Annotated in this window: 59 protein-coding genes and 3 pseudogenes (1 of these 62 cut by a window edge); 26 read left to right on the top strand and 36 right to left on the bottom strand. The window is 69.8% G+C overall.

Annotated elements, in window-relative coordinates; all coding sequences use genetic code 11:
* The 5 genes from ACFVWY_RS14980 to ACFVWY_RS14960 all read right to left on the bottom strand — a co-directional run.
* Positions 1 to 153: the start of an SDR family oxidoreductase gene (locus ACFVWY_RS14980; protein WP_389871599.1), read on the bottom strand. It extends 603 nt beyond the left edge of the window; only the first 153 of its 756 coding nucleotides appear in the window; its start codon is at positions 151 to 153; its stop codon lies beyond the left edge, outside the window.
* Positions 154 to 157: 4 nt separating this feature from the next.
* Positions 158 to 1,957: a glycoside hydrolase family 15 protein gene (locus ACFVWY_RS14975; protein WP_389871596.1), complete on the bottom strand. Its 1,800-nt coding sequence runs from the start codon at positions 1,955 to 1,957 to the stop codon at positions 158 to 160.
* A gap of 134 nt (positions 1,958 to 2,091) precedes the next feature.
* A complete protein-coding gene (locus ACFVWY_RS14970; RefSeq protein ID WP_389871593.1) occupies positions 2,092 to 2,907 on the bottom strand; it encodes an SURF1 family protein in 816 nt (271 codons plus the stop codon).
* A gap of 93 nt (positions 2,908 to 3,000) precedes the next feature.
* On the bottom strand, positions 3,001 to 3,234 hold the full coding sequence (locus ACFVWY_RS14965) for a hypothetical protein (protein ID WP_078532401.1): 234 nt from the start codon (positions 3,232 to 3,234) through the stop codon (positions 3,001 to 3,003).
* A 63-nt stretch (positions 3,235 to 3,297) separates the two neighbouring features.
* On the bottom strand, positions 3,298 to 4,296 hold the full coding sequence (locus ACFVWY_RS14960; protein ID WP_389871590.1) for a DEDDh family exonuclease: 999 nt from the start codon (positions 4,294 to 4,296) through the stop codon (positions 3,298 to 3,300).
* 135 nt (positions 4,297 to 4,431) lie between these two features.
* Between ACFVWY_RS14960 and ACFVWY_RS14955 the strand changes: the two genes are divergently transcribed.
* Complete coding sequence (locus ACFVWY_RS14955) at positions 4,432 to 5,145, top strand: VIT family protein (RefSeq protein WP_389871587.1); 714 nt, start codon at positions 4,432 to 4,434, stop codon at positions 5,143 to 5,145.
* A gap of 6 nt (positions 5,146 to 5,151) precedes the next feature.
* On the opposite strand, the gene ACFVWY_RS14950 is transcribed toward ACFVWY_RS14955, so the two are convergent.
* Complete coding sequence (locus ACFVWY_RS14950; protein WP_389871585.1) at positions 5,152 to 8,253, bottom strand: NACHT domain-containing protein; 3,102 nt, start codon at positions 8,251 to 8,253, stop codon at positions 5,152 to 5,154.
* Positions 8,254 to 8,413: 160 nt separating this feature from the next.
* On the opposite strand from ACFVWY_RS14950, the gene ACFVWY_RS14945 reads away from it, so the two are divergent.
* Both ACFVWY_RS14945 and ACFVWY_RS14940 read left to right on the top strand, forming a co-directional pair.
* The gene (locus ACFVWY_RS14945) at positions 8,414 to 9,310 is read left to right on the top strand and encodes a sterol desaturase family protein (protein WP_389871583.1); all 897 of its coding nucleotides are present in this window, start codon (positions 8,414 to 8,416) and stop codon (positions 9,308 to 9,310) included.
* A complete protein-coding gene (locus ACFVWY_RS14940; RefSeq protein WP_389871580.1) occupies positions 9,307 to 9,996 on the top strand; it encodes a lysoplasmalogenase in 690 nt (229 codons plus the stop codon). Before ACFVWY_RS14945 ends, ACFVWY_RS14940 begins: the two co-directional genes overlap by 4 nt.
* 534 nt (positions 9,997 to 10,530) lie before the next feature.
* Here the strand turns inward: ACFVWY_RS14940 and ACFVWY_RS14935 are convergent.
* The gene (locus ACFVWY_RS14935; protein WP_389871578.1) at positions 10,531 to 12,063 is read right to left on the bottom strand and encodes a S8 family serine peptidase; all 1,533 of its coding nucleotides are present in this window, start codon (positions 12,061 to 12,063) and stop codon (positions 10,531 to 10,533) included.
* Between the two features lie 283 nt (positions 12,064 to 12,346).
* On the opposite strand from ACFVWY_RS14935, the gene ACFVWY_RS14930 reads away from it, so the two are divergent.
* The 3 genes from ACFVWY_RS14930 (at position 12,347) to moaA (ending at position 15,535) form a co-directional block, all read left to right on the top strand.
* A complete protein-coding gene (locus tag ACFVWY_RS14930) occupies positions 12,347 to 12,715 on the top strand; it encodes a DUF485 domain-containing protein (RefSeq protein WP_389871576.1) in 369 nt (122 codons plus the stop codon).
* Complete coding sequence (locus ACFVWY_RS14925) at positions 12,712 to 14,352, top strand: cation acetate symporter (RefSeq protein WP_389871573.1); 1,641 nt, start codon at positions 12,712 to 12,714, stop codon at positions 14,350 to 14,352. Before ACFVWY_RS14930 ends, ACFVWY_RS14925 begins: the two co-directional genes overlap by 4 nt.
* A 193-nt stretch (positions 14,353 to 14,545) precedes the next feature.
* Positions 14,546 to 15,535: a GTP 3',8-cyclase MoaA gene (gene moaA, locus ACFVWY_RS14920; RefSeq protein ID WP_389871570.1), complete on the top strand. Its 990-nt coding sequence runs from the start codon at positions 14,546 to 14,548 to the stop codon at positions 15,533 to 15,535.
* Here moaA and ACFVWY_RS14915 read toward each other — a convergent pair.
* Both ACFVWY_RS14915 and ACFVWY_RS14910 read right to left on the bottom strand, forming a co-directional pair.
* Complete coding sequence (locus ACFVWY_RS14915) at positions 15,532 to 15,735, bottom strand: hypothetical protein (RefSeq protein ID WP_389871957.1); 204 nt, start codon at positions 15,733 to 15,735, stop codon at positions 15,532 to 15,534. The genes moaA and ACFVWY_RS14915 overlap by 4 nt on opposite strands.
* 258 nt (positions 15,736 to 15,993) lie before the next feature.
* A complete protein-coding gene (locus ACFVWY_RS14910) occupies positions 15,994 to 16,362 on the bottom strand; it encodes a DUF3099 domain-containing protein (RefSeq protein ID WP_389871567.1) in 369 nt (122 codons plus the stop codon).
* A 248-nt stretch (positions 16,363 to 16,610) separates the two neighbouring features.
* On the opposite strand from ACFVWY_RS14910, the gene ACFVWY_RS14905 reads away from it, so the two are divergent.
* Complete coding sequence (locus ACFVWY_RS14905; RefSeq protein WP_389871564.1) at positions 16,611 to 16,886, top strand: GlsB/YeaQ/YmgE family stress response membrane protein; 276 nt, start codon at positions 16,611 to 16,613, stop codon at positions 16,884 to 16,886.
* A 77-nt stretch (positions 16,887 to 16,963) separates the two neighbouring features.
* On the opposite strand, the gene tyrS is transcribed toward ACFVWY_RS14905, so the two are convergent.
* From tyrS to ACFVWY_RS14890, 3 genes are all read right to left on the bottom strand, one after another.
* Positions 16,964 to 18,229, bottom strand: coding sequence for a tyrosine--tRNA ligase (tyrS, locus tag ACFVWY_RS14900; RefSeq protein WP_389871561.1), 1,266 nt, complete (start codon positions 18,227 to 18,229; stop codon positions 16,964 to 16,966).
* A gap of 218 nt (positions 18,230 to 18,447) precedes the next feature.
* Positions 18,448 to 19,842, bottom strand: a complete 1,395-nt coding sequence (locus tag ACFVWY_RS14895; RefSeq protein ID WP_389871558.1) for a metallopeptidase TldD-related protein — start codon at positions 19,840 to 19,842, stop codon at positions 18,448 to 18,450.
* Positions 19,839 to 21,362 (bottom strand): TldD/PmbA family protein, encoded by a 1,524-nt coding sequence (locus ACFVWY_RS14890; protein WP_389871555.1) that lies wholly within the window; start codon positions 21,360 to 21,362, stop codon positions 19,839 to 19,841. Before ACFVWY_RS14890 ends, ACFVWY_RS14895 begins: the two co-directional genes overlap by 4 nt.
* A 232-nt stretch (positions 21,363 to 21,594) precedes the next feature.
* Here ACFVWY_RS14890 and fabG point away from each other — a divergent pair, with 232 nt between their 5' ends.
* From fabG to ACFVWY_RS14875, 3 genes are all read left to right on the top strand, one after another.
* The gene (gene fabG / locus ACFVWY_RS14885; protein ID WP_389871552.1) at positions 21,595 to 22,314 is read left to right on the top strand and encodes a 3-oxoacyl-[acyl-carrier-protein] reductase; all 720 of its coding nucleotides are present in this window, start codon (positions 21,595 to 21,597) and stop codon (positions 22,312 to 22,314) included.
* A gap of 5 nt (positions 22,315 to 22,319) precedes the next feature.
* Positions 22,320 to 23,087 (top strand): enoyl-ACP reductase FabI, encoded by a 768-nt coding sequence (gene fabI, locus ACFVWY_RS14880; protein WP_389871550.1) that lies wholly within the window; start codon positions 22,320 to 22,322, stop codon positions 23,085 to 23,087.
* 186 nt (positions 23,088 to 23,273) lie between these two features.
* A complete protein-coding gene (locus ACFVWY_RS14875) occupies positions 23,274 to 23,669 on the top strand; it encodes a hypothetical protein (protein WP_389871547.1) in 396 nt (131 codons plus the stop codon).
* A 32-nt stretch (positions 23,670 to 23,701) separates the two neighbouring features.
* Here the strand turns inward: ACFVWY_RS14875 and ACFVWY_RS14870 are convergent, their stop codons facing one another.
* Positions 23,702 to 24,376: a FadR/GntR family transcriptional regulator gene (locus ACFVWY_RS14870; protein ID WP_389871545.1), complete on the bottom strand. Its 675-nt coding sequence runs from the start codon at positions 24,374 to 24,376 to the stop codon at positions 23,702 to 23,704.
* A 184-nt stretch (positions 24,377 to 24,560) separates the two neighbouring features.
* Here ACFVWY_RS14870 and ACFVWY_RS14865 point away from each other — a divergent pair, with 184 nt between their 5' ends.
* From ACFVWY_RS14865 to ACFVWY_RS14850, 4 genes are all read left to right on the top strand, one after another.
* Positions 24,561 to 25,868, top strand: a complete 1,308-nt coding sequence (locus tag ACFVWY_RS14865; RefSeq protein WP_389871542.1) for a CynX/NimT family MFS transporter — start codon at positions 24,561 to 24,563, stop codon at positions 25,866 to 25,868.
* Positions 25,869 to 25,885: 17 nt separating this feature from the next.
* Positions 25,886 to 26,005 carry an SGM_5486 family transporter-associated protein gene (locus tag ACFVWY_RS14860; RefSeq protein ID WP_389871540.1) on the top strand — a complete coding sequence of 40 codons (120 nt, stop codon included), beginning with the start codon at positions 25,886 to 25,888 and terminating at the stop codon, positions 26,003 to 26,005.
* A 159-nt stretch (positions 26,006 to 26,164) separates the two neighbouring features.
* The gene (locus ACFVWY_RS14855; RefSeq protein WP_389871538.1) at positions 26,165 to 26,371 is read left to right on the top strand and encodes a hypothetical protein; all 207 of its coding nucleotides are present in this window, start codon (positions 26,165 to 26,167) and stop codon (positions 26,369 to 26,371) included.
* Positions 26,372 to 26,440: 69 nt separating this feature from the next.
* Positions 26,441 to 26,959: a SixA phosphatase family protein gene (locus tag ACFVWY_RS14850; RefSeq protein ID WP_389871535.1), complete on the top strand. Its 519-nt coding sequence runs from the start codon at positions 26,441 to 26,443 to the stop codon at positions 26,957 to 26,959.
* A gap of 95 nt (positions 26,960 to 27,054) precedes the next feature.
* Here the strand turns inward: ACFVWY_RS14850 and serB are convergent, their stop codons facing one another.
* On the bottom strand, positions 27,055 to 28,320 hold the full coding sequence (gene serB / locus ACFVWY_RS14845; protein ID WP_389871532.1) for a phosphoserine phosphatase SerB: 1,266 nt from the start codon (positions 28,318 to 28,320) through the stop codon (positions 27,055 to 27,057).
* 377 nt (positions 28,321 to 28,697) lie between these two features.
* On the opposite strand from serB, the gene ACFVWY_RS14840 reads away from it, so the two are divergent.
* Entirely contained in the window at positions 28,698 to 31,268 is a 2,571-nt protein-coding gene (locus tag ACFVWY_RS14840; protein ID WP_389871529.1) for an FHA domain-containing protein, read from the top strand.
* 96 nt (positions 31,269 to 31,364) lie between these two features.
* On the opposite strand, the gene ACFVWY_RS14835 is transcribed toward ACFVWY_RS14840, so the two are convergent.
* On the bottom strand, positions 31,365 to 32,135 hold the full coding sequence (locus tag ACFVWY_RS14835; RefSeq protein ID WP_389871526.1) for a transglycosylase SLT domain-containing protein: 771 nt from the start codon (positions 32,133 to 32,135) through the stop codon (positions 31,365 to 31,367).
* Positions 32,136 to 32,552: 417 nt separating this feature from the next.
* On the opposite strand from ACFVWY_RS14835, the gene ACFVWY_RS14830 reads away from it, so the two are divergent.
* Together ACFVWY_RS14830 and ACFVWY_RS14825 are read left to right on the top strand one after the other, a co-directional pair.
* A complete protein-coding gene (locus ACFVWY_RS14830) occupies positions 32,553 to 33,701 on the top strand; it encodes a GAF domain-containing sensor histidine kinase (protein WP_389871523.1) in 1,149 nt (382 codons plus the stop codon).
* On the top strand, positions 33,694 to 34,338 hold the full coding sequence (locus ACFVWY_RS14825) for a response regulator (RefSeq protein WP_389871520.1): 645 nt from the start codon (positions 33,694 to 33,696) through the stop codon (positions 34,336 to 34,338). The genes ACFVWY_RS14830 and ACFVWY_RS14825 overlap by 8 nt, the downstream gene beginning before the upstream one ends.
* A gap of 150 nt (positions 34,339 to 34,488) precedes the next feature.
* Here the strand turns inward: ACFVWY_RS14825 and ACFVWY_RS14820 are convergent, their stop codons facing one another.
* On the bottom strand, positions 34,489 to 35,274 hold the full coding sequence (locus tag ACFVWY_RS14820; protein ID WP_389871518.1) for a hypothetical protein: 786 nt from the start codon (positions 35,272 to 35,274) through the stop codon (positions 34,489 to 34,491).
* A 142-nt stretch (positions 35,275 to 35,416) separates the two neighbouring features.
* Between ACFVWY_RS14820 and ACFVWY_RS14815 the strand changes: the two genes are divergently transcribed.
* The 4 genes from ACFVWY_RS14815 to ACFVWY_RS14800 all read left to right on the top strand — a co-directional run bounded on the left by ACFVWY_RS14815 (position 35,417) and on the right by ACFVWY_RS14800 (position 38,651).
* A complete protein-coding gene (locus tag ACFVWY_RS14815; protein WP_389871515.1) occupies positions 35,417 to 36,214 on the top strand; it encodes an ABC transporter ATP-binding protein in 798 nt (265 codons plus the stop codon).
* Between the two features lie 78 nt (positions 36,215 to 36,292).
* Positions 36,293 to 36,721: an NfeD family protein gene (locus ACFVWY_RS14810; RefSeq protein ID WP_389871512.1), complete on the top strand. Its 429-nt coding sequence runs from the start codon at positions 36,293 to 36,295 to the stop codon at positions 36,719 to 36,721.
* A gap of 144 nt (positions 36,722 to 36,865) precedes the next feature.
* The gene (locus ACFVWY_RS14805; RefSeq protein ID WP_389871509.1) at positions 36,866 to 37,822 is read left to right on the top strand and encodes an SPFH domain-containing protein; all 957 of its coding nucleotides are present in this window, start codon (positions 36,866 to 36,868) and stop codon (positions 37,820 to 37,822) included.
* Between the two features lie 61 nt (positions 37,823 to 37,883).
* Positions 37,884 to 38,651: a sulfite exporter TauE/SafE family protein gene (locus tag ACFVWY_RS14800; protein WP_389871506.1), complete on the top strand. Its 768-nt coding sequence runs from the start codon at positions 37,884 to 37,886 to the stop codon at positions 38,649 to 38,651.
* 60 nt (positions 38,652 to 38,711) lie between these two features.
* Here the strand turns inward: ACFVWY_RS14800 and ACFVWY_RS14795 are convergent, their stop codons facing one another.
* From ACFVWY_RS14795 to ACFVWY_RS14785, 3 genes are all read right to left on the bottom strand, one after another.
* Positions 38,712 to 39,218, bottom strand: a complete 507-nt coding sequence (locus tag ACFVWY_RS14795; RefSeq protein ID WP_389871504.1) for an HNH endonuclease — start codon at positions 39,216 to 39,218, stop codon at positions 38,712 to 38,714.
* A 159-nt stretch (positions 39,219 to 39,377) separates the two neighbouring features.
* Positions 39,378 to 39,908, bottom strand: a complete 531-nt coding sequence (locus ACFVWY_RS14790; RefSeq protein WP_389871501.1) for a YbhB/YbcL family Raf kinase inhibitor-like protein — start codon at positions 39,906 to 39,908, stop codon at positions 39,378 to 39,380.
* Positions 39,909 to 39,960: 52 nt separating this feature from the next.
* Positions 39,961 to 40,743, bottom strand: coding sequence for a sporulation protein (locus ACFVWY_RS14785; RefSeq protein ID WP_389871498.1), 783 nt, complete (start codon positions 40,741 to 40,743; stop codon positions 39,961 to 39,963).
* A 73-nt stretch (positions 40,744 to 40,816) separates the two neighbouring features.
* Between ACFVWY_RS14785 and ACFVWY_RS14780 the strand changes: the two are divergent.
* Both ACFVWY_RS14780 and ACFVWY_RS14775 read left to right on the top strand, forming a co-directional pair.
* A pseudogene (locus ACFVWY_RS14780) lies at positions 40,817 to 41,068 on the top strand (DNA-3-methyladenine glycosylase); the annotation flags it as partial.
* A gap of 14 nt (positions 41,069 to 41,082) precedes the next feature.
* Positions 41,083 to 41,682, top strand: coding sequence for a DNA-3-methyladenine glycosylase (locus ACFVWY_RS14775; RefSeq protein ID WP_389871495.1), 600 nt, complete (start codon positions 41,083 to 41,085; stop codon positions 41,680 to 41,682).
* Positions 41,683 to 41,944: 262 nt separating this feature from the next.
* On the opposite strand, the gene ACFVWY_RS14770 is transcribed toward ACFVWY_RS14775, so the two are convergent.
* The 6 genes and pseudogenes from ACFVWY_RS14770 to ACFVWY_RS14745 form a co-directional block, all read right to left on the bottom strand.
* A complete protein-coding gene (locus ACFVWY_RS14770) occupies positions 41,945 to 42,595 on the bottom strand; it encodes a hypothetical protein (RefSeq protein ID WP_389871493.1) in 651 nt (216 codons plus the stop codon).
* A gap of 81 nt (positions 42,596 to 42,676) precedes the next feature.
* On the bottom strand, positions 42,677 to 43,273 hold the full coding sequence (locus tag ACFVWY_RS14765; RefSeq protein ID WP_389871490.1) for a hypothetical protein: 597 nt from the start codon (positions 43,271 to 43,273) through the stop codon (positions 42,677 to 42,679).
* A gap of 142 nt (positions 43,274 to 43,415) precedes the next feature.
* Entirely contained in the window at positions 43,416 to 43,982 is a 567-nt protein-coding gene (locus ACFVWY_RS14760; protein WP_389871487.1) for a hypothetical protein, read from the bottom strand.
* A gap of 352 nt (positions 43,983 to 44,334) precedes the next feature.
* Positions 44,335 to 44,613, bottom strand: coding sequence for a hypothetical protein (locus tag ACFVWY_RS14755; RefSeq protein WP_389871484.1), 279 nt, complete (start codon positions 44,611 to 44,613; stop codon positions 44,335 to 44,337).
* A gap of 89 nt (positions 44,614 to 44,702) precedes the next feature.
* Positions 44,703 to 44,960 (bottom strand): hypothetical protein, encoded by a 258-nt coding sequence (locus ACFVWY_RS14750; RefSeq protein WP_389871481.1) that lies wholly within the window; start codon positions 44,958 to 44,960, stop codon positions 44,703 to 44,705.
* Between the two features lie 149 nt (positions 44,961 to 45,109).
* Positions 45,110 to 45,178, bottom strand: a pseudogene (locus ACFVWY_RS14745) (hypothetical protein); the annotation flags it as partial.
* 382 nt (positions 45,179 to 45,560) lie between these two features.
* Between ACFVWY_RS14745 and ACFVWY_RS14740 the strand changes: the two are divergent.
* Positions 45,561 to 45,722, top strand: coding sequence for a hypothetical protein (locus tag ACFVWY_RS14740; RefSeq protein WP_389871478.1), 162 nt, complete (start codon positions 45,561 to 45,563; stop codon positions 45,720 to 45,722).
* Positions 45,723 to 45,762: 40 nt separating this feature from the next.
* Here ACFVWY_RS14740 and ACFVWY_RS14735 read toward each other — a convergent pair whose 3' ends face one another.
* The 9 genes from ACFVWY_RS14735 to ACFVWY_RS14695 form a co-directional block, all read right to left on the bottom strand.
* A complete protein-coding gene (locus tag ACFVWY_RS14735; RefSeq protein WP_389871475.1) occupies positions 45,763 to 45,981 on the bottom strand; it encodes a hypothetical protein in 219 nt (72 codons plus the stop codon).
* Between the two features lie 13 nt (positions 45,982 to 45,994).
* Positions 45,995 to 46,183 (bottom strand): hypothetical protein, encoded by a 189-nt coding sequence (locus ACFVWY_RS14730; RefSeq protein WP_389871472.1) that lies wholly within the window; start codon positions 46,181 to 46,183, stop codon positions 45,995 to 45,997.
* A gap of 92 nt (positions 46,184 to 46,275) precedes the next feature.
* Positions 46,276 to 47,142 carry a hypothetical protein gene (locus ACFVWY_RS14725; protein ID WP_389871470.1) on the bottom strand — a complete coding sequence of 289 codons (867 nt, stop codon included), beginning with the start codon at positions 47,140 to 47,142 and terminating at the stop codon, positions 46,276 to 46,278.
* 36 nt (positions 47,143 to 47,178) lie between these two features.
* On the bottom strand, positions 47,179 to 47,424 hold the full coding sequence (locus ACFVWY_RS14720) for a hypothetical protein (RefSeq protein WP_389871468.1): 246 nt from the start codon (positions 47,422 to 47,424) through the stop codon (positions 47,179 to 47,181).
* A 145-nt stretch (positions 47,425 to 47,569) separates the two neighbouring features.
* On the bottom strand, positions 47,570 to 47,764 hold the full coding sequence (locus tag ACFVWY_RS14715; protein ID WP_389871466.1) for a hypothetical protein: 195 nt from the start codon (positions 47,762 to 47,764) through the stop codon (positions 47,570 to 47,572).
* The gene (locus ACFVWY_RS14710) at positions 47,761 to 47,931 is read right to left on the bottom strand and encodes a hypothetical protein (RefSeq protein WP_389871464.1); all 171 of its coding nucleotides are present in this window, start codon (positions 47,929 to 47,931) and stop codon (positions 47,761 to 47,763) included. The genes ACFVWY_RS14715 and ACFVWY_RS14710 overlap by 4 nt, the downstream gene beginning before the upstream one ends.
* Positions 47,928 to 48,188, bottom strand: coding sequence for a hypothetical protein (locus ACFVWY_RS14705; RefSeq protein ID WP_389871461.1), 261 nt, complete (start codon positions 48,186 to 48,188; stop codon positions 47,928 to 47,930). Before ACFVWY_RS14705 ends, ACFVWY_RS14710 begins: the two co-directional genes overlap by 4 nt.
* A complete protein-coding gene (locus ACFVWY_RS14700; protein WP_389871459.1) occupies positions 48,185 to 48,373 on the bottom strand; it encodes a helix-turn-helix domain-containing protein in 189 nt (62 codons plus the stop codon). Before ACFVWY_RS14700 ends, ACFVWY_RS14705 begins: the two co-directional genes overlap by 4 nt.
* A 1,092-nt stretch (positions 48,374 to 49,465) precedes the next feature.
* The gene (locus tag ACFVWY_RS14695) at positions 49,466 to 49,837 is read right to left on the bottom strand and encodes a hypothetical protein (protein WP_389871456.1); all 372 of its coding nucleotides are present in this window, start codon (positions 49,835 to 49,837) and stop codon (positions 49,466 to 49,468) included.
* A gap of 160 nt (positions 49,838 to 49,997) precedes the next feature.
* Between ACFVWY_RS14695 and ACFVWY_RS14690 the strand changes: the two genes are divergently transcribed.
* Positions 49,998 to 50,249 carry a GntR family transcriptional regulator gene (locus ACFVWY_RS14690; protein ID WP_389871453.1) on the top strand — a complete coding sequence of 84 codons (252 nt, stop codon included), beginning with the start codon at positions 49,998 to 50,000 and terminating at the stop codon, positions 50,247 to 50,249.
* A 36-nt stretch (positions 50,250 to 50,285) separates the two neighbouring features.
* On the opposite strand, the gene ACFVWY_RS14685 is transcribed toward ACFVWY_RS14690, so the two are convergent.
* Together ACFVWY_RS14685 and ACFVWY_RS14680 are read right to left on the bottom strand one after the other, a co-directional pair.
* Entirely contained in the window at positions 50,286 to 51,734 is a 1,449-nt protein-coding gene (locus ACFVWY_RS14685; RefSeq protein ID WP_389871450.1) for a recombinase family protein, read from the bottom strand.
* A gap of 74 nt (positions 51,735 to 51,808) precedes the next feature.
* Positions 51,809 to 52,756 carry a hypothetical protein gene (locus ACFVWY_RS14680; protein WP_389871447.1) on the bottom strand — a complete coding sequence of 316 codons (948 nt, stop codon included), beginning with the start codon at positions 52,754 to 52,756 and terminating at the stop codon, positions 51,809 to 51,811.
* 59 nt (positions 52,757 to 52,815) lie between these two features.
* Here ACFVWY_RS14680 and ACFVWY_RS14675 point away from each other — a divergent pair.
* Positions 52,816 to 53,214 (top strand): annotated as a pseudogene (locus ACFVWY_RS14675) (DNA-3-methyladenine glycosylase); the annotation flags it as partial.
* Positions 53,215 to 53,923: the final 709 nt, after the last annotated feature.

The following is a 53,923-nucleotide window of genomic DNA, read 5'->3' as shown; positions in this document are numbered from 1 at the left end:
CAGCTCGGCGGCGGCCGCCTCGGCACGCCCCGCGTCCCGGCCGGTGATGACCACCTTCGCGCCGTCGGCGGTGAGCATCCGCGCCGTGGCGTTGCCCAGCCCCCGGGTCGCTCCGGTGACGATGTACACACGGTCCTTCAGTCCAAGATCCATGCCCCTATCCTGCCGGGTCGGGCTCCAGGGTGTCCTCACCGGCCAGCGCCATGGCGGTGCCCACCAGACCGATGTGGCTGAACGCCTGCGGGAAGTTGCCCAGCTGGCGGCGGCCGACGGTGTCGTACTCCTCGGCGAGCAGCCCCACGTCGTTACGGAGTTCCAGCAGCCGTTCGAAGAGGTCCCGGGCCTCCTCCGTCCGTCCGGTCATGATCAGCGCGTCGGCCAGCCAGAACGAACAGGCCAGGAACGCCCCTTCACTGCCGGGGAGCCCGTCGATCGAGGGGCCGTCCGTGCTGTAGCGGCGGAGCAGGCAGCCGCGGCCCAGCTCGGCCTGGACCGCGTCGACCGTACCGGCCAGCCGGGGATCGTCCGGCGGCAGGAAGCCGGTCCGGGCGATCAGCAGGGTCGCGGCGTCCAGGTTCCGGGAGCCGTAGGACTGCGTGAAGGTGTTCCGCACCGGGTCGTACCCCTTCTCGCACACCTCCCGGTGCACCGCGTCCCGCATCGTCCGCCACCGGTCGGCGTCACCGGCCAGCGCGGGATTGCCCTCCAGGGTGCGCACGGCGCGGTCGGCGGCGACCCAGGCCATCACCTTGGAGTGCACGAAGTGGCGGCGCTGGCCGCGGATCTCCCACAGCCCCTCGTCCGGTTCGCGCCAGGTGGACTCCAGGAAGCCGAGCAGGCTGAGCTGGAGGTTCCAGGCGTGCGGCTTGTCGTCCAGACCCGCCTCGCGGGCCAGCCGCAGCGAGTCGATGACCTCCCCGTACACATCGAGCTGGCGCTGGCGGACCGCCGCGTTGCCGATCCGGACCGGGGCGGAGTTCTCGTACCCCCGCAGCCACGGCAGCTCCGCCTCGGGCAGCCTGCGCTCGCCCCCGAGCCCGTACATGATCTGGAGGTCGGCCGGATCCCCGGCGACCGCCCGCAGCAGCCAGTCCCGCCAGGCGGCGGCCTCCTCCAGATAGCCGGCCGAGACGAGGGCGCCGAGGGTCAGGGTGGAGTCCCGCAGCCAGCAGAAGCGGTAGTCCCAGTTCCGTACGCCGCCGATCTCCTCCGGCAGCGAGGTGGTGGGCGCCGCCACGATGCCGCCGGTCGGGCCGAAGGTCAGCGCCTTCAGCGTGATCAGCGAGCGGATCACCGCCTCCCGGTAGGGCCCCTGGTACCTGCACTGTGACGACCACTGCGTCCAGTCGGACAGGGTGGTCTCCAGCGCCTCGTACGGGTCGACCAGATCGGGACGGGGCGAGTGCGAGGGATGCCAGGTCAGTACGAATGCCACCTTGTCGCCCGCCGCGACGGTGAACGACGAGCAGGTGGAGAACTGCTGGCCCCAGGTCTTGACCGGCGGTTCGCTGCGCAGCCAGGCGGAGTCCGGCCCCGCGACCGCCACCCGGTGTCCCTGCGCGCGGCGCATCCACGGCACCACCGAGCCGAAGTCGAAGCGCAGCCGGATCACCGAACTCATCTCGACGGTGCCGCTGACGCCCTCGACGATCCGCATCACTTCGGGTTCCCTGTCCCGCTGCGGCATGAAGTCGATGACCTTGACAGTGCCGGTACGGGTCTCCCAGAAGGTCTCCAGCACCAGCGACTCACCCGCGTAGCCGCGCCGGGCGCAGATTTCCGCGCCCTTCGGGGCGATCCTCCAGTGGCCGTTCTCCTCGTCGCCGAGCAGTGCGGCGAAGCAGGCACCCGAGTCGAAGCGGGGCAGGCACAACCAGTCGACTGAACCGTTGATACCGACCAGGGCTGCCGTCTGGAGATCGCCGATGAGGGCGTAGTCCTCGATGCGTGGGGTCACGTTCTGCCGTGTTCCCGGACCCGCGGCCGGTTAAGCAGACCCGGACGGCAGGGGTCACCCGGCCGGAACCCCGCGCCCGGCATCCGGCGGACACGGCGGGCGGCGCGGGCGCGGCTGGTGCGGCTGGTGCGGCGTCAGGCCGTGGCGGGTTCCGGCTTCTCCGGCTCGGCGGGCCGCTCCCCGGCGGCGGCCTCCTTCGCCGCGGCCTCCAGCCGGTCGCGCTTCTCGCGGCGGGCCAGGACCACGTAGCCGACCGGGACACCGGCGGCGAAGAGCCACCACTGCACGGCGTACGCCATGTGCGGACCGATCGAGGCGTCGTCCGGGGTCTCGATCAGCTCCGGGGAGCCACCGGTGGGCTCGGGCGCGGTCAGTTCGATGTAGCCGCCGAGCACCGGCCGGGAGAGCCGCTCGGCCCCCTGGGCGCTGTTGATCAGCATCACCTGGCGGTCCGGCAGGTCCGAGATGTCCTTGATGCCGCTGGCGCCGGTCGTCTCGTCGGCCTTCAGCCGTCCGGTGATCGTCACCTGGCCCTCGGGCACGAGCGGTACGTGGGGAAAGGCGCTCTGGCTGGCGGCGGAGGGCACCCAGCCGCGGTTGACCAGGACCGTGCCGCCGCCCTTGAGGTCGAACGGGATCAGCACATGGACCCCGATCCGCCCGTCGGCCGAGGTCCGGCGGCGCACCACCACCTCGTGCGCGCTGTCGTACGTACCGGTGGCCGTCACCGTCCGCCAGTAGTCGGAGCGCGGGACGGTGTGACCCGGTGAGGTGAGCGAGGTGACCGGAACCGGCTTCGCCTTGAGGTTGCGGGAGATCAGAGCGTTCTGCGCGACCTTGTGCTCGTGCCGGTGCAGCTGCCAGAAGCCCAGCTCGACCATCGCGGGAATCAGGACGAGGGCGAGGAGGGCGAGGGCCAGCCACTGCCGGGTCAACAGGAAGCGGTACACCCCACGACGGTACAACCGCGTCGTGGGGCGCTGTGCGCAGGGGTGGGGAAAGGGGAAACCCGGCAGGGGAAGAGCGGCGGCGCGGGCCTTTGCTCAGACCTTGTCGATGATGCCCACCTTTCCCTCGGCGCGGGCGCAGTGACCGCCGCAGAACCAGTGCCCCTCGACCTCCACGCCCTGGCCGATGATCTGGACCCGGCAGTGCTCACAGATGGGCGCCATCCGGTGAATGGCGCAGGAGAAGCAGTCGAAGACGTGCACCGCGCCCTGCGCGTGCACCTCGAAGGACATGCCGTAGTCGTTTCCGCAAACCTCGCAACGTGCCATGCGCCACAGGGTGGAGCGGGAGGGCGGCGGCGGGCGAGCGGCGGACGGGCGAGTCGCGCCGGTTCACTCCGATGACGGCGCGGCCGGCCGGACCGACGCCGGTGCCACGTCGCGCAGCAGGTGGGTGAAGGCGCTCTCGTCCAGGACCGGGGTGCCGAACGACTTCGCCTTGAGCGTCTTCGACGTCGCCGAATCCGGGTCGTTGGTGACCAGCAGGCTGGTCAGCCGGGACACGCTCGTCGCCACGTGCAGCCCGGCCTCCACGGCCCGGTCCTCCAGCAGTTCGCGGTCTATCGAGGTGTCCCCGGAGAAGGCGACCCGCATGCCCTGCATGAGGGGCTTGTCCTTCTCGTACCGCCCCGGGTTGGGATACGGGCACGCCGGACGCTTGCGCGAGGGGCGCCAGCTGCCCTGACCGTACGAAGGCTGGTAGCCGACCCTCGGCGTGACCGGCGAATCCGACCACTCGGTCAGCGGGCGGCACTCCAGCAACGGCAGCCGCACCCCGTCCCGCGCCGCCGCGTGCAGGCTCGGCCGGAACGCCTCGGCCAGCACCCGGGCATCGTCCAGCGCGTGGTGGGCGCGCTGCTGCACGACGCCGAAATGCGCGGCCAGCGACTCCAGCTTGTGGTTGGGCAGCGGCAGCCGCAGCTCCTTGGACAGCGCGATGGTGCACAGCCGCTGCTCGACGGGGGCGACGACCGCGGCCCGCGCGTACTCCCGGGCCAGCATCGACCAGTCGAACGCCGCGTTGTGCGCGACGAGCACGCGGCCGGTGAGCCGCTCCGAGAGCTGGGCGGCGATCTCCGGGAAGAGCGGCGCACCCTTCAGCACCTCGCTGGTCAGCCCGTGGATCCAGACCGGGCCGGGATCACGCTCGGGGTTGACCAGCGTGTACCAGTGGTCCTCGACATCGCCCTGCGCGTCCAGACGGTAGACGGCGGCGGACACTATCCGGTCGTCCCGGGCGAGTCCGGTGGTCTCCACGTCGACGACCGCGTACCCCTGTGGGTAGGCGGTCGGCCACGGTGCTGCGGTCTGGCGGTCGTCGAGCATGGTCACAGAGAATACGGGCCGCCACTGACAGTCTCCTATTCGGCGACGGCCGGACCGGGCCGCCGGGGCGCCGCGCGACACTCGGCGCGACGGGCTGCCCGGTGCGCCCCGACGCGCCGTACGGGGTGAGACCATCCCGGGGTGACGGATACCCGGACGCACCACGAACCGCACGAAAACGGACTCGGCGCACGGCTGAACTGGCTGCGTGCCGCGGTCCTCGGCGCCAACGACGGTGTGGTCTCCACCGCGGGCCTGGTCGTCGGTGTGGCTGGTGCCACCGGCGACCGCGGCGCCCTGCTCACGGCGGGCCTGGCCGGACTCCTGGCCGGTTCCATGTCGATGGCCGCGGGCGAGTACGTCTCGGTCTCCACCCAGCGGGACTCCGAGCAGGCCGCCCTCGCGACGGAGAAACGCGAGCTGATGGAGGCCCCGGAGGCGGAACTCGACGAACTGACCGGCCTGCTGGAGGGCAAGGGCCTGAGCCGCGAGGTCGCCCGCGAGGCCGCCGTCCAGCTGACCGAACGCGACGCGCTGCGCGCCCACGCGGCGGTCGAGCTGGGCATCAACCCGGACGAGCTGACGAACCCGTGGCACGCCGCGGGCGCCAGCTTCCTGGCCTTCACGGTCGGCGCCCTGCTGCCGCTGCTGGCCATCGTGCTCCCGCCGTCCGACGTGCGGCTCCCGGTGACGGTGCTCTCGGTGCTGGCCGCACTGGCGTTCACCGGCTGGTGGAGCGCCCGCCTCGGCGAGGCGAGGGTGGGCCCGGCGGTGCTGCGGAACATGGCGGGGGGCGCGGTGGCGATGGCGGTCACGTACGGGGCGGGGGAGCTGCTGGGGGCGGTGGGGGTGTGAAGGGCGTCAGGTGAGCCGCACGATGCGCTCGGGCGGGAAGAGTTCGGTGCCGATGGCCACCGTTTCGCTGCCGAGGCGAATCGTGAGTCCGTCGACGTCGGCCAAGGGGGTGAGGTCAGCCGGTCCGTCGTTCCCGTGGGCGTACAGAGTCAGCTCTGTCAGCGCGGGCAGTTCCCGGAGGTGAGCCAGACCCCCGGTGAGCAGACAGTGGGTGAGGACGAGTGTCCGGAGCCCGGTGAGGCCGGCGAGTGCGCTCAGGGCGGGGAGCGCCATCTCGTTGAGGCTGAGCCAGACAAGGCGCCGGAAGAACAGGTTCCGGCTCATGTACCTGACGTGCCGCAGGTCGTGCAGACCGAGGGCGTCCAGTCCGGTGCACCGCTCGATGCCCTCCAGGCTCAGGTTCCCCACGTGGCGGCCGAGGGACAGCGCCCTGAGGCGCGGTCCCAGCGGCAGTTCGGAGAGGCTGTCGACAGGGAAGCGATGGCTCAGGCTGAGTTCGTGAATTCCGGTGAGCGGCTCCAGATGCTCCTTGGGAAGGCCGGGGTGCAGATCGACCAGCGAGAGCCCGGTCAGCGCGAGTCCCGACAGCGGGCTCAGATCACGGACTCCGGGGCACCGGCTGAGCACCACTTCCGTGAGCGAGCGCATGGAGGCGAGCGGGGAGAGGTCGCTCAGCGCCCCGTTGTCGAAGACGATGAGCCTCTCCAGGTCGCGGCGTGCGATCAGAGGAGAGAGATCCGGACGATCGCCGTGGACACGCATGCTCCCGGCCCTCTCCACATGCCGCAGGGCCGCCAGCTGGCCGTCGTTCGCCACGGCCAGGGGGACCGTGTCCCACGTCTGCGCCGCGAGTACCTCCCGGGCGTAGTCATCGGTGCCGAACGCCCCCCACGCCTCGGACAACTGGGAGGCCACCCAGTGCCGTTCGTCCTTCCGGTACCCCTTGACCACCTCGAACGCAGCCTCGCCGCCCACCAGGGCCGCCGTCCTCACCACGTACCCCGCCGCGTACGCGCCCTCCACCTCCCGCGGCCCCGGCAGCAGTTCCAGGACCAGTTCGCCGACCTCGGCGAGTTCCTCCGCCTCCGCCTGCGTGCGCGGCGGCAGCAGCTCCGCCGTCCGTTCCTGGACCTCCGCACGCACCGCGGGGTCCAGCTCCGGGGCGTGGTCCAGGGCTGCCGCCGCCAGGAGCACGAGGCGGCTGCGGTGCTTCTTCGTCTGGGCGGCTCGCTTCATCAACTGCCGCAGCAGCTTGGCCCGTTCGTCGGCGCGGGCGTGGCCCACCGCCATCTGGACCACGTCGTGCCACTGGTCGTCGTGCCCGTGCTTCACCAGGACGCCGAAGTCGCGGGCCTCCACCGCCGCCTTGGCGCCCAGGTAGTCCTGGAACGTGCGGTGCACGAACCCCACCGCGCCCGGCGCCGGTTCGCGCAGCAGGCCGCTCCGGATGAGGAGATGGGCGAAGACCTCCTCGGCGCCGCCCCGTACCTGGGGCATGGCCGTCAGCCAATCGGCCACCATCTCCTGGGCCTCGGCGCGGTCGGCCTCGGCCTGGCCGTTGCGGATCAGCCAGTACGCGAGGCGTTGCAGCAGCGCCGTCTGCTCCTCGCGGGTCAGGTCGACGCCCTCGACACCGGTGATGTCGCGCTCGGTGTCCCGGCGTACCAGCAGCATGTCCAGGGCGGCGTCGTACAGCTCCTTCCGCGCACGCGGCAGCTGGGTCCTGCGGTCCCGGTTCAGCGCGCACAGCAACGCGCACATCAACGGGTTCGTCGCGAGCCGGGCCAGGTCCCGCCGGGTGCCCACCGCACGCCGCAGCGACGCCTCGTACGCGTCGAGCCGTTCGCGCTCCCGCGGGTCGGTGCACTCCGTGCGGGCCGCCGTGTGCCAGTGCCCGACGAACAGGCGGATGTCCTCCCGGCTCATCGGCAGCAGCGCATGCGGCTCGAAACCGAGCCCCGGACCGGACAACCAGCTCTCCGGCACCGCCGACGGCCGGGTCGTCACCACGTACCGGGCCTTTGGGTACGCCGTGATCAGGTCCTTCAGCCACTTCTCGGTACGCCGACGCTGCCGCATCGGCACCTCGTCCACCCCGTCGACCAGGACCAGCGCCCGGCCCTCGGCCAGCAGCCGGTCCGCCCACCCGGCGGGGGCCGCGCCGTGCAGCGGAACCCCGGTCGCGCGCAGGAAGTCGTCCGGCACGGGCAGCGGACCGCCCGAGGTGAAGGCGCGCAGCCGCAGGACGAAGGGCACACAGCGGTTCCACTCCGCCAGGGAGGGGCCGAACGTGCGGCGGGCGGCGTTCACCGCCAGCCACTGCACCAGGGTGCTCTTGCCCGAACCGGCCGGGCCCCGCAGCAGCAGCCGGTCCGTCCCCGCCAGCGCCTGCTCCACGGAGACCGTCACCGCGACCGGGTGCTCCAGCCCGTGCTGCCGGACCGCGCTCCCGCTCACCGTCAGGCTGATGTAGGCCGTCTCCAGCGGCCACTCCGCCGCCGACCGTCCGAGCGTCAGCCCGAACAGGCCCATCCGGCCGTGCGACGAGGCCATGAACTGTGCGTACCGCCGCTCGAACTCCAGCGCGGCCGTGTCCGGGCGCGGTCCGGCCAGGTCCCGTACGTCCGCCACCAGCTCCCGCGTCCGCGCCGCCTCCCGGGTCTGCTCCACCGCCGCGCGGGCCACGAAGGACGGCGTGGCGGTCAGCTGCTCCACCACATGCGCGCAGCACCGGCCGAGCAGCTCCCCGTACAGCCCGGCCGCACGCTCCGAGAGGCCCGCGGCGGGCGGCCCCAGCTCCGCGGCCAGCCGCTCCGGATCGAGATCCACGGCGAACAGCCGGTCGGCCGTCAGCTCGCCCGCCGCTGTGAAGGCGTCCCGTACCGCGTCCACCGCCGCCAGCCGCTCGTGCTCCGGCAGGTCGGCGTAGGACACGGCCAGCCGGTCGCCGAGGACCCGGGCCAGCCGGTCCGGCTTCGCCGGGCGGGGGAGGGGGCGCACCGGGTCCGGGACGAGCCCCGCGCCGGGCTTCTTCGCGAGCAGCGACCTGGCCACCGCGGAGGCGACCGCCGTCGCCAGCCGGATCAGGGCGACTTCCGGACCGGACACGCGTGTTCCCTCCCCCGCCGGACACCTCGACGGGGGGATCGTACGACGCCCGTGGAACCCGCTTTGGCGGAAGTATCCAAAGACTGCTGACAACGCGTCTCGCATACTTGTTGGTAACAACCCCTAGTGCCCGGCCGACCTGCGGCTCTACCGTGCATGCATGCCGCCGAACCTGCCCGATGTCGTGCTCTGGTCCATACCGGCCTTCGTCCTGCTCACCGTCCTGGAAATGGCCCTGCACCACTTCCACCCGGACGAGGACGCCGCCGGGTACGAGACGAAGGACGCCGTCACCAGCATCAGCATGGGGCTGGGCAGCCTGGTCTTCGACCTGCTGTGGAAAGTCCCCATCGTCGCGATCTACACCGCGGTCTACGAGCTGACCCCGCTGCGTGTCCCCGTACTGTGGTGGACGGTCCTGCTGATGCTCCTCGCGCAGGACTTCTTCTACTACTGGTCGCACCGCGGACACCATGTGATCCGCGTGCTGTGGGCCTGCCACGTGGTCCACCACTCCAGCCGGAAGTTCAACCTCTCCACCGCGCTGCGCCAGCCCTGGACCTCGCTGACCGTCTGGCCGTTCTATCTGCCGATGATCGCGTGCGGAGTCCATCCGGCGGCGCTCGCCTTCTGCTCCTCGGTCAATCTCGTCTACCAGTTCTGGGTGCACACCGAGCGCGTCGGCAAACTGCTCCGGCCCTTCGAGTACGTGCTGAACACGCCGTCCCACCACCGGGTGCACCACGCCTCGCAGGGCGGCTACCTGGACCGCAACTTCGGCGGCATCCTGATCGTCTGGGACCGGCTCTTCGGCTCGTTCACCGCGGAGACCGAGCGGCCGGTGTTCGGCCTCACCAAGAACATCGACACCTTCAACCCGCTGCGGGTCGCCACCCACGAGTACGCCGCGATCGCCCGTGACCTGCGGGCGGCGGGCAGCTGGGGCGAACGGGCCGGGCGGGTCTTCCGCGGGCCCGGCTGGCAGCCGGCCGCCGCCTCCGCCCGCACCGGCAGTGCCCCCGCCCCCGCCACCGCCTCCGAGGAGACCGCCGGATGAGCAGCACCGACACGACCGCCCCGGGCCGACGGGAGCGTCTCGTACGCCCGCTGCTCATCGCCTTCCTGGTGGCCTCGGCCGTCGACCTCCTCGGAGTCCTCGCCGACGTCCCGGCCGCGCACCAGGCCGCCAAGCCGCTGCTGATGCCGCTGCTGGCCGGGTACGCGGCCGCCCGGCGCGGGCCCCGGCTGCTCGTCGCGGCGCTCCTGTTCGGCTGGGGCGGTGACACCTTCCTGCTGCTCGACTCCGACCTCGCCTTCCTCGTGGGGATGGGCTCCTTCGCCGTCGGCCACGTCTGCTACCTGTGGCTCTTCGGGAAGGCCCGCTCCTCGGTGGCGGCCGGGATCGGGTACGCCGTCGCCCTGGTCACCGTGGTCGCGCTGCTGTGGAACGGGCTGCCGGAGGGCCTGCGCGTCCCCATGACCGGCTACAGCCTGCTGCTCGCGGCGATGGCCTACCGGGCGGGCACGCTCGGCAGGTACGCGGCCGTCGGCGGGGCGCTCTTCCTGCTCTCCGACACGCTGATCGCCACCGGCATCGCCGACTGGCCGCAGCTGCCCGCCCCCGACTTCTGGGTCATGGCCACCTACCTCGCGGCGCAGTTCCTGCTGACCATGGGCGCACTGGGCGCGCCGGGGACGAACGCGCGCACGGCGCCGGGAGCGGTGGCGCCCGTCAGGCCGTGAGCCAGTCGGCGGCGCCGATCCCAGCGGCCCGCCTGCGGGCCCGCCCCCGAAGGCGGCCGGAGGCGCCGCGCGCCGCGGCGGGCCCAGCGGGCCGGCCGGTCTCCGTCATCCACCGCTTGGGCCCGCAGGCGGGAGCGGAGCCGGTTCCCGCGTCCTTCCGGGCGGCCGGGGCGGGCAGTTCACCGAGCGGCCAGGCGGCGGTGCGGGCCCCGGCGAACCAGCCGGAGCGTCACCAGCCGGGAGCCGCCCGTGTCGTGCTGTTCGGCCAGTGACCGCAGCACGGCGGCGGCCGGAAGACGGCCGGTGCCGTGATCGAGCGCCTGGGCGTGCGGCGCACCGGGCGCCTTCGCGGAGCCAGTCGTCCTTCCGGGCGCCGGACCCCACCGCCGCGACACCGGTGGTCACCCGTACCGGACTGCCGAAGCGGCGCCGCCCGGCCCATGGTCCGGGCCCCGGGCGAGGGCCCCGCGATCACGGCGGCGGGAGGGACCGGCCGTGTGCTCCGGTCCCTCCCGCCGCGTCATGGCGTTCTGGTTACCAGCGGACCGCGTTGAGCGCGTTCACCACACCGGCACCGTAGAAGCCGTTCTTGTTCTTGCCGCCCTCGCAGACGGCGTCGACCGTGCCGTCACCGTCGATGTCGTACGGGGCGCCGCAGGCGGTGGCGTCGGCCTCCGCGAGCAGCAGCGCCTTCACCCCGGCCGCCGAGGCGTGCGGGTGCGTCGATTTGATGAGGGCCGCGACCCCGGAGACGTGCGGCGCGGCCATGGACGTTCCGGCCTTGTACCCGTACGCGCCGTTCGGCAGCGTGGAGAGGATCAGACCGCTGGTGGCGGGCGGGGCGGGCGTCTGGTAGACGGTCGAGTCACCGCCCGGGGCCGCCACGTCGATGACGCCGTTCCCGTAGTTCGAGTACGAGGCCTTCAGGCCCTTGGCGCCGGTCGCGGAGACCGTCACGACGCCCGGCAGCATCGCGGGGATGTCCAGGCACTCGGACGGGTCGATCGTCCGGGGGCCGGGCGTCGAGTCGTTCGGGCTGGAAGCGTCCTCGATCGCGTCGGAGGCCAGGTCGAAGGCGCTGTTGCCGGACGAGGCGATGTTGACCGTGCCCTTGCGCTCCGCGTACCGGGTCGCCCGCTCGACGGCCTCGACCAGCGCACCCTGGTCGGCGTCGTTCTTGCAGTTGAACATCCACGGGTCGGTGAAATAGCTGTTGTTCGTGACGTCGATCTTGTGCTCGGCGGCCCACATGAAGCCGCAGACGATCGCCTCGGTGTAGAAGAACCCGTCCGGGTTCGCCACCTTGATGGCGGCGAGCTTGACGCCCGGGGCGACGCCCGTCACGCCGACGCCGTTCTTCGCCGCGGCGATGGTCCCCGCGACGTGCGTCCCGTGGTTGCTCTCACCGGCCTTCGGCCGCCAGGCGCCGTCCGTGGTGTCCGGTGCGCCGGAGGCACAGCTCGCCGACGCCGCACGGCTGAAGTTCGGCGCCAGGTCCGGATGGGTGTCGTCGACGCCCGTGTCGATGACCGCGACCGTCACCTTGCTGCTGCCCAGAGTCTTCTTGTGCGCCTGGTCCGCCTTGATCGCGGGCAGGTCCCACTGCAGGGGCTCCATCGGGTCCTGGCCCGCCGTCGCACCGGCCGCCGCGGCCTTCGCCTGCGCGGCGGTCAGCGGCTGCTCGGCCCCGGTGTCCGTGGTGGTCTGCGGAACGATCGGGTTGGTACGGGTGGCCCCCGCCGAATCGACACCCTTGACCCGGCGTATCGACTGCGCGAAGTCCGGGTTCTGCGAGTGGGCGACGATGACGCCGATCTCGGCGTAGGCGGTCACGACCGTGCCGCCGGCCGCGGATATCGCCTTCGTCACCTGCTTGACGGTGCCCGGACCGCTCCGCGTGTTGACCACGTAGGAGAGCTTCGGTCCGTCCGTCGCCGCCGCCGCGGACGGCGCGTCCACGGGGGCGGCGGAGGCGGCGTTCGTCGGCAGGAAGCCGAGCGAGGCCGTGAGGGCCAATCCGACGGGCAACGTGAGTGCGCGCGTCCGTCTGGAACCCAGATGAGCCATGGGGTCTCCACATCATCCTTGCCGGTCGACCGGGCGCGGGCGCACCCAGTCGCGTACATGATCAGTGAAGTTATCGTCGATCACGCCCGCTCATCAATGAGTGCGCGGGACCTGATTCGGCCGGACGGGTGCCGAACACGGAGCGGGAGAAGTGCGCGCCCGGGTGAACCGCTCCGCCGCGCCCTCCGTGCCGTTCGTCGGGGAAGGCGCGCCGACACCCAACTCCGCGGTCTGAGCCCCCCGTCACCCGACACCACCCGCACCCGCGTCGCGAGGAGATTCCGTGGCTACCGATGCACCGCCGCCGCCCGAGACCAGTACGGAGGCCGTACCCGCCCAGCCCACGACCGAGGCGTTCGCCGCGATGCAGGAGAGCGAGGAGTTCGGCGAACTGCGCCGCTCCCACCGCTCGTTCGCCTTTCCGCTGACCATCGCGTTCGTCCTCTGGTACCTGCTCTACGTCCTGCTGTCCAACTACGCGGGCGGCTTCATGGGCACCAAGGTGTACGGGAACATCAACGTCGCCTTCGTGTTCGGCCTCGCCCAGTTCGTCACCACCTTCCTCATCGCCTGGCTCTACTCGCGGCACGCCGCGGCGAAGCTCGACCCCAAGGCCGAGGCGATCAAGTCCCGTATGGAGGCCGACGCATGAGCGCCGTGTACCCCTCGCACCACGCCCTCCAGCTCGCCGCCTCCTCGACCACCGAGCACCGGCCGCTGATCATCACGCTCTTCGCCGTGTTCGTGGCCGCGACCCTGGCCATCACCGTCTGGGCCGGACGCCAGACCCGCAGCGCCTCCGACTTCTACGCGGGCGGGCGCCAGTTCACCGCCTTCCAGAACGGACTCGCCGTATCCGGCGACTACATGTCCGCCGCCTCGTTCCTCGGCATCGCCGGGGCCATCGCCCTCTTCGGCTACGACGGCTTCCTCTACTCCATCGGCTTCCTCGTCGCCTGGCTGGTGGCCCTGCTCCTGGTCGCCGAACCGCTGCGCAACTCGGGCCGCTACACGATGGGTGACGTCCTCGCCTACCGGATGCGCCAGCGCCCGGTCCGCACCGCCGCCGGTGTCTCCACCATCGTCGTCTCGATCTTCTACCTGCTGGCCCAGATGGCGGGCGCGGGCGTCCTGGTCGCCCTCCTCCTCGGCATCACCAGCGACGCGGGCAAGATCCTCATCGTCTCCCTGGTCGGCGTGCTGATGATCGTGTACGTCACCATCGGCGGGATGAAGGGCACCACCTGGGTGCAGATGGTCAAAGCCGTCCTGCTGATCGCGGGCGCCCTGCTGATGACCTTCCTGGTACTGCTGAAGTTCGACTTCAACATCTCCGACCTGCTCGGCACCGCCGCCGCGAAGAGCGGCCACGGAGCGGCGTTCCTGGAGCCCGGACTCAAGTACGGTGCCACCGGCACCTCCAAGCTGGACTTCCTCTCCCTGGGCATCGCCCTCGTCCTCGGCACCGCGGGCCTGCCCCACATCCTGATCCGCTTCTACACGGTGCCGACCGCCAAGGCCGCCCGTAAGTCGGTCAACTGGGCCATCGGCATCATCGGCGCCTTCTACCTGATGACGATCGCGCTCGGCTTCGGCGCCGCGGCTCTGATCGGCCCGGACGAGATCAAGGCCAAGAACCCGGCCGGGAACGCCGCCGCCCCGCAGCTCGCCGAATACCTCGGCGGGGTCGGCTCCACGGGCGGAGCCGTCCTGCTCGCCGTGATCTCCGCCGTCGCCTTCGCCACCATCCTCGCCGTCGTCGCGGGCCTCACCCTCGCCTCCTCGTCCTCCTTCGCGCACGACATCTACGCCAACGTCATCCGCAAGGGGAAGGCCACCGAGAAGGAGGAGATGCGCGCCGCCCGCTGGGCCACCGTCCTCATCGGCGCCGTCGCGATCCTCCTCGGCGCCTTCGCCCGCGACATGAACGTCGCCGGACTCGTCGCGCTCGCCTTCGCCGTCGCCGCCTCCGCCAACCTGCCGACCATCCTCTACAGCCTCTTCTGGAAGCGGTTCACCACCCGGGGCGCCCTCTGGTCGATCTACGGCGGTCTGGCCAGCTCGGTGATCCTGGTGCTGTTCTCGCCGGTCGTCTCCGGCAACCCGAAGACGTCGATGTTCAAGGGCGCCGACTTCGCCTGGTTCCCGCTGGAGAACCCCGGCCTGATCTCCATCCCGCTGGGCTTCCTGCTCGGCTGGCTCGGCTCCCTCCTCTCCAAGGAGGAGCCCGACCAGGGCAAGTACGCCGAACTGGAGGTCAAGTCCCTCACCGGCGTCGGAGCGCACTGACCTGGGCGGCAGCCCGTGAGAACGCCGCTCCGTGGCCGTGTCGTAGGACCCTACGACACGGCCACGCCCCGCTCGTGCCAAATGGGCTCCGCCCGCGGGACCGCTCTCGCGTAGGCTCGGAAGGGCCGGCCGGAGAAGTCGGCCGGAACGACGGGGCCGGTACCCGCACCAGCGAACGGGGGAGGGCGACCACATGCTCATCGACACCTACGACCGGGTGGCCACCGACCTGCGCGTCTCGCTGACCGACCGGTGCAACCTGCGGTGCACCTACTGCATGCCGGAGGAAGGGCTGCAGTGGCTGGCCAAACCCGACCTGCTCAGTGACGACGAGATCGTCCGGCTGGTCCGCATCGCCGTCACCCGCCTCGGCATCACCGAAGTCCGCTTCACCGGCGGCGAACCCCTGCTGCGCCCCGGGCTCGTCTCCATCGTCGAGCGGTGCGCTGCCCTCGCCCCCCGCCCCAGGCTGTCGCTCACCACCAACGGCATCGGCCTGAGGCGCACGGCGAGCGCCCTCGAAGCCGCGGGCCTGGACCGGGTCAACGTCTCGCTGGACACCCTGCGCCCCGACGTCTTCAAGACCCTCACCCGCCGCGACCGCCACCACGACGTGCTGGCCGGACTCGAAGCCGCCCGCGACGCCGGGCTCACCCCCGTCAAGGTCAACGCCGTGCTGATGGCCGGACTCAACGACGACGAGGCCCCCGACCTGCTGGCCTGGGCCGTGGAGCAGGGCTACGAACTCCGCTTCATCGAGCAGATGCCGCTCGACGCCCAGCACGGCTGGAAGCGCGACGGCATGATCACGGCGGGTGACATCCTCGCCTCGCTGCGCACCCGCTTCACCCTCACCGAGGAGGACGCCGGAGCCCGCGGCTCCGCCCCGGCCGAACGCTGGACCGTCGACGGCGGCCCCCACCGGGTCGGCGTCATCGGCTCGGTCACCCGCCCCTTCTGCCGGGCCTGCGACCGGACCCGGCTCACCGCCGACGGCCAGGTGCGCACCTGCCTCTTCGCCCGCGAGGAGACCGACCTGCGCGGCGCTCTGCGCTCCGGTGCGCCGGACGAGGAGATCGCCCGGATCTGGACGCTCGCGATGTGGGGCAAGAAGGCCGGTTCGGGCCTGGACGACCCGTCCTTCCTCCAGCCCGACCGCCCCATGTCGGCGATCGGCGGCTAAGGGGTATCCGCCCGGGACTCCCACTCCGTCAGCGTCACCACCTCCTTCAGGAAGTCCCGGACGCCGAGGAACGACGACAGGTGCTCCCGGTGCTCCTCGCAGGCCAGCCAGGTCTTGCGGCGGTCGGGAGTGTGCAGCTTCGGGTTGTTCCAGGCAAGCACCCAGACCGCGTCGGCCCGGCAGCCCTTGGCGGAACACATGGGTGCGGTGGCGGCGCTCTCGGCCGCGTTCTCAGGGGAGTTCACGGACTCAACCCTAAGGTCGGACACCGGATCACCGGGAAAAGGCGACGCCGGGCAGCCACGGGGGGAGCTGCCCGGCGTCAGTCCGTCGCTCCGACGGGGGATGCGGAGCGCGCTTCGAAGTATGTCACGCAGACCGGGGTGCGGTGCACCGTAACTTCATGATTGATCTGAGCTTTTCTTGAGCATCAGTTGGCATCCGCACACCACGCGAGCTCAGGCCGGCGACCCGCCGCCGGGCGCCCCGTCACCCTCCGCACCGGCTTCCGGGCCCCCGGACGCCGACGGCGCGTCGAGCACCGGCCGCATCGGCGCGGGCACGAAGGTCGAAGGCAGCGAACGAGGCGTCTCCCGGCCCGCGTTGGCGATGACCACCGCCACGTAGGGCAGCAGCATCCCGAGCGCGAGCGCCACGATCGCAACGTACCGCTCGACGTTCCACAGCGTCGCGGCCAGGACCACCGAGACCGTCCGCACGGACATCGAGATCACGTAGCGCCGCTGCCTGCCGCGGACGTCCTCCGCCAGCCCCTGCCGGGCCCCGGTGATCCGGAAGACCTCGCCGCCGCTCCGCTTCCGCACCATGTCTCCCTCACCCTTCCCCCGACTTCCCCCGACCGGACGGGGGGACACCGCACGTCCGCACCGGAGGCTCCCGGACCGGACCGCCACCACGGTACGCCCGGCTCCCGGCGGTCACGAGACCGGGGCGGGCCCATTCGTACATTCCGGTACCCGGCCCCACGTACGGACGCTTCCGGCATGCGGGACACCGCCCCCGCTCCGAGACTGGTCGCTACGGGCGCGACCCCGCGCCGCACGAGGAGGCGGACATGGGCTGGCTGTGGGCAATCATCGTGGGCCTGGTGCTCGGTCTGATCGCCAAGGCGATCCTGCCCGGCAAGCAGAACATCCCGCTCTGGCTGACGACCGTCTTCGGCATCATCGGCAGTGTGCTCGGCAACACCGTCGCCACCTGGATCGGTGTCAACGACACCAAGGGCATCGACTGGACCCGCCATCTCTTCCAGGTCATCGGAGCGGTGGTCATCGTCGCCGTCGGCGATGTGGCGTGGGCCTCGCTGCGCGGCAACCGGCGCAGAACCTGAACCAGGCCGCCCTCCCACGCACCGCGGCCGGACACGCGTCACGCGTGTCCGGCCGCGGTGCGGATACGGGCCCGGGGTCAGCCGGTGACCTCGACGGCGGCGAGGTTCTTCTTGCCCCGGCGCAGCACCAGCCAGCGCCCGTGCAGCAGCGCCTCGCGGGCCGGTGCGGCCTCACCGTCGTCGGCCTTGACGTTGTTCACGTACGCGCCGCCCTCCTTCACCGTGCGGCGGGCACCCGACTTGCTCGGCGCCAGACCGACCTCCACCAGGAGATCCACCAGCGGACCGAGCTCGGTGACCCGCGCGTGCGGCACCTCGGACAGGGCGGCGGCCAGCGTCGCCTCGTCCAGCTCGCCGAGCTCGCCCTGGCCGAACAGCGCCTTCGACGCCGCGATGACCGCCGCGCACTGGTCGGAGCCGTGCACCAGCGTCGTCAGCTCCTCGGCCAGCGCTCGCTGCGCCGTCCGGGCCTGCGGACGCTCCTCGGTGACCCTCTCCAGCTCCTCCAGCTCCGCGGGGCTGCGGAAGCTGAGGATCCGCATGTACCGGGAGACGTCCCGGTCGTCCACGTTCAGCCAGAACTGGTAGAACGCGTACGGCGTGGTCATCGTCGGGTCGAGCCAGACGGCCCCGCCCTCGGTCTTGCCGAACTTGGTCCCGTCCGCCTTCGTCATCAGCGGCGTCGCCAGCGCGTGCACCTCGGCACCCGGCTCCAGGCGGTGGATCAGGTCGAGGCCGGCGGTGAGGTTGCCCCACTGGTCGCTGCCGCCCTGCTGGAGCGTGCAGCCGTAGCGCCGGTACAGCTCCAGGAAGTCCATGCTCTGGAGCAGCTGGTAGCTGAACTCGGTGTAGCTGATGCCCTCGTCGGACTCCAGGCGGCGGGCGATGGACTCCTTCGTCAGCATCTTGTTGACGCGGAAGTGCTTGCCGATGTCCCGGAGGAACTCGATCGCGGACAGACCCGCGGTCCAGTCCAGGTTGTTCACCATGACCGCGGCGTTCTCGCCCTCGAAGGACAGGAACGGCTCGATCTGGGCCCGCAGCCGCGCCACCCAGTTCGCGACCGTCTCCGGGTCGTTCAGCGTGCGCTCCGCGGTCGGCCTCGGGTCGCCGATCTGGCCGGTCGCGCCGCCCACCAGGGCCAGCGGACGCAGCCCCGCCCGCTGGAGCCGGCGCATCGTGAGCACCTGCACCAGATGGCCGACGTGCAGACTGGCCGCGGTGGGGTCGTAGCCGCAATAGAAGGTGACGGGGCCGTCCGCGAGAGCCTTGCGCAGTGCGTCCTCATCAGTGGACTGGGCGAACAGCCCACGCCACTTCAGCTCATCGACGATGTCCGTCACGGTTCTTTCTCTCCTCAGACGTGCAGCAATGGGGCAACGCTCAGTCTACGGGCTGTCCCGTGATCCCCGGCGGGCGCGCGGCGTCAGCCACGGCACCTAGCCGCGTTGCCGGAACGCCCGGATGCATCCGGTATTCGGGCGTCCCTCCGCCGTGCGACGCACCGCGTCTGACGCCGCACGCTGATCCACCAGGGATGACGGGACAGCCCTGAGGCGGGTCACACGCCGGGGCTCACCGAGCTCATGTTGAAGTCGGGGATCCGCAGCGCGGGCATCGCGGCCCGAGTGAACCAGTCGCCCCACTCGCGCGGCAACGTCCTTTCCGTACGGCCCGCCTCCGACGCCCGCGCCAGCAGGTCCACCGGCGACTCGTTGAACCGGAAGTTGTTCACCTCGCCGACGACCTCGCCGTCCTCGACCAGGTACACCCCGTCGCGGGTCAGCCCGGTCAGCAGCAGCGTGGCCGGATCGACCTCCCGGATGTACCAGAGGCAGGTCAGCAGCAGGCCGCGCCCGGTCGTCGACGCCACCATCTCGTCCAGGGACCGCTCGCCGCCGCCCTCCAGCAGCAGGTTGTCGACGGCCGGGGCGACCGGCTGGCCGGTCAGCGCCGCCGTGTGCCGGGTCGTCGTCAGCCGCTCCAGCCCGCCGTCGCGCACCCAGTCGGTCGGCGCGAGCGGCAGCCCGTTGTCGAAGACGGAGGCACCGTCCCCGGAGGAGTGGGCGATCACGAACGGCGCCGACTCCAGCCCCGGCGCGTACGGGTCGCTGCGCAGGGTCAGCGGCAGCGCGGACAGCCGCTCGCCGACCCTGGTCCCGCCGCCCGGCCGCGAGAAGACCGTCCGGCCCTCCACGGCGTCCCGCGCGGTCGAGGACCACATCTGGTAGATCAGCAGATCGGCGACGGCCGTCGGCGGGAGCAGCGTCTCGTACCGCCCGGCGGGCAGCTCGATACGGCGCTGCGCCCAGCCCAGCCGCCGCGCCAGCTCCGCGTCGAGCGAGGCCGGGTCGACGTCCTTGAAGTCACGCGTCGAGCGGCCCGCCCAGGACGAACGGGTGCGGTCGGGGGACTTGGCGTTCAGCTCCAGCGTCCCGGTCGGCTGGTCGTGGCGCAGCCGCAGCCCCGTCGACGTACCGAGGTACGTGGAGGTCATCATGTGGTGGGCGAAGCCGTACAGCTCACGGCCGCCGGAGCGGGCGCGGGCGAAGGCGTCGCCGAGCGCCGGGGCGAAGTCCGCGAACACCTCCGAGCCGGTCTCGGCCGGGGCGTCGGTGAAGTCGGGCGACGCGGGCACCCCGGTGACCAGCGGCTGCGCGTCCTCCGCCGGACCGGCCCCGCGCGCGGCGGCCTCGGCGGCCCGCACCAGCGGCTCCAGGTCGTCGGCGGTGACCGCGGACCTGGACACGACGCCGGACGCGGTGCCCTGCGCGCCGTCGACGGTCGCGACGACGGTGAGCGTCCGGCCCCGGGTCACCCCGTTCGTGGTGAGGGCGTTGCCCGCCCAGCGCAGGTTCGCCGACGACTCCTCGTCCGCGATGACCACACAGCCGTCGGCGGTGGACAGTTCGAGAGCCCGCTCGATGATCTCGTGCGGCTTGCTGACACGGCTCATCGCCCGGCCTCCTGCGTCGTGTTGAGGATGTTGACACCCCGGAAGAGCGCGGAGGGGCAGCCGTGCGAGACGGCGGCGACCTGTCCCGGCTGTGCCTTGCCGCAGTTGAACGCACCGCCCAGCACATACGTCTGCGGGCCGCCGACCTTCTCCATCGAGCCCCAGAAGTCCGTCGTCGTCGCCTGGTACGCGACGTCGCGCAGCTGACCGGCGAGCCGTCCGTTCTCGATCCGGAAGAACCGCTGACCCGTAAACTGGAAGTTGTACCTCTGCATGTCGATGGACCAGGAGCGGTCGCCGACCACGTAGATCCCGCGCTCCACCCCGCCGATCAGGTCCTCGGTGGACAGCCCGCCGGGCTCCGGCCGCAGCGACACGTTCGCCATCCGCTGCACGGGCACGTGACCGGGGGAGTCCGCGTACGCGCAGCCGTTGGAACGGCCCAGCCCGGTCAGCCTCGCGATCCGCCGGTCCAGCTGGTAGCCGACCAGCGTTCCGTTCCTCACCAGGTCCCAGGACTGCGCCTCGACGCCCTCGTCGTCGTAACCGATGGTCGCGAGGCCGTGCTCGGCCGTGCGGTCACCGGTCACGTTCATCACGGAGGAGCCGTACGCCAGCTTCCCCAGCTGGTCGAAGGTGGCGAACGAGGTCCCGGCGTACGCCGCCTCGTAGCCCAGGGCCCGGTCCAGCTCGGTGGCGTGACCGATCGACTCGTGGATGGTCAGCCAGAGGTTGGACGGATCGACCACCAGGTCGTACGTCCCCGCCTCGACGCTCGGGGCGCGCATCTTCTCGGCCAGCAGCCCGGGAATCCGCTCCAGCTCGCCGTCCCAGTCCCAGCCGGTCCCGGTCAGGTACTCCCAGCCGCGGCCCGCCGGCGGGGCGATCGTCCGCATCGAGTCGAACTCGCCGGTGCTCGCGTCCACCGCGACGGCGGTGAACTGCGGATGCAGCCGGACCCGCTGCTGGGTGGTCACGGTCCCGGCGGTGTCCGCGTAGAACTTGTTCTCATGGACGGTGGTCAGCGAGGCGTCCACGTGCGCGACGCCCTTCGCCGCCAGGAGCCGGGCGCTCCACTCGGCGAGCAGCCCCGCCTTCTCGTCGTCCGGTACCCCGAACGGGTCGATGCCGTACGCCGAGACCCAGGTCCGCTCGCCGTGCACCGGCTCGTCCGCCAGCTCGACCCGCTCGTCGGAGCCGGCCGCCGCGATCACCTTGGCCGACAGCTTCGCCAGGGCGACGGCCTGCGAGGCCACCTTCGCCGCGGCGTCCATCGTCAGATCCACCCCGGACGCGAAGCCCCAGGCCCCGCCGTGCACCACCCGCACCGCGTAGCCGAGGTCGGTGGTGTCCGAGGACGCGGCGGGGCGGGCGTCCCGCAGCCGCCAGGAGGCGCTGCGCACCCGCTCCATACGGAAGTCGGCATGCTCGGCGCCCAGCGCGCGCGCACGGGCGAGCGCGGCGTCGGCGAGGGCCCGCAACGGCAGGGCCAGGAACGACTGATCTACCTCATGGGGCACGGCGGATTCCCTTCTCGATGCACCACGGAAGTGAACCACGCCGGAGGGTGACCGCACCGGGCATCGGCCGGACACTCTCCCCGCGGTCCGGCGCGGCCCGCCCCCGCGGGGCCGGTCACTGTAGGAACCCCACAGTGACCGGGGGAAGGCGCTGTCAGGGGCCGATTGCCGCGGAAGCAGCGGCTACCGATAGGTTTTCGACGTACCAGACCGCTAGGGAAAGGGTGATCCGATGAGCCGCTCGGTTCTCGTCACCGGAGGAAACCGGGGCATCGGCCTCGCCATCGCCCGCGCTTTCGCCGACAACGGCGACAAGGTCGCGATCACCTACCGCTCCGGAGAGCCGCCCGTCGTGCTCACCGAGGCCGGTGTTCTCGCGGTCCGTTGCGACATCACCGACGCCGAGCAGGTGGAGCAGGCCTACAAGGAGATCGAGGAGAAGCACGGTCCCGTCGAGGTGCTGGTCGCCAACGCCGGCATCACCAAGGACCAGTTGCTGATGCGGATGTCCGAGGAGGACTTCACGTCCGTCCTCGACACCAACCTCACCGGCACCTTCCGGGTCGTCAAGCGCGCCAACCGTGGCATGCTGCGTGCCAGGAAGGGCCGTGTCGTCCTCATCTCCTCCGTCGTCGGGCTTCTCGGCTCGGCCGGGCAGGCGAACTACGCCGCGTCCAAGGCGGGTCTGGTCGGCTTCGCCCGTTCGCTGGCCCGTGAGCTCGGTTCGCGGAACATCACTTTCAACGTCGTCGCGCCCGGCTTCGTCGACACCGACATGACCCAGGCGCTCACCGAGGAGCAGCGCAAGGGCATCGTGTCCCAGGTGCCGCTCGGCCGCTACGCGCAGCCCGGGGAGATCGCCGCCGCGGTGCGCTTCCTCGCCTCCGACGACGCGTCGTACATCACTGGAGCCGTCATCCCGGTTGACGGCGGATTGGGCATGGGTCACTGATCACCATGAGCGGAATTCTCGACGGCAAGCGCATCCTCATCACCGGAGTGCTGACGGAGTCGTCCATCAGCTTCCACGCCGCCAAGGTGGCTCAGGAGCAGGGCGCCGAGGTCATCCTGACCGCTTTCCCGCGGCCCACGCTGACCGAGCGCGTCGCCCGGAAGCTGCCGAAGCCGGTCAAGGTCATCGAGCTGGACGTGACCAACACCGAGCACCTGGACCGGCTCGCCGGTCTGGTCGAGGCGGAGCTCGGCTCCCTCGACGGTGTCGTCCACTCCATCGGCTTCGCGCCGCAGGACGCGCTGGGCGGCAACTTCCTGAACACCCCGTTCGAGTCCGTCGCCACCGCGATGCACGTCTCGGCGTTCTCGCTGAAGTCGCTGGCCATGGCCTGCAAGCCGCTGATGAACGACGGCGGCTCGGTCGTCGGCCTCACCTTCGACGCGCAGTTCGCCTGGCCGCAGTACGACTGGATGGGCCCGGCCAAGGCCGCGCTGGAGGCCACCTCCCGCTACCTCGCCCGTGACCTGGGCAAGGACGACATCCGCTGCAACCTGGTCTCGGCCGGGCCGCTCGGCTCGATGGCCGCGAAGTCCATCCCGGGCTTCACCGACCTGGCCAAGGTGTGGGACACCCGTTCCCCGCTGGCCTGGGACATGTCGGACCCGGAGCCGGCGGGCCGCGCCATCGTCGCGCTGCTCTCGGACTTCTTCCCGAAGACCACCGGCGAGATCATCCACGTCGACGGCGGCGTGCACATGATGGGCGCCTGACCCGTACGGCGGCTCGCACCCGGCCGCGTACCGCCCGAGCACCGGGCGGTACGCGGCTTTCGCGCGTCCGGACCCGCCCCGCCCCGTCCCGGAGCCCGGGTCGGTGAGATCGACTCGAAAAGGTGGTCGATCCACCGCAGAATGTGGTGAACCGGACTTCGGGCCGAGCTGCGGGAGGAGGTCGACATGCGCTCCACACGTCGCCGGACCGGCGCGCTGCTGGCGGCCGCCATAGCGCTGGCCGGGCTCGCCGCCCCGGTGGGGATATCCCTGGCGGGCCGGGCGGGAGGCGGGGCGTCCACCCCCGCCGCACCCAGCCCGGAGCCCGCCGGATCCGAATGCCGTACCTCGATACGGGGATCACGCGTCGTCGCCTACTGCCACAACCCGTACCCCTCCGCCGACCGGGTGCAGCTGCACACCGAATGCCGTCAGTGGTGGGACGTGGACGCCGACGCCACCCCGGTCGACGTGGGCCCGGGGCGTACCGTACGGCTCGACGACCGCTGCTGGAAGCAGATCGCCTCCGCCTGGATCACCCACCGCATACAGGACGCGCGGGACGCACCGACGGCCCGCTAGGGAGGGTCCGGGACATGCCCGTGGCGCATCCCCTAAGGGTGTTCCGACACGCAGCTCAGCGTATGACTCGCGGCCTCGGCCGCCGCCGCCTCGCCGTCCCCGGCCCGGATCGCCTCGACCAGCCGGCCGTGGTCCATGGGGGCCTCCGGCTGGAGATCCTGGCCGATGTCCCCCCTGAGGTAGTCGCGCAGCAGATCCCCCAGATCGGCGTAGAGGCCGGTCAGCACCTCGTTGTGAGCGGCGGCGACCACCGCCAGGTGCAGCGTCGCGTCCGCCGCGACGAACGCCTCCGCGTCACCCGCTGCCCACGCCCGCGCGCGGCGTTCCATGAGCGCGTCCAGTTGCCTCAGATCCCGCTCGGTGCGCCGGGCCGCGGCCAGCCGGGCCGCCGACGACTCCAGGGTGGAGCGCAGTTCGGCGATGTGGCGCGGATCGGCGGAGGCGAAGCGCCGGTGCATCACCCCGGCCAGCTCGCTGGTGGCGACGACGTAGGTGCCCGATCCCTGCCGGATGTCCAGCAGTCCGTTGTGCGCGAGGGCGCGCACGGCCTCCCGGACGGTGTTGCGGGCCACCCCCAGCTGCTCCACCAGTTCGGGCTCGGTGGGAATGCGGGAACCCACGGGCCACTCGCCCGAGGTGATCTGGTTCCTGAGCTGGGCAATCACCTGGTCGGCGAGTGCCGAACGCCGCGGAGACGTCAGCGCCATGGTGCTCCTTGGTCGGGATTCCGGTGTGAGGCGTGGTACCGGAGTGAAACAGGGTGCCGGAGTGGGGGACGGGAATCACTGTGCCCGGAGCGAATGTTCTCAGAGCGCGTCCCGGTCGGCGGACTCCCCGTCCGCCCGCGGCCGACTGGACAATCAATCATCCCATGATTCTATGATGGGTCTCATGCCCGATGACGAAACCAGCACCCTGAGCCCCGCCGCCGCGGTGAACAGCCCCGCGAAGCCCACGGCCGCACAGGCCCCGAAGGGCCGCCGGACGGCGCCAGCGGCCGACGGCACCTCCCCCTGGACGCTCCGGCTGGTCGCCATCGGGCTGGTCCTCACCGCGGTGAACCTCCGTCCCGCCATCACCAGCCTCGGCGCCCTCCTCGAAGAGGTGCGGGAGGGGCTGCACATGAGCGGCAGCGTCGCCGGTGTCCTCACCTCCGTGCCGCCGCTCTGCTTCGCGGTCTTCGGGATCATGGCGCCCCGCCTCGCCCGCCGCTTCGGTCCGGGCGCGGTGGTCTGCGCCGGGATGATCGCCATCACCGCCGGTCTGGTGATCCGGCCGCTCGTCGGCGGGACGGCGGGCTTCCTCGCCGCGAGCGCCCTCGCCCTGATGGGCATAGCCGTCAGCAACGTCCTGATGCCCGTCATCGTCAAGCGCTGGTTCCCCGACCGGGTCGGCACCATGACCGGGCTCTACTCCATGGCGCTGGCCCTCGGCACCTCACTCGCCGCCGCGGTGACCGTGCCCATGACCAGCGCGATGGGCGGCGGCTGGCGGCTGGGTCTCGGCGTCTGGGCCGCGCTCTCCGCCGTCGCGATCCTGCCCTGGCTCCCGCTGGTACGGGACCGGCGCGCCGCGGGCGAGCGGCCCGGCCGCCCCGTGGCCGGCCGCCCCGCTCCGGAACTCCGGATCACCCGCAGCCGCACCGCCTGGAGCCTCGCCTGCTTCTTCGGTCTGCAGGCCACCGCCGCGTACATCGCGATGGGGTGGATGCCGCAGATCTTCCGCGACGCCGGGGTCTCGGCCAGTACCGCCGGTGTGCTGCTCGCCGTCACGATGGCGATGGGCGTTCCGCTCGCCTTCGTCATCCCGGGGGTCGCGGGACGGATGCGGAACCAGGGCCCGATCGTCCTCTTCCTCGGCAGCTGCGGCCTCGTCGGTTACGCGGGCCTCTACTTCGCACCGGCTGGCGGCGCCTGGGCCTGGGCGGTGCTCCTCGGCATCTCGAACTGCTCCTTCCCGCTCGCCCTGACCATGATCGGCATGCGGTCGCGCACCGGTGCGGGCGTGGTCCGGCTGTCCGCGTTCGCCCAGTCCGTCGGCTACCTGATCTCGATCCCGGGACCGCTGCTGATCGGTGTGCTCTACCAGCACAGCGGCGGCTGGGAGCTGCCCATCGCCCTGATGGCGGGCCTCATGGTGCCGCAGATGGCGGTCGGACTCCTGGCCGGACGGGACCGGACGATCGAGGACGAATGCTGAGATGCGAGACTGGGGCCATGTCTCCTGTGCTCGACCCGAATCCTCAGAACGGCCAGAAGAAGTTCCTCGCCGTGCTCGGCGCGATGCTGCTGGTCACCGTGGTCGTCGCGGTGATCGCCTCGATCGCCTCCCCCTGAGCCTCACCGCTTCCGCCGCCGGGCGCCGGAGGTGGGGTTAACCCCCCGGTCCCCTAGGGGGCTGAGGTGGGGGTGAAGTGGGTGGACCGCCGGATGGGCCCGACGGCCCCCGGCCCGTAGGTTCGTCGGTACCGGAACCGATGACCCACGGAGGCGGACATGCCGGCCCCAACCACCACCCGGACCACCCACCCGGCCACGGGCAGTGTCGAGGTGCGGCTGCCGTGGTGGGGCGTCGTACTGCCCGCCCTCGCCTTCGGCGTACTGCTGCTGCTGATCGTGAGCCCCGGTGAGGCACGGGCCGCGACCACCGACCCGGCGGTCAGCCGCGTCCTGGCGCACCTCCTGGCCCTGGTGACCGGCTGACCCGTGCACCGCACACCAGCACGTCAACCCCCTGCGCCGGACGGCACGTTTCGTGCGAAGCTGAGGTGTATGAGCGTCGACACACCTCGCAGGATCGTTCTTCTCAGGCACGCCAAGGCGGAATGGTCGCAGGACTCCGATTACGAGCGGCCGCTCGCGGAGCGCGGCCGGAAGGACGCCCCCGTCGCGGGCCGCAAGCTCGCCGGCTCCGGGATCGATGTCGATCTGGCCCTCTGCTCCACCGCCGCCCGGACGCGGGAGACCTGGAAGCTGGCCGTCCACGAGATGCCGCGCCGCCCCAGGACCGTGTACGAGGAGCGGCTGTACGAGGCGTCCCTCGGCGAGCTCATCGCCCTGGTCAACGAGACCTCCGACGACGTGCGCGACCTCCTGGTCATCGGCCACAACCCCGGCATGCACGCGATCGCCGACGCCCTCGCCGGATCCGCCGAGGGTGACACCCTGGCCCGGATGAACCGCAGTGGCTTCCCCACCGCCGCGTTCGCCGTCGTCGAGTTCAACGGTTCCTGGAAGGGCGTGGAGCACGGCGTCGGCAGGCTCGTCGAGTACTGGACGCCCAACGGCTGACCCGCCCGCCGTACGCGACAGGGCCCCCGGAAAACCGCTCGGCGGTCACGGGGGCCCTGTCGAACGCGCGGGACGCGGCGCCCGGGGCGTGACGGTCAGCCGTCGAGGCCGTCGGCGGCCTCGACCTCCTCGCGGGTGATGCCCAGCAGATAGAGCACGGTGTCCAGGAACGGCACGTTCACCGCGGTGTGCGCGGCCTCCCGGACCACCGGCTTGGCGTTGAAGGCCACCCCCAGCCCGGCAGTGTTCAGCATGTCCAGGTCATTGGCGCCGTCACCGATCGCGACGGTCTGTGCCAGCGGCACCCCGGCCTGCTCGGCGAAGCTGCGCAGCAGCCGGGCCTTGCCCGCCCGGTCGACGATGTCGCCGACGACCCGTCCCGTGAACTTCCCGTCGGCCACTTCCAGGGTGTTGGCGGAGGCGAAGTCGAGCCCGAGCCGTTCCTTCAGGTCGTCGGTGACCTGGGTGAACCCGCCCGAGACCACACCCACTTGATAGCCGAGACGCTTCAGCGTACGGATCAGGGTGCGAGCCCCCGGTGTCAGCCGCACCTCGGCGCGCACCTTGTCCACCACCGACGCGTCGAGCCCGGCCAGCAGAGCCACCCGCGCGTGCAGCGACTGCTCGAAGTCCAGCTCGCCGCGCATCGCCTGCGCGGTCACCTCGGCGACCTTGTCCTCGCAGCCCGCGTGGGCGGCGAACAGCTCGATGACCTCGTCCTGGATCAGCGTCGAGTCGACGTCCATGACGACCAGCCGCTGGGCCCGGCGGCTCAGCCCGGCCGACACCACCGCGATGTCGACGCCGATACCGGCCGCCTCCGTCGCCAGGGCGGTCCGCAGATCCTCGGTCGCGGTGCCGGACACCGCGAACTCCACCGCCGTGACGGGGTACTTCGCGAGCCGGAAGATCCGGTCGATATTGCCTCCGGTGGAGGTGATGGTGGCCGCTATGGCGGCGGTCGACTCCGCCGTCAGCGGGTGTCCGAGCACCGTCACATGGGAACGCCCGACACCGCGCGGCCGGTTGTCACCCGTACCGGAGATGATCTCGGCCTGGAGCTTCAGCGAATCGGCCCAGCTGTGCACGGTCGCCCGCAGGTCGCCCTCGGTGGTACCGCCCGCGACCGGGGCGGTGACCAGCGCGCACAGGACGATGCGGCCACGGGTGACGACCTGCTCGATGTCGACGACGTCGACGGAGTAGGCGGCGAGGGTGTCGAAGAGCCCGGCGGTGATGCCGGGGCGGTCCTTCCCGAAGATCTTCACGAGGAGGGTCGGAGTGCCGGTGCCCCGAGGGGACTCAGGAGACTCAGGAGACCCGGGAGACGAGGAGGGCTGAGATGGCTGAGATGCGCTCATGGTGCTTCCACCGTATCGGTCCGCCGCCGGGTGCCGGAGATCCGTCCCGAGGAACGGACAGCGCCCGCCACCGCACGGCGCGACCGGGGCGCGGACCCGGTGACGGACCGCGCGCGTCCGCTTTCGCCCGGTACCCGGACGGGCCGCGGCGGTACTCCAGGAGTACCCGGGATATCCCGTTCACCGACGGTTCGTGCGTACTCGGGACGCTTGCCGCGCTCTCCTCCCATTATTCGTGTCGACGCCGTAACGATGCAGGTCCAAGCAGGTACTAGGGCCCGCTCGACTTTCGTATCCGGGACTGCTCCTGGAATAGTTCCCCACGATGTTCAGCATCCCTAGACTCCCTGCGATGGGGGTAACTCGGGGGACAACTAGTGGGGCGCGGAGTGCCGGAACTCGTACTGGAATTGAATGGAAGGACCTGGACGCTCGATCCGTCCAGGTCGTACACCCTCGGACGCGATCCTCAGGGTGACCTGACGATCGATGACGCCAGGGTGTCGTGGCGGCATGCCACGATCAGCTGGGGGGGCCGAAACTGGTTCATCGAGGACCACGGCAGCACCAACGGCACCTATGCGCAGGGCAGCAGGATCCAGCAGCTGGAGATCGGACCCGGCACCGTCCTGCATCTGGGCAACGCCACCGACGGACCGCGGCTGAGCATCACCGCCGCCGCGGGCGCCGACGTCTACAGCGGACAGGGCGCGGGTGCCCAGCAGGCCCCCGGCCAGCAGCCCCCGCAGGGCGGCCCCGGCTGGGGCGGCCCGCAGGCTCCCGCGCAGCAGCAGCCCCAGCAGCCGCACGCGCAGCAGCAGGGCTGGCAGCAGCAGCCTCCGGCCCAGACGCCTCAGCAGCCGTACGTACCGCAGCAGCAGGGGATGGCGGGCCCGCCGCCCGGTGCGGGCGGGGCCGCGGGGGCCCCGTCGGCCTACGGCGACCGCAGCCCGACCACGTTCCACCAGTTCGCACTCGGCCGGGTCATGCGCATCGGCCGTGCGCTGGAGAACGATCTGGTCGTCTCCGACCTCCAGGTCTCGCGCAACCACGCCGAGTTCCACGCGACGCCCGACGGCCGCTTCGAGATCCGGGACCTCGGGTCGCACAACGGCACGTACGTCAACGGTCAGCCGCTCGCCAAGTCCGGCTCCGCGTTCATCGGGCCGAGCGACACCGTCGGCGTCGGCCACTCGACCTTCCGCCTGGTCGGCGACCGGCTCGAAGAGTTCGTCGACACCGGTGAGGTCTCCTTCTCCGCCCGCCACCTCACGGTGACGGTCGACGGCGGGAAGCAGATCCTCAAGGACGTCTCCTTCGGCGTACCGGAGAAGTCGCTCGTCGCGGTCATCGGCCCCTCGGGCTCCGGAAAGTCCACCCTGCTCAAGGCGCTCACCGGATACCGGCCCGCCAACCAGGGTGACGTCCTCTACGACAACCGGAACCTGTACAAGCAGTTCGCCGAGCTGCGCCAGCGCATCGGTCTGGTCCCGCAGGACGACATCCTGCACAAGGAACTCACGGTCACCAAGGCGCTCAAGTACGCCGCCAAGCTCCGCTTCCCCGCGGACACCACCGAGGCCGAGCGTGAGGCCCGCATCCACGAGGTCCTCGCCGAGCTCAAGCTCGACATCCACAAGGACAAGAAGGTCACCTCGCTCTCCGGCGGCCAGCGCAAGCGCGTCTCCGTCGCCCTGGAGCTGCTCACCAAGCCGTCGCTGATCTTCCTGGACGAGCCGACCTCCGGCCTCGACCCGGGCATGGACCGCGATGTCATGCAGCTGCTGCGCGGGCTGGCCGACGACGGCCGTACGGTCCTGGTCGTCACCCACTCCGTGGCCGAGCTGGCGATCTGCGACAAGCTGCTGGTCATGGCGCCCGGCGGGTCCGTCGCCTACTTCGGCCCGCCGGAGGAGGCGCTCAACTTCTTCGGCTACACCACCTGGGCCGACGTCTTCTCCGCGTTCGAGAACTACCGCGACTACGACTGGGCCGGGCGCTGGCGCGGCTCCCAGCACTACCAGATGTACGCCGCGGACCTCGACGCCGTCGCCCCCCAGCCGGTGCACATGCCGCCGCAGCAGATCCGCCCGCCGAAGCCGCAGAGCTGGTCGGCCCAGCTGTGGACGCTGATCCGCCGCTACCTCTCGGTGATCGCGTCCGACAAGGGCTTCATGGGGCTGATGGTCATCCTGCCCGCCGTGCTCGGCGTGGTCAGCGTGGTCATCCCGGCCAAGTTCGGCCTGGCCCCGCCGGAGGCGCCCTCCCGGTTCAACGGAGCCGCCGGAACGATCATGCTGATCCTCGCAGTCGGCATGTGCTTCTCCGGCGCGGCCAACTCCGTACGAGAACTGATCAAGGAACGCGTCATCTACGAACGGGAACGGGCCACCGGCCTGTCCCGCTCGGCCTACCTCATGTCCAAGGTGATCGTCCTCGGCGTGATCACGGCCTTCCAGGGCGTCATCATCTGCGGCATCGGCTTCGCCACCCGCAAGCTGCCGGACGAGGGCCTGATCATGCCGCCCGCCGTCGAGCTCTGCCTGACGATCATCGCGCTGGGCTTCACCTCGATGATGTTCGGCCTGGTCATCTCCTCGCTGGTGAAGACCTCCGAGAAGACCATGCCGCTGCTGGTCATGTTCGCGATCATCCAGGTCGTCTTCACCGGCATCCTCTTCCAGGTGTACGGCTCGCCCGGCCTGGAGCAGTTCGCCTGGCTGATGCCGTCCCGCTGGGCCATCGCCGGTACGGCCGCGACGCTCGACCTCTCGCACCTGATGGCACCGTGGGATCCGAAGGAGCCGACGAACCTGGACCCGCTCTGGGAGCACTCGGCGGGCCAGTGGGGCGTCAACATCACCGTGCTCCTGCTGCTCGGCATCGCCTGCGGCTTCGCGGTCGCGCGACTGCTGCGCCGCCACGAGCCGGAGGTCATGCGCAAGTAGCGCGGACACCGTCCGCCGCACGGCCGAAGGGCGGCACCCCGCACGGGGTGCCGCCCTTCGGCGTCGACGGCGGCCGTCCGGCGGACGGAGCGCCGGTCAGTACGCGCTGTTGACGTTGTCGATCGAGCCGTACCGGTCGGCCGCGTAGTTGGCGGCGGCCGTGATGTTGGCGACCGGGTCGTAGATGTTCGTCGAGGTGCCCGGGACGTGGTACGCGTTGAACGTCGGCTGGATCACCTGGAGCAGCCCGCAGGACGGGGTGCCGTTCTGGGCGTTGACGTCCCAGCCGTTGACCGCGTTCGGGTTGCCGGTCGACTCGCGCATGATGTTGCGGTGCAGTCCGTCGTACGAGCCGGGGATGCCGTGGGACCGCATGACGTCGAGGGCCTGCCGGATCCAGCCGTCCAGGTTGTTCGCGTAGACCGGGGTACGGACCTCGGAGCGGCTGGCGGCCTGCGGCTTGGCGTGCTGGGCGGCGGCCTCGGTCCGCACCGCGGCGGCTCGGGCCTTCGCCTCGGCCTTGGTCTTGGCCTGCGCCTTGGCCTTGGCGGCCTTGGCGGCCTTGGCCTTCGCGGCGGCGGCCTTCTTGGCCTTGGCGAGGTCGGCGGCCTTCACCAGCTTCTCGGCGGTGGAGTGCTGCTCGATGATGCTGGCCTGCACGGCCTTGGCCTGCGGCGAACCGGCGGCCGACGCGAGCACCACGGGGGCGGCGGACACAGCGGCCGCGGCCTCGGGCTTGGAGTCGGCGCTGGCGGGGACGAGCGAGAACGAGAGTGCGGCGGCGGCCATGGCCGAGATGCCCGCGACGGAGAGCTTCTGGGTCTTGTTCAGACGGCGGCGACGGCCGGTGTTGCTGGACGCGAACATGCAGACGTACCTCTTCGAATCGCAGGAGTCCTCACGGAGGACGAAGACGGGAAGCGTGCGTCGCATCTCCGTCGGGGACGAGAGCAATTCTTAGCGGCTGCAAAATCTGCTGGCAAAGGTGTGACGTACGAACCCGGGTAGTGGACCGGATCCCCGCTCGAACGTGCCGGGCCCCGCTCATGACCACTCATACGGCACTTGCCTCCCCACTAGCGGGCTTCGTAAGTGACGTGGGTCCTATGTGCGGCCTCACACCGGCCGCGTAACGAACTGACCAACCGTTGCTTCAGTAATTCGGACGGTGAGATTCCATCTCTTCGGGCGGCGAATCGGGCGCACGGCCTAGGCCCGGCGCCCTAATCCGTGGCCGTCCGCAGGCCGATACGGCGTTCGAACCCCGCCGGTACGGTGAGACGCATGAGCCACCGCCCACCGTCGGGACTCGCAGCCGTGAGCGCCGCCCTGCTCGCCATGAGCAGGCACCTCGAAGTGCGCGACGTCCTGAAGACGATCGTCGCCTCGGCCCGCGAGCTGCTGAACGCCGAGTACGCCGCCCTGGGCGTTCCCGACGACCACGGGGGCTTCGCCCAGTTCGTCGTCGACGGAGTCAGCGACGAGCAGTGGAAGGCGATCGGCCCGCTCCCCAGACAGCACGGCATCCTCGCCGCGATGCTCCACGAGGCGAAGGCCGAACGCCTCGCCGACGTCCGCAAGGACCCCCGCTTCGAGGGCTGGCCCGACGCCCACCCCGACATGTCCGACTTCCTGGGCCTGCCCATCAGGGACGGCGAGGAGATCATCGGCGCGCTCTTCCTCGCCAACAAGCGCTGCCCCAAACCCGAGGGCGGCTGCGGCTTCACCGCCGAGGACGAGGAACTGCTGGCCATCCTGGCCCAGCACGCCGCGATCGCCCTCACCAACGCCCGCCTGTACGAGCGAAGCCGTGAGCTCACCATCGCCGAGGAGCGCTCCCGCCTCGCCCACGAGCTGCACGACGCCGTCAGCCAGAAGCTCTTCTCGCTGCGGCTGACGGCCCAGGCCGCGACCGCCCTGGTGGACCGCGACCCGGCCCGCGCCAAGGGAGAGCTCCAGCAGGTCGCCGCGCTCGCGGCCGAAGCCGTGGACGAGCTGCGCGCCGCCGTCGTCGAACTGCGCCCCGCCGCGCTCGACGAGGACGGGCTCGTCGCCACCCTCCGTACCCAGGTCCAGGTCCTGGACCGGGCCCACACCACCGCCCGGGTCACCTTCGAGAGCCTGGGCATCCGGGCCCTGCCCGCCGCCCAGGAGGAAGCCCTGCTCCGCGTCTCCCAGGAGGCCCTGCACAACGCGCTGCGCCACTCCGGGGCGGCCCACGTCGGCGTCACCCTGGCCCGGCGGGGCGGCGGCACCCTGCTGCGGATCACCGACGACGGCCGCGGCTTCGAGCCCGCGGCGACCCGGCAGGCCGGACGCCATCTGGGCCTGGTCTCCATGCGGGACCGCGCGAACGGAGTCGGCGGAAGGCTCACCGTTGAATCGGCGCCCGGCAAGGGCACCACGATCGAGATGGAGGTACCCGGTGGCTGACAGAACCATCAGGGTGCTGCTGGTCGACGACCACCAGGTGGTCCGCCGCGGTCTGCGCACCTTCCTGGAGGTCCAGGACGACATAGAAGTGGTCGGCGAGGCGGCCGACGGCGCCGAGGGCGTGGCCAGGACGGAGGAGCTCCGCCCCGACGTCGTCCTGATGGACGTCAAGATGCCCGGCACCGACGGTATAGAGGCCCTGCGCAGGCTCCGCGGGCTGGACAACCCGGCCAAGGTCCTGATCGTCACCAGCTTCACCGAACAGCGCACCGTGGTCCCCGCCCTGCGCGCCGGAGCCTCCGGCTACGTGTACAAGGACATCGACCCGGAAGCCCTGGCCGGTGCCATCCGCTCGGTGCACGCGGGCCACGTCCTGCTCCAGCCGGAAGTCGCGGGCGCCCTTCTCGCCCAGGAGGACCCGGGCAGCGGTACGGGACGGGGGAGCACGCTCACCGAACGGGAGCGGGAGGTGCTGGGGCTGATCGCCGACGGCCGTTCCAACCGCGAGATCGCACGCGCCCTGGTCCTCTCCGAGAAGACGGTCAAGACGCACGTCTCGAACATCCTCATGAAGCTCGACCTCGCCGACCGCACCCAGGCAGCCCTCTGGGCCGTCCGGAACGGCGCCGCGGACTGAGCGAGGCCGGGCGAAGCACCCGAGCAAGCCCGGACGGCCACCTGAGGAAGACGCGGGGCGAAGCACCCGAGCAAGCCCGGACGGGCACGAGGAAGGCGCCGGACGGGCAGCACCTGCCCGTCCGGCGCCCCCGCACACCGCCCGGACGGCCTAACGCCGCCGTTCCAGCTCCTCCACATACGCGTTGTACGCCGCCACCTGCGCCCGCCGAGCCACCCGCTCCACCGGCCGCAGTGCCTCGCCCCGCGCCGCGATCTGCGAGGCACTCACCGCCCCGCCGTGCCCGCTCTCGTGCGCCACCGAGACCAGCAGCCCCACCCGCTGCGCCAGCTCCAGCACCCGCACCGCCCGCGGCGGATATCCCGGGGCCAGCACCTCGCGCCCCCGCTCCGCCCGCGCCCGGTACGCGTCCAGCGCCGCCTCGGCCACGGGCCCCGAACCGGCCACGTCCAGCCGCGACAGCAGCGCCGTGGCGTCCCGCAGCCCCTCCGCGAGCTCCCGCTCCGCCTCGCCCAGCGACGGCACATCGGCCGGCGGCGCCTCCCGCACCGCCAGACACCGCCACACCACCTCGACGTGCAGATCCCCCTCCGGCCCCGCCTCCCGCACCTCGGGCACCAGTCCGTACGGCGCACCGAAGGCCACCACCGCCTCCCCGGCCTCCAGCGCCCGCGCGTTGAACTCCGGCGGGCCGCTCAGCCCCAGCGGGTGCCCCGGAGCCGGCAGCGCCACCCGGAAGCCCGTCACCCCCAGTCCCCGCAGCCGTCCCAGGGCCAGCGTGAGCCCGACCGGCCCCGCCTCACCCGGTAGCCCCCCGACGCGGTGCACCGCGTCCTCCCCGACCACGGCGAGCGCGGCGTCGTCCGGCGACACCAGCCCCGCCAGAAGCGCGTTTCCCCATGCGGCCAGCCGTCCTGAGCGTGGTTCCGAAAGCATGGGAACAGCGTAGAGAACCGGCCGCGCCCCCGTCGTCCCGCGGGCCCAGCGCCGGGCACACTCGTCCGGTGGCGTAGATTTCCTGGGGAGCCGTGCCCACAGGCACCGACGATCTCGACACTGCATGGGGAGACAACGCGCCATGAGCGATGTACTGGAGCTGGTGGACGTATCCGTGGTCCGCGACGGACGCGCTCTGGTGGATGATGTCTCCTGGTCGGTCAAGGAGGGGGAGCGCTGGGTCATCCTCGGCCCGAACGGCGCCGGCAAGACCACCCTCCTCAACATCGCCTCCAGCTACCTCTTCCCGAGCTCCGGCAGCGTCAGCATCCTCGGCGAGCCGCTCGGCGGCGTCGGCACCGACGTCTTCGATCTCCGCCCCCGCATCGGCATCGCGGGCATCGCCATGGCCGAGAAGCTGCCCCGCCGACAGACCGTGCTCCAGACGGTGCTCACCGCCGCGTACGGAATGACCGCCACCTGGCACGAAAACTACGAGGCCGTCGACGAGGAGCGCGCCCGCGCCTTCCTCGACCGGCTCGGCATGACCGAGTACCTCGACCGCAAGTTCGGCACCCTGTCCGAGGGCGAGCGCAAGCGCACCCTGATCGCCCGCGCCATGATGACCGACCCTGAGCTGCTGCTCCTCGACGAACCGGCGGCCGGGCTCGACCTCGGCGGCCGCGAGGACCTGGTCCGCCGCCTCGGCCGTCTGGCCCGCGACCCGTACGCCCCCTCCATGATCATGGTCACCCACCATGTCGAGGAGATCGCCCCCGGCTTCACCCACGTTCTGATGATCCGCCAGGGCAAGGTGCTCGCCGCCGGCCCCATGGAGACCGAGCTCACCTCCCGCAACCTCTCCCTCTGCTTCGGGCTGCCGCTCGTCGTCGAGCACGCCGGCGACCGCTACACGGCCCACGGCCTGCCGCTCTCCTGACCCACCGGCCCGGTCCACGGGCGCGGTGTCCGGCCCGCGCCCTGTCCGCGAGGGCGTCCGCGGTTCTACCATGGCTCCGTGGACATCGACGCGTGGGTGTGGTGGCTGATCGGCGCGGCGGGGCTGGGCATCCCGCTCGTCCTGACCGCGATGCCCGAATTCGGCATGTTCGCCGTCGGCGCGGTCGTCGCGGCGGTGGTCGCGGCACTCGGCGGCGGCATAGTGGCCCAGGTCCTGGTGTTCCTGGTGGTCTCCGTGGCGCTGGTCGCGGTGGTCCGCCCGATCGCCGCCAGGCACCGCTCCGACCGGCCCCGACTCGCCACAGGCATCGACGCGCTGAAGGGCCGTCAGGCCGTCGTCCTGGAACGGGTGGACGGCAGCGGCGGCCGGATCAAGCTGGCCGGGGAGATCTGGTCGGCCCGCGCGTTCGACGAGGACCAGAGCTTCGACCCCGGTCAACAGGTCGATGTCGTCGACATCGACGGAGCTACAGCCGTCGTCATGTGACCGAACCACCCACAAGGCAGCGCGTGTTCTGTCAGACTCGATGTCGATCATCATGAGAGCGGGGCCGGCCCGACGGCCGACCCCCACCGCGATCTCGACCTCGATCATCGCGATCCGTCGGCAACCGAAGGGCAACGAGGAACGATGCAACCGATCATCATCGTCCTGATCATTCTGGTGGTGCTCGTCTTCATCGCCCTGATCAAGACGATCCAGGTCATCCCACAGGCCAGCGCCGCCATCGTCGAACGTTTCGGCCGCTACACCCGCACGCTCAACGCGGGCCTGAACATCGTCGTTCCGTTCATCGACACCATCCGCAACCGCATCGACCTGCGCGAGCAGGTCGTCCCGTTCCCGCCCCAGCCGGTGATCACCCAGGACAACCTGGTCGTCAACATCGACACCGTCATCTATTACCAGGTGACCGACGCCAGGGCCGCGACCTACGAGGTCGCCAGCTACATCCAGGCGATCGAGCAGCTCACCGTCACCACCCTCCGCAACATCATCGGCGGCATGGACCTGGAGCGGACCCTCACCTCCCGCGAGGAGATCAACGCGGCTCTGCGCGGCGTCCTCGACGAGGCCACCGGCAAGTGGGGCATCCGGGTCAACCGCGTCGAGCTCAAGGCGATCGAGCCGCCCACCTCCATCCAGGACTCGATGGAGAAGCAGATGCGCGCCGACCGTGACAAGCGCGCCGCCATCCTCCAGGCCGAAGGTACGCGCCAGTCCGCGATCCTCACCGCGGAGGGCGAGAAGCAGTCCGCGATCCTGCGCGCCGAAGGTGAGGCCAAGGCCTCGGCCCTGCGCGCTGAGGGTGAGGCCCAGGCGATCCGTACGGTCTTCGAGTCCATCCACGCCGGAGACCCGGACCAGAAGCTCCTCTCGTACCAGTACCTCCAGATGCTCCCGAAGATCGCCGAGGGCGACGCCAACAAGCTCTGGATCGTGCCCAGCGAGATCGGCGACGCCCTCAAGGGCCTGAGCGGCGCCTTCGGCAACCTCGGCAACGGTGCCCCGGGCTTCGACACCGGAAAGGGCGCCCCGGGCCTCAGCGCCGCCAAGGAGCGCCGGGAGGAACCCCCGGTCGAATGACGCGTACACGCCCCGTGCATGATCAGTGCACCAAGCACCGGTCATGTACGGGGGATACGCCATGAACATCTGGGAGATGCTCGCCGTCTTCGCGGCGGGCATCAGCGCCGGCACGATCAACACGATCGTCGGATCGGGAACGCTGATCACCTTCCCCGTGCTGCTCGCCACCGGCCTGCCCCCGGTCACGGCCACCGTCTCCAACGCCCTCGGCCTGATACCCGGATCGGTCAGCGGCGCCATCGGCTACCGCAAGGAACTCGAGGGCCAGGGACGCCGCGTACTCAAACTCGCGATCGGCTCCCTCATCGGCGGTCTCACCGGCGCCACCCTGCTGCTGGCCCTGCCGTCCACGGCCTTCGAGACCATCGTCCCGATCCTGGTGGCCCTGGCACTCGTCCTGGTCATCCTGCAACCACGCATCAGCAAAGCGGTCCAGCGCCGCCGCGAGACCACCGGAGGCCCTGCCCGCGCCGACGGCGGCCCGCTCCTGTTCACCGGGCTGATGCTCGCCAGTGTCTACGGCGGCTACTTCACCGCCGCCCAGGGGATCATCTACCTCTCCCTGATGGGGATGCTGCTCGACGACACCATGCAGCGCCTGAACGCCGTCAAGAACGTCCTCGCCGCCGTCGTCAACAGCATCGCCGCGCTCTTCTTCCTCTTCGTCGCCGACTTCGACTGGACGGCCGTCCTGCTCATCGCGGTCGGCTCCGCCCTCGGCGGCCAGATCGGCGCGAAGATCGGCCGCCGCCTCAGCCCCGTGGTCCTGCGCGTGCTCATCGTCGCGGTCGGCACGGCCGCCATCGTCCAGCTGCTGCTCCGCTGACACACGGAAGCCCGCCTCCTTGCGGGGACGGGCTTCCGTACCGCGCTACGCGTACGCCGACTACGCCGCGGCCCGGTCCAGCCAGTCCGGCAGCTCCGCCAGCTCCCCGGCCCCCATGGCCAGCAGCATCGCCTGTGCCGGGGACGGCACGAAAGGCTGCCGCAGCAGCGGCATCCCCGCCTGCTCAGGCGTCCGGGCCGCCTTGCGGTGGTTGTCCTCGGCGCAGGATGCCACCGTGTTCAGCCAGGTGTCCTGACCCCCCTGGGCGCGCGGTACGACATGGTCGACGGTGCTCGCCCGCCGCCCGCAGTACGCGCACCGGTGCTGGTCCCGGACCAGCACCCCCCTCCGCGACCACGAGGCGTGTCTTCGGAACGGCACCCGTACATACCGGCAGAGCCTGATCACCCGGGGCACCGGAATGTCCACCGCGGCACCTCGCATACGGAGATCGGGATGCGACTGCTCGACGACGGCCTTGTCCTGAAGGATCAGTACCACCGCACGCTTCAGCGTCACCGTCGACAGCGGCTCGAAGCTCGCGTTCAGTACCAGCGTGTCCCGCATCTCGCCCACCTCCCGTGTGCCACCCGCCCCCTGGCAGGCCCGGACCAACTCTGGCCGGGCAGGCCCTGATGGACAACGCAATAAAAAATGCCCTGCCCTGATCTCTCCAGGACCAGGGCAGGGCAAACAGCGGGGGAACTCTCGGTTCGAGGACGGACCCTAGGCAGGACCCGTGTACTCACCGATCAACTGGGCGCGGCCCAGGGTGTGGAAGCGCAGGTTGAACCCGACGACCGCGGGTGACGCGTCACTGTCGAGCCCCAGCGTCCCGGTGTCCACCGCGTACACGGTGAACACGTAGCGGTGGTTCTCCCCGGCCGGCGGCGCGGCGCCGCCGAAGTCCTTCGAACCGTAGTCGTTGCGGGCTTGTACGGCACCGGCCGGCAGTCCCTCGAAGGCGCCGCTGCCCGCACCGGCCGGCAGTTCCGTGACCGACACCGGAAGGTCGAAGAGCACCCAGTGCCAGAACCCGCTGCCGGTGGGGGCGTCGGGGTCGAAGCACGTCACGGCGAAGCTCTTGGTTCCGGCCGGGAAACCCTCCCACCGCAGCTGCGGCGAGGTGTTCCCGGCCGCGAACACCTGGGCGTCCGCCAGCACGGCGCCGGGGGCGAGATCGTCGCTCGTCACGGTGAACGACGGCACTTCCGGATGGAAGTCGTGCGGCAACGGGGCCCTCTTCGGCTCGGTCACGTCATCACCTCTCCTGATGGCTGTACAACGGTCGGCAGATCCTTCCCCGACCCTAGAGCCAGTTGCGCTGGCCGCCGACCTGCGCCAGCCACTGATTGAGGTACGCCGCCCAGTCGGTCCCCTGGAAGTCGTGCAGCCCGACCTTGAACGAGCGGAACGTGTCGCTGCCCTCGCTGAAGAGGCCGCCCTTCTTGTCCATCTCCAGGACGACATCCATCTCGCGGTCGTCCGTGACGAACGACAGCTCCACCTGGTTCAGGCCGCGGTACTGCTGCGGCGGGAGGAATTCGATCTCCTGGTAGAACGGCAGCCGCTGACGCGTCCCGCGGATGTGACCGCGCTCCATGTCCGCGCTGTGGAAACGGAAACCGAGCTGGCCGAAGGCGTCGAGAATGGCCTGCTGCGCCGGCAGCGGGTGCACGTTGATCGGGTCCAGGTCGCCCGAGTCCACCGCCCGCGCGATCTCCAGCTCCGTGGTCACCCCGATGTTCATACCGTGCAGGTGGTGTCCGGCGAATACGGTGATCGGCGTCTCCCAGGGGATCTCCAGCCCGAAGGGGACGACGTGCGTGGCTCCGGCCCGGATCTCGAAGGCGCCGCCGAGCCGCAGTTTGGTGAACTCGATGTCCTGCTTGGTCTCCGTGTCCTGGCCCTCGACCTCGACACGGGCCTGCAGCCCCACCGAGAGCCCCTCGATCTGCTGATCCACGGAACCGCCCTGGATCCGCACCTCGCCCTGGACGACCCCGCCCGGCACGACGTTGAGCTCGGAAAGCTCGGTCTCCACCGAGGCGCCACCGGCGCCGAGACTCGCGAGCAGCCGCTTGAAGCCCATATTTACTCCTCCTTGGTCCTGACCCGTACATACGCGCCACGACCGCTGTCGGTTCCCGGTACTCTCGACCGCCATGATCGAGGGCTTGGACCGTACGCCGTTGACACGCGACTTCTTCGACCGCCCCGTACTGGACGTGGCACCCGACCTCCTGGGCCGCACCCTGGTACGTGCCACAACGGACGGCCCCATCGAACTCCGTCTGACCGAGGTGGAGGCGTACGCGGGCGAGATCGACCCCGGATCGCACGCCTTCAGAGGCCGCACCCCACGTAACAGCGTCATGTTCGGCCCGCCCGGTCACGTCTACTTCACCTACGGCATGTCAAGTCGGTCAGCATGAACGTTCAGCTACCCAACCTGAGTCGCCCCGTAGAGAGCTTGGCCCCTGACCTGCTCGGATGCCTACTCCGTACGCAGATCGAGGGAGGGGAAGTTGTGGTGCGCATCACAGAGGTGGAGGCGTACGGAGGGGGGCTCGACCCTGCCTCGCATGCGTATGGCGGGAGGACTCAGCGCAACTCCGTGATGTTCGGTCCGCCAGGGCATCTCTACGTCTACCACTCGTACGGCCTTCACTGGTGCGTCAACGTCACGACTGGCCAGGAAGGGGACGCCTCGGCCGTCCTGCTCCGTGCCGGAGAGGTGATCGAGGGGGAGTGGCTGGCCAGGGCTCGAAGGGGCGAGAGAGCTACGGCAAGGAACCTTGCCAGAGGGCCAGGCAACTTCGGTCAAGCACTCGGACTGAGCAGCGAACACTACGGGTTGAACCTGCTCAGCGATGGACCCGTACAGCTTCGCCCCCGAACTTCCGCCATCGGCCCCGTGTGTCGTGGTCCTCGGGTCGGCGTGAGTCGTGCCGATGACTGGCCGTGGCGTTGGTGGCTCGAAGGCGAGCCGTCCGTCTCGGCCTACCGCAAGGCTGCGAAGCGTTCGTGAGCGCCTGCCTCTTGGCGCGAGCTGCTGTGTGCCGTTGTACGCGACTGTCTGCGTGTGGCCGAAGGGGTTGGGTCGATCCGTCTGTGATCGCTTGCGAGGCGGGCGCTCAGCCCGCCCTCGGCCGTCCTGATGCTGGTCTGTGTGGCTGGCCAGGGCCCAGGGTCGACGAGAAGGGGGTGGGGGATGACCCCCGGAGGCGAATCTTCCTCACCGCTACGTCTTACCGCCCGATCTTGCGCCACGGTTTCGGGGTCGATCGGAGCTACCTGATACGGAAGGGTCCGAGGTAAATCGGCATTCGCCCGATCGCCTCGGCCAGGGCTCGCGACCGTTCCCCTGGCGACTCGGAGACCGGGGTGACATCGACAAGCGGAAAGCTGGCCAACTTCACGGGTTTCTCCTCGCCCTCGACGAGCACAGTCATCACGACTTCCTGCCCCCTGCTCAGTAGCGAGGGGACAACGTCAACCCAAGAATCTCCCGATCCGTCATCGCCCACGATGACCCAGCCGGCGGTGTCGAACATGGGGCGAACGCTTCCGGCGGGGGCCGTAGTCGCGTCCAGGATGGTGCAGACGGGGACGCCAAAGTCGAACCGTATTGGCTGGGCGCCATGGAACATCGCCGCAGTGATGTCACGCCGACCTGAGTTGGCAATGACGAGCTCGATGATGCGCGGAGATGTCAGCGGCGCACCGAAGAAGGTGACTGCAAGCTCGGACTCCTCGGAGGTTCCGGGCACGCTCATGAGTGGGGTATTGGACCGTACCCACCAGTTGAGTTGCCGCTTCGGGTTGCTGGCCCTGAGCGTTGCCCAGGCCGCGAGAACGCCTACCGCGATGCCGACAGCGATCGTGATGACGAACTGCCACCACGAGCCGGATTCCCACCAGTCCCCCGCCAACGTGTTCATGGCCGGAAGCTACATGACGGCTGTGGCCTCGCTGCAACCCCAGAGCAATCCCAACTTGGCCGGGGCGTGTGAACACGCAGGTCAGTCCGAGTCGTCTTCGGCCGTGAACGACTCGGGCTCGTAGCGCTTCATGACCTCGCGGCGTTCCTTTGCGTACTGAGCCTCGATCATCTCGGGAGTGATTCCCCGCTTTCTTGCCAGAGGGTCAAAGACCCTCTCGGTCAGGCGCTCGTCCGTCTGGGTGAACAGTCGGCAGTCCGCCTTCAAGTCCGCGCACATCCTGGCCCGGCTCGCCTCGGCGACCGTCTCCGGGATGCGCTCGCGCCAGAAGTGGTGGACCAGGAAATTACGCCGCTTCAAGCTGTTGGTGAGGTCGTCGACCACTTCCGGGTAGGCGCTTACGTGCGGCTCGGCTCGCCGGATGAGCTTGCCCATCATGTCCTTGAACCCCTGCGCCCAAGGGTCGCGGATGAGCTGCTCCCCCTGCTCCTCTGCCGTGATGAGTCTGGCCATCGCGAGGGTGTTCACGAGGGTGTGTTCGAGGACATTGGCCTTGTAGATGGCCAGGCCGAAGAGGGCGTACACGGTCTTCTCGTCCGTGCCGTTGTCGTACCCGTCGTCTGGTTCCGGCTCTTCACGCCAGGTCGGCTCATGCCGGACTACATACAGTTCGTCCATGCCTCCAGTGTGATGCCGGAGCCTGGTCAACTCGTACTGAATTTTGGGTACTTGGCTTCACGTCTCTGTGAGCTGGCCGTCTTCCATGGGTGGGGGGCCTGACCTCAACCCAGGACACGCCCCATACGACGGCGACTGCGGCTCACGCGGTCATCATCTCGACGATCAGGGCGCTCAACGTGAGACCGCTACGGCGCTGCGCTTGCCAGACGTCGAAGCCGCGGTGACAGGGCTTCGCGAGCGGGGCGTAGTGCTCGGGGTTGGGGGAGTACAGGGCCCCCTCGGAGTCGGCGTGCGTCGATACCTTCGGCTCGGAGTCAGTCCCGAGGTACGCCCACTCATCGGCCTGTCGGCCGCAGCCGCAGGCACAGCGCCAGTCCGAGGCGGGGCCGTGCTCCGCTTTCACGCGCTGGTGCGCGGAGGTGTAGGCGATGGCCGCGCCCTTCCAGTTGCCGGACTGCTCGCGCAGCTTGCCGAACATCGGGTGGGCCTTGCCGGAGCGGTGGGCGGTCTTGTCGCCACAAGTGACGGTCGGGTTCCCTTTCCGTCGCATGGACGGACCGGGGACTGTGACCTTGCGGCCACAGTCGCACTCGCAGTGCCAGTGGGTGGCAGTCGAGCCGCCAGGGCTCTTGTGGGTGTGCGACTCGGCGATGACGACGAGAGCGCCGTAACGGTGGCCGGTCAGGTCGAGCTTGCGGGGTGCCACTGTGTAAGTCCTCCTTGTGGTGGGGCGCCCTGTCGGGCGCCACTTGGTTGAGCTGCAACGGCAAGGTGAACTCGCTTGCCGTAAGGGGCTTCGGCAAGTGGGGCGCGGTAGCGCCCCCAGAGAGCAAGCGGGCATGACGGAGAGGGCGCCCTGTCGGCCGCCACAGAGCAGAGCTACTGATCACTTCGCCGTTGCGTATACGGCTTGACGGCCGCCGACAGGCGGCCCAGCCAGCGAGCGGACGGGTTGGAAGTTCCCTGTAAGTAGAGTAAGAGGGAGCGAACGAAACCCCAGGTCAGACGGGGTGAAGGGTGTCCCAACAGGACACGTGGGGTGTCCCCACAGGACACCTTTACGCAGCCGTGCGACCGCTCACGTTGTGAGCCGAGCACGTCCGGCCGCCTACGCTCGCCTTCTGGAACATCGACGACGGCAAGACCAGGCAAGCAGCCTTGGAGTCTGCCCCGATCAGTCCCATGGACTTCGCCTTACGGATCGCCTTGGAGACGTTCTGAGAGTCCGGGATGACGCCGTTCGCATCTACCAAGATCTCGGCCAGCCGCTCGCCCTTGAAGTCGCTGTGACCGATCTGGTTCGCCCACCCGATCGCGGCGAAGTGCAGCCGGTACACGCGATCGTGTCGCGGGTCCCGAGCCATACGCCGGTACTCGGTCTGAGAGACGGCCCCCCAGGGTCGGTTGTGTCCGAAGCTGATCGCCACTACTCGCCACCGTCCTCGGAGAGCGGGGGCAGCTCGACGGCGTCAACGTCGCCGACGTACAGGCCAACTTCGTTGAACAAGTCCCAGACTTCGCACCACCCGAGCAGGAGGTAGCGGGCCGACAGGATCGACACAGGGTCGCCGTTCTTGGCGAGCTCGGAGTAGTAGGCGAACCGCTCGCGCGCCTGCTCATACGCCGTCGCCAGGGCGGCCAGGTTGAGCGTCACCGGGATCGTGTCGCCGGAGTGCTGAGTCACGGATGCGACCTCCTTCAAGAGGCCAAGGGCAGCGCGTAGCTACGCCTCGGCGTGAGTGTGGGAGATCGCGCGTACCGTCCGCGCTCGGGGTGCCCTCGGCTTCCCCTGCCAGCCCCTCGGGATGGCGGCCTCTCTCGGAGTGGCCAGCTCTACCGCCGCTGAACGGCGGGAGCTACGGAGTCCGCTCCTCGAAGGAGCGGGAGGAAATTCCTACATGACGGGCCGGTGAGCCGTCAACTTCGCTCGTGACGCGGAACCGTAGGGCTTGTGGTGGCGTTCTCAGACCCGAAGGGGTTCACAACGCACTCCCTGCCTACATCCCCGGGCGGGTCCGCATCCAGCGGTTGAGTCTCTGTGCTCCCTCTACGGGAGTGCTGAGCACTCGGGGTGGTTCACATGGTTGATGATGTCGAGACGTGGACTCAGGTCCTGTACTACGTCGTTCGCTGCCTGAACGAGGCAGTACGTCTCAGGCGTGCGTGGCGTCCGCGCCGCGCGAGCAACCAGAAGTAAGACGGGTCAGGGCCCGGCTACGGTCGGGCCCTGGCTTCGTTGAGCGGCGGCCTGTCGCTCGATCCGTAGACCAGCCGAGGAGGGCCCATGGCAGAGAAGGTCTACCGGGTGACGTGGAAGAGCGTGGACCCCGCCCGCGAGGAGCACGTCCAGGACTTCCGCGACATCGACCAGGGCTACGACTTCTACCTGATGATGCAGCGGGACGCGAACGCCTACAAAGTGACGTGGGAGCACGTCACCCTGTGATCAGTCACGCTCGGTCGACGGCCGGCTGAGCGGAGCGTAGTCATGGCGCCAGTAGCTCGGCCACCTCGACGAGAGCTCCGATGGACAGCGAAGAGCCGTGCACCAGGGTGTACCTGTCTCGACCGTTGGTCGCCTTCGCTCGCCGGAGTAGCAGGCGCTCGCCGAGCCCCAACGGAACCTCGACGATGGCGCCAGGCTCCAGCTCTCGCAGCTCCTCGGCGGTCATGTGGCGGACGTTGGGGTATCGGGTCTTGCTCAACGGGTGCGCTCCTTCACGGGGCTTCGGCTCGGGCGGTGTCTCGGATGCACTGCTCACGGACAAGCTGACGTCGAGCGGCGCCGGAGTAGCGGACGCCGTGCTTCACCGGCTGCTCGGGCATGAGGACGCGGACGCCGAGCGCACCAACGAGGAACATCTCGATGAGCGAGGCGGCGTACAGGGTGGCGATGGCGAAGGTCATGGGTTCGGGTTCCTTCCGGTTCGGGCCGTCTGGTCTGATCGGCCAGCAACGCCCCCGAGCGCGGACTACTCAGGGACGAAACTGGGGGATCATCAGTAGCGCGTACCGACGTAGACGTCCCAACCGCTGATCGGCTTCGGCGTCTCCGTGAGCGTGGTCTGGAGAGTGGCGACCCACTTGTCATACGACTCGCACAGCTCCTCGCTCGCGCCAGGGTTTGGCGTCGAGTCGATGGACAGGCGGAGGGTGTCGATGTCGTACTCAGCGTCCGACCGACTCATGGTGTCGCCACCTCGGAGCGAGTCAGCGTTGAAGAGCTGCACGCCCTGCTTCTCCAGGTGCTTCGCCACCTTCGGCGGGTACAACTCCCGGTGCACCGGCTTGCGGTACAAGGTCACCTCGACGTCACCGGAGAGGTTCAGCCCTCGGAACATCGGGGTCTTGCCGTACTCGCGCTCATGGCGGGTGCCCTCGAACGTGGGCTTCGCCTGGGAGACGACGGCGACCGGAAGGTCAGACTCGACAGGCTTGCCGTCGACCTTGCCGAAGGTGGACAGGATCTCGACGCCGGGCAGGACGTCGGCCAGAAGCTCGGCCACTGCGGCAGCCAGCTTCTTCTCGGCCGGGGGAAGGTTCTTCTCGGCGACGTCGACGCGCTTGTCACCCTCGTACCACTCGCCGGTGTCCATGTGCCTGTTGGTCAGGAACTTCAGTCGCTCCTCGGCAGCCAGGGCCTCGGCGAACTCCTGCGGGGTGGCGACCTCCTTACCGCGAGCCAGGTTGGAGCGAATCCAGTTCACACGGCCGGATGCCTCGGCGTGCTCGTCGTTCCAGCGGGCGATGTTGTCCTTCAGTTCGGCCAGCTCGGTACGGGCCAGGACTGCCTTCTCGGCGGCTCTGGTGTCAGCCTCGGCGACGAGCTCGGCGAACGTCTTCTCGGTCTTCTTGGCAGATGCCACGGGTGTTACCTCCAGGTGGTGTGGTTGGTGTGTTGGTCAGGCCCAGCGGGCGCGGCTTGCCGCGCGGTGAGCGCGCATGTGGGCGACGGGATCGAACCCGCCCTCCTCGTCCTCGCCGTCGGGGTCGAGCCCGCCAACGAGGCGTTCCGGTCCTCGGGGCAGGGTGAAGGACAGCTCTCGCGCGTCCTCCTCCAGCTCCTCTCGGGTCTCGCCAATGAGCCGGGAAGCAAGGGCGGCGGGGATGCCGTATGCCTCGGCAAGCTCCTGTCGGATGTCGTTCACTGCGGTGGTCCTCCAGGGGGTGTGGTGTTCGCGCGCGTGCGAGCCGGCCGTCTGTCTCTGCGGCTGCGAGCGGCTGTGTGCGGGCATGAAGAAGCCCTCTCGGCCATCTGGACCGGGAGGGCGGGGGAGTCGGTGGGGCGGGGTGTCAGAAGGACCAGAAGCCGTTTCCGCCAGCGGGGCGCGGCCTCGGCTTGTGTCTGGGCACCATTCCCCAGTAGTGCGGATCGTCGGTGACGGCTTCGCTTGCCCCCTCGTTCGCGGCTGAACTCTCCGCCTCGGGGCCGCCGTTGGGCTCTTCGTGCTCGGCTCGCTCGCCGGTGCGGTCGATCTTCCGGCTCACACGATCACCTCCCAGCCGTCGTCTTGGCTGTCGTCGTTCTCGTCAGGGTTCAGCTCTCGCTCGATCTCGCGAGAGGTTGCCCGGACGTCTTCAGCGGGCTCTCGGGGGGTGAGTGCTCCGGGGTGTGCATCTCTGCCGTAGCTGCTCCGGGTGGTTCCGTAGCTCACTTGCGCCTGTCCTTCCCGCCCCGGCTCCCGCGCTTCTTCCAGGCGGGGCGGTGCTTCGGGAGGCTCACCGGGTGCTCGGCCACGTAGTCAGCCACGGCGTCAGCGTTGAGCAAGAGGCGCTTGCCGTCCGGATGGAGGAACGGCCCCCAGGTTCGCCGGTCGTTCTCCAGCTCGACGTACAGCCACTGTGGATGACAGCCGATGATGTACCGGGCGATGTGGGACACCGGCCACCAGGTGGTTTCGCCGGTGCTCACTTGCCACGCCCCTTGGCCAGCTCTTCGACGTCCTCCTGTCGGTACAGGACAGAGGCCCCGAGCTTCACGCCTTCGATCGGCTCGACGCCATCTGAGCGCCAGTTGCGAACAGTGCCAGGGTGGACGCCGAGTCGACGGGCCACCTCCTTGATCGTCATGTAGTTCTTGCCCTCGATCTGGAACACGAAGGGCCTCCTTCCTGCCTCGGTTGGTGAGGCTGTCGTGGGTTGTCATCAGGTGTTCGGGTCAAGAAGAAGGACCCTCGCCACACCCCGGAGTAGTGGGGTGCAGCGAGGGTCCATCCGGTGTCGTGCCTGGGTGCCCGAGCGACCAACTCGACAGGCACGACATCGAAGACGGGGCGCCAGGAACCCGAACGGAAGTAGGCGCCCCAGAAGGGAGGTGAGTGGGGACCGGTCATCAGGCGACAGGTCCAAAAAGAAGGAGCCCGACCGGTCAGGGTCAGGCTGTGGAGAGCGACACACCCTCACTTGTAAGGATCGAATCCGAGGTCAGGGTGCTTCCGCTGTGACGCCGCTCACTCGCTCTCGATGAGTCCCCACTTACTGATACGGGGAACGATCTTGATTTGTCCGGGCGCTTCGGCTGTGATGCCGGTCACTCGTCGGACCGGAGCGAAACACTCTCACTTACAAGTCCCGGGAACGATCTTGGTTCGTTGCGAAGGTCAGGCCGTGACGCCGGTCACTCGTCGAGCGGGAGCGAAGCACCCTCACTTACTGGTAGGAGTTGATCAAGGAAAAGTTTCCATCGTCAGGCTGTGGCGCCGGTCACCCGTCGGGCGAGGGGCGAACATCCCCCCACTTACTGGTGGGAGCGAGCGGGCCGTTTCAGAAGCGATCCCTCGGAAGCGTGAGCGGGGTCACGTCGAGCCAGAGCGAACATCCCCCACTTGCAGAAAGCCAATCCGGGGCCCGGTTGTCCGGATGGTTCGAGCAAGTGTGGCCGGGCTCACGCGACTGTCAGACCCTCGACCTACCGTCTACGCATGGACATGGACAACCCGCAAGACGTAGGCGCAGCATTCGGAGCGATGATCCTCGGCGGCACAGTGAGCGAGGAGCCGCCCCCGCCAGACTCCCCCCTCGGTCGAGTGCGTGCGTTCATCGCCGAGCATGGCGCCGACGCTCTCCGGCCGGAGCACATCGGAGCTGCACAAGAGGGGCGCCCTCTGCTTCCGTGACCGGACACGACGAAGCCCCGACTCCTCACCCTTCGAGGGGCCGGGGCTTCGTTGGTTCAGGCTGAGCAGGAAGCTACGCGGTGCGCCGTACCCCGGATGCTCGCAGCGCCTCGGACAGGCGAAGTGCGCGGTCGGTCGGCGTCGGTTCGGTAGGGATGCGCTCGGCCCGTAGCTCCGCCACCTTCACGACGTCATCAAGGGCGTAGGCCAGTCGGCGCGCTGCTTGCCGAAGATCCTCCTTCGTGGCGCTCGGGTCCTCGGCGTTGAGCAAGGCGCCAGCCCCATCGTCCACGGCAGCCACGATGATCTCAGCCTCTACTACGTCGGCGAGTTCGTTGATGATGCCCACCCCCTGCGGCACGTAGCAGGGATGCCCGTCCGGTGTGTCCCACGGCAGGCGACGCAGGGGAGCGGGGAGCGGTGCGGGCGGTACGTTGTCGGTCATCGTCTTGCACTCCTTCGTAGTGCTCGGCGTAGACCCTCGGGCAGGCGCCTTCCTGCTCGGGGGTCGCTCTGTCACCAGTGTGACGCAGTATGACGCGGTTGTCTGCGGCATGACGCAGCCTGCCCGAGCGTGCTCCTGTCTGCCGCCGCAGCATGAGTGCATGACCGCAGAGCTCCCGCAGTACCGATGGGCCGAGATCTCCCAGGACATCGCCGAGCAGATCCGCACGGGTCGCCTGCCTGTCGGTGCTCGGCTCCCTGGCGAACGGCTGCTCTGCGAGGAGTACGGGGCTGCACTCGGGACGGTCCGTCGAGCCGTGCGAGACCTGAAGGAACGGGGCTTGGTGGGGGTGGTGCCAGCCAAGGGGACGCACGTCCTACGGCAGCACGAAGCCCCGCCGGTCAGTGAGTGACAGACGGGGCCTGAAGGTGTGAGCCGGCCGTTCTGCTCACGGGTTCCGGAAGGTGATCCGGCAGTGGTCCGACTTGAAGCCTCGGACTCCTCGGCCTCTCGGCATGAGCTCGACTCGCTCGCAGACCTGCATGACGACCGTACGTACGTAGTCGATGCGGTCGGGGTCCTCGTAGTCCAGCAGCTCCCACAGATACTCGACGTCCCCCAGGTCGACGCGTACCCGCTTCGCCGCCAGGTCGGCGAGCTCGGCCCTGATCTTCGTCAGGTCGGCGTCACACCTGCCGATGCCCGCCCGCATGGTCGATGCGTCGATGTCCCCTACGGCGAACATCTCCGCCAGGGCGGTACGCCTCTCGGTCGTCGCCATCTCCTCGGCCAACAACTCGGCCTCCCGCTCCTCGTCTGCGTCATCCGTGGCCGTAGCGGCGTTCCACTCCTCGGCCCTGTCGATGACCTTGCGGACCACGAAGGAGTCAAGGGGGTCCGCCGGGCAGGTAATGCACCGACTGCCCGAGCAGGTGTAGATGCGGTACCGCTCGCCTGCCGCGTTCTTCTTGCTCCACCCCTGCGTCACGATGGCCTGACACTTCGAACACCGGACCACACCGGACAACAGGGCCTTGCGCCTACCTCCGCCCCCAGTGTTTCGTTCGGGGTCGCTCAGGTAGCGGACCAGGGCCCGGAACAAACCCTCGGAGACGATCGGCTCCCAGTTACCCGCGCCGGTCTCCTCGGTCAGGCGCACGCGCCTCCCGTCCGGCTTCTCGACCCACTGTGAGTACGTCTGGATTCCTGCGTTCCTCGGCTTCAGCAGGACGCCCCGGAGGTTCGAGCTACGCCACTCCTTACCGTGCGGCGAGAGCAGCCCACGGGCGTTCCAGTCCTTCGCGATGGACCACAGGGAGACACCAGCCAGGACGTCCCGGTACGCCTGCCGCAGGGCTTCCGCCTCCTTCTCGCGGTGCCTACCGTCACGTTCGAAGCCGAAGGGGCGAGTACTCCAGAACGGCCTACCTGACTCCCTGCGTCGCTGATGGCCGAGCACCTGACGCTCTACTCGCATCTCGGTCTCGTTCCGAGCGACTACGGCGCCAATGCGAGCAGCGAGACGGCCGGACGGCGTGGACAGGTCGAGCACACCCTGAGCCTGTGCAGCGGCCAGCGTGACGCCGGTCGTCTCGGCCAGGTCCACCAGGTCTTCAAGATCCCAGGGAGTTCGGTACATACGGTCGTAGTGGCGCGACACGATGGCGTCGGCCTTGCCGTCCTCCACCAGGGCCTTGACGCGCTCCCACTCGTCGCTTCGCTTCACTCCCCGCTTGGTCGAAGCTGACGTGTCCTTCTCGACGATCACGTCTACGACCGCCCAGCCGTTCCGCTCGCAAAGCGCCTCGCACAGCTCGACCTGTTGCTTCAGGTTCCCGCCCTTGGACTCCTCGCCCCGTGGCGTAGGGCTGAGCCTCGCGTACACAACCGCTCGCACTGCTCGTCTCTCCTGCTCGTTGTCGTCGTGTCGATGATGCCGGAGGAGCCAGCCGTAACCGGCCCCGGTGTACCTCAGAGACCGGCGGCCTCTCGAAGTGCCTCGATGGACACGGCCACCTCTTCGAAGTCGGGCTCAGTCGTGATGCAGTCCGAGACGTAGAGGCTGAACACCATCCGGCCGTCATTGGTAATGCCTTCGAGGGACAGTCCGCCGTCCTCTCCTTCCAGCGCCTCGACGCCGAGCGGGACGAGACGGCGCAGGGCATCGGCGCACAGGGAGTCGTGAAGGGAGGCGCCGCCCGCGGACAGGGTGACGTCCTCGCTCGCCGGGGGAGAGATGAGGACGCCGGTACCGGCCATGACGTCCACGATCGCGGTGAACGGGTGAAGGTCGATTACCTGACCCGCCTCGGACGCCAGCCACTCGGCACGGAAGGCGTCCCGGTGCAGTCCACCGTCACTGGCAGGACGAAGGCAGGGGAGGCGGTGACGGCCAGGACCCTCCTGCTCCCAACCGGGGCGGTGCTTGCCGCAGAGGGCAGGCTCCTCGGACTCCTCGGCGCGCTGGTCTGCCTCCCACTCGGCGAGCTCCTGTGCGCCCTGCTCGTCGATGTACCGCACCACCGGCTCGGGCTTGCGCAGACGCTCGAACCGAGAGCCGGGGTAGAACGTCCCCGAGTACCGGGTGTCGTTCTCCATTACGTAGGACACGCGGAGCTGTCTCAGGTTGTTGCCGACCGGCTCGACGCCGGTCACCGTGCCCTCGCCGTCGATGAAGCGGAGGGTGTCGCCCTCGGTCAGGTCCTCGGCCCGGACCTGCTCCCATCGCTGATCGGCCAGTACGCGGGCAACGATGTCCCGAGCGCGACCGTACGTGCTGCCCCGGTAGACCTTGTTGTCGTTGGCCACCTCGACTTCCCACACGTTCCGCTCGACCTTGCGAGCCGTGGCCATGACGGCCCCGCTCTTGTTGGTGGCGAAGTAGATTCCGGCCGCTTCTTTGTTCCAGGTGAGTTCCACGGGTTGCCCTCCCTCGTCGTGGCCCGTTGATCGGGCCGAACGAGGTACATGCTGAGAGCCTTACCTACGGCATGTGGCACTGCCTGAACCTGGTGTGCGGCCCGGAGGGCATGGCAAGCGGGGTACTGCTCCGCGCGGGCGACATCCGGGTGGGCACGGACCTCGCCCGCGTACGACGGAACTCGGCCCGCCACGACAAGGAACTGGCCAAGGGCCCGGCACGCCTGGCCACCGCACTCGATGTCGACCGCGCCCTGAACGGCAGCGACGCCATCGCCCACCCCGACGCCCCGCTCTCCGTCCTGCACGGCACGCCACCACCGCGTGACCAGGTACGCAACGGTCCGCGCACCGGAGTGGGCGGGGACGGAGCCGCCCACCCCTGGCGGTTCTGGATCGAGGGGGATCCCACGGTGAGCCCCTACCGGGCCCATGTGCCACGCCGCCGCGCAACTTGACTCGCTCTTGGTGGACACCTAGTGTGGTCCGAGCCGCTTGAAACGGGCACTGCTGTCGGCGCGGTCCTTCGGACCACAACCGAGCAGCCCGGAGTGGCCAACTACTACCAACGCTTCACCCTGGCGGGTGCGAATTCGGCATGCCGTAATTCAATCCTCTCGGCTCGATTATGAGCAGCCAAAGGAATCGGCTAACGTAGTGGACACGACGAAAGGCAAGGCCTTCCAGCAGGTCACCGGAATTGAAATTCGGACCGGAAACGGAACGAAAAGAGTCTGGTAAGGTTGGAACCGCTGGAAAGGGAATCGCGGAAGCGAGGAACTGGAAAGCGAATCCCGCTTCGACTGGGAATCGGCACTCGAAAGAGTCTGATAGAGTCGGAAACGCAAGACCGAAGGGAAAGCCCGGAGGAAAGCCCGAGAGGGTGAGTACAAAGGAAGCGTCCGTTCCTTGAGAACTCAACAGCGTGCCAAAAGTCAACGCCAGATATGTTGATACCCCGGCCTGCTACGGCAGGTTGGTGGTTCCTTTGAAAGTCCTGCGGGATCACTGATCCGGCAGGCAATTTACACAGCGAGGACGCTGTGAACGACCGGTCCTATTCCGACTGGTTGTTCCGCTCTCGTGTTGTGTTGTCCCGATTACGGGAAAACATTCACGGAGAGTTTGATCCTGGCTCAGGACGAACGCTGGCGGCGTGCTTAACAC

The organism is Streptomyces sp. NPDC058195, from assembly GCF_042883525.1.
In the GTDB taxonomy this organism is placed as follows: domain Bacteria; phylum Actinomycetota; class Actinomycetes; order Streptomycetales; family Streptomycetaceae; genus Streptomyces.
This window is presented reverse-complemented; position numbering and strand designations above follow the sequence as displayed.

What these genes read in the sequence shown, in the direction of transcription:
- ACFVWY_RS14850 (WP_389871535.1), top strand. Translation starts at nt 26,441, where the DNA reads ATGAGCGTCGACACACCTCGCAGGATCGTTCTTCTCAGGCACGCCAAG.
- ACFVWY_RS14865 (WP_389871542.1), top strand. Translation starts at nt 24,561, where the DNA reads ATGCCCGATGACGAAACCAGCACCCTGAGCCCCGCCGCCGCGGTGAAC.
- ACFVWY_RS14895 (WP_389871558.1), bottom strand. Translation starts at nt 19,842, where the DNA reads ATGAGCCGTGTCAGCAAGCCGCACGAGATCATCGAGCGGGCTCTCGAA.
- ACFVWY_RS14875 (WP_389871547.1), top strand. Translation starts at nt 23,274, where the DNA reads ATGCGCTCCACACGTCGCCGGACCGGCGCGCTGCTGGCGGCCGCCATA.
- ACFVWY_RS14815 (WP_389871515.1), top strand. Translation starts at nt 35,417, where the DNA reads ATGAGCGATGTACTGGAGCTGGTGGACGTATCCGTGGTCCGCGACGGA.
- ACFVWY_RS14830 (WP_389871523.1), top strand. Translation starts at nt 32,553, where the DNA reads ATGAGCCACCGCCCACCGTCGGGACTCGCAGCCGTGAGCGCCGCCCTG.
- ACFVWY_RS14860 (WP_389871540.1), top strand. Translation starts at nt 25,886, where the DNA reads ATGTCTCCTGTGCTCGACCCGAATCCTCAGAACGGCCAGAAGAAGTTC.
- ACFVWY_RS14835 (WP_389871526.1), bottom strand. Translation starts at nt 32,135, where the DNA reads ATGTTCGCGTCCAGCAACACCGGCCGTCGCCGCCGTCTGAACAAGACC.
- ACFVWY_RS14870 (WP_389871545.1), bottom strand. Translation starts at nt 24,376, where the DNA reads ATGGCGCTGACGTCTCCGCGGCGTTCGGCACTCGCCGACCAGGTGATT.
- ACFVWY_RS14910 (WP_389871567.1), bottom strand. Translation starts at nt 16,362, where the DNA reads ATGGTGCGGAAGCGGAGCGGCGGCGAGGTCTTCCGGATCACCGGGGCC.
- ACFVWY_RS14730 (WP_389871472.1), bottom strand. Translation starts at nt 46,183, where the DNA reads ATGACCTTCGCCATCGCCACCCTGTACGCCGCCTCGCTCATCGAGATG.
- ACFVWY_RS14915 (WP_389871957.1), bottom strand. Translation starts at nt 15,735, where the DNA reads ATGTGTTCCGCCAAGGGCTGCCGGGCCGACGCGGTCTGGGTGCTTGCC.
- moaA (WP_389871570.1), top strand. Translation starts at nt 14,546, where the DNA reads ATGCTCATCGACACCTACGACCGGGTGGCCACCGACCTGCGCGTCTCG.
- ACFVWY_RS14695 (WP_389871456.1), bottom strand. Translation starts at nt 49,837, where the DNA reads ATGACCGACAACGTACCGCCCGCACCGCTCCCCGCTCCCCTGCGTCGC.
- ACFVWY_RS14800 (WP_389871506.1), top strand. Translation starts at nt 37,884, where the DNA reads ATGAACATCTGGGAGATGCTCGCCGTCTTCGCGGCGGGCATCAGCGCC.
- ACFVWY_RS14945 (WP_389871583.1), top strand. Translation starts at nt 8,414, where the DNA reads ATGCCGCCGAACCTGCCCGATGTCGTGCTCTGGTCCATACCGGCCTTC.
- ACFVWY_RS14770 (WP_389871493.1), bottom strand. Translation starts at nt 42,595, where the DNA reads ATGAACACGTTGGCGGGGGACTGGTGGGAATCCGGCTCGTGGTGGCAG.
- ACFVWY_RS14690 (WP_389871453.1), top strand. Translation starts at nt 49,998, where the DNA reads ATGACCGCAGAGCTCCCGCAGTACCGATGGGCCGAGATCTCCCAGGAC.
- fabG (WP_389871552.1), top strand. Translation starts at nt 21,595, where the DNA reads ATGAGCCGCTCGGTTCTCGTCACCGGAGGAAACCGGGGCATCGGCCTC.
- ACFVWY_RS14940 (WP_389871580.1), top strand. Translation starts at nt 9,307, where the DNA reads ATGAGCAGCACCGACACGACCGCCCCGGGCCGACGGGAGCGTCTCGTA.
- ACFVWY_RS14740 (WP_389871478.1), top strand. Translation starts at nt 45,561, where the DNA reads ATGGCAGAGAAGGTCTACCGGGTGACGTGGAAGAGCGTGGACCCCGCC.
- ACFVWY_RS14775 (WP_389871495.1), top strand. Translation starts at nt 41,083, where the DNA reads ATGAACGTTCAGCTACCCAACCTGAGTCGCCCCGTAGAGAGCTTGGCC.
- ACFVWY_RS14820 (WP_389871518.1), bottom strand. Translation starts at nt 35,274, where the DNA reads ATGCTTTCGGAACCACGCTCAGGACGGCTGGCCGCATGGGGAAACGCG.
- ACFVWY_RS14785 (WP_389871498.1), bottom strand. Translation starts at nt 40,743, where the DNA reads ATGGGCTTCAAGCGGCTGCTCGCGAGTCTCGGCGCCGGTGGCGCCTCG.
- ACFVWY_RS14795 (WP_389871504.1), bottom strand. Translation starts at nt 39,218, where the DNA reads ATGCGGGACACGCTGGTACTGAACGCGAGCTTCGAGCCGCTGTCGACG.
- ACFVWY_RS14925 (WP_389871573.1), top strand. Translation starts at nt 12,712, where the DNA reads ATGAGCGCCGTGTACCCCTCGCACCACGCCCTCCAGCTCGCCGCCTCC.
- ACFVWY_RS14855 (WP_389871538.1), top strand. Translation starts at nt 26,165, where the DNA reads ATGCCGGCCCCAACCACCACCCGGACCACCCACCCGGCCACGGGCAGT.
- ACFVWY_RS14805 (WP_389871509.1), top strand. Translation starts at nt 36,866, where the DNA reads ATGCAACCGATCATCATCGTCCTGATCATTCTGGTGGTGCTCGTCTTC.
- ACFVWY_RS14905 (WP_389871564.1), top strand. Translation starts at nt 16,611, where the DNA reads ATGGGCTGGCTGTGGGCAATCATCGTGGGCCTGGTGCTCGGTCTGATC.
- fabI (WP_389871550.1), top strand. Translation starts at nt 22,320, where the DNA reads ATGAGCGGAATTCTCGACGGCAAGCGCATCCTCATCACCGGAGTGCTG.
- ACFVWY_RS14765 (WP_389871490.1), bottom strand. Translation starts at nt 43,273, where the DNA reads ATGGACGAACTGTATGTAGTCCGGCATGAGCCGACCTGGCGTGAAGAG.
- serB (WP_389871532.1), bottom strand. Translation starts at nt 28,320, where the DNA reads ATGAGCGCATCTCAGCCATCTCAGCCCTCCTCGTCTCCCGGGTCTCCT.
- ACFVWY_RS14935 (WP_389871578.1), bottom strand. Translation starts at nt 12,063, where the DNA reads ATGGCTCATCTGGGTTCCAGACGGACGCGCGCACTCACGTTGCCCGTC.
- ACFVWY_RS14965 (WP_078532401.1), bottom strand. Translation starts at nt 3,234, where the DNA reads ATGGCACGTTGCGAGGTTTGCGGAAACGACTACGGCATGTCCTTCGAG.